Here is a 57,450-nt window from a genome sequence, read left to right on the forward strand (position 1 = left end):
TGCAACAGGCGGCCAGATACCCGGTCTCAGGCGGCATCCCGGAGTGGACCAACGCGCGTTTGCCGGACGGCACCGCCGCGCGCCCCTAGCAGATTCGGCTACAACACCACGCTGGCGAAATGATGGGGATGCTCAAGCATATCGGCGACCGTCCTGAGGTTCTCTTCACATTGCTGGCGTGATGCCGTGCCGCCGAGACACAGGCGCAGCGCATCCGGCGGGTTGTTATCGGTACAGAACGCCGCGCTGGACACCGCGCTGACCCCTTGCTCACGCAGCTGCACGGCGGCGTCCGAGGGGTTCCAGCGCAACGCTTTCGGCAACGGCAGCCAGAGATGGAAGCCCTCCGCATCGGCGCGGAAAGGCACTCCCGCCAGCCAGGTTGCGGCCAGTTGTTGCCGCACCCGCGCCTCCTGGCGGATCGCCAGCAGCATCCGTTCGGCCGTGCCATCGGTGATCCACTGACGCGCCAGCGCATTGGTGACCGGACTCGACATCACCGTCAGCGCCCGCAGCGCGCCCGCCAGCAGCTGGGTGGCGCGTTTGCCCGGCCCTTTGACCCAGGCAATACGCAGCCCCGGCCCAAAACACTTCGACAGACCGGTGACATACCAGGTAATTTCCGGCACCAGTTCGGCAAAGGTCGGCAGCGTTTTCGTCGGCAGTGCGGCGTAGGCATCGTCCTCAATAATCGGCACGCTATAGCGGCGGGCGATCTCAGCCAGCGATTCGCGGCGATGCAGCGGGATGGTCAGGGTGGAGGGATTTTGCATGGTCGGGTTGATATACAACGCGCTGACGCCGCCCAGCCGACAGCGATCTTCAAACGCGCGCGGCAGCGGGCCGCTCTCGTCGCACGGCAGGGCATGCAGGGTGATATTCAGCTGGCTGGCGATGGCCTTGATGCCCGGATACACCAGATCGCTCAGGCAGATCACGCCACCTTTGCGCCCGAGCAGCGTCACCAGCCCCACCAGGGCGCTATGGATGCCCGGACAAACCAGCACCTCTTCCCGATCGCGCACCACCAGGCTGCGGCTGAGCCACTGCATCGCCACCGCCTTATCTTCCGCGCTGCCGCCAAAATCCTGGTAACGCATCAGACTCAGCATATCGCTGCTGCTGAACAGGTTGAGGGCGCCGCTGCGCATCGCCTCTTCAATCACCAGGCCTTCCGGCTCAATCGGCGCATTCATGGTCATTTCATAACTGCTGCCGCCATTCAGCGGGATGCTGGGTACTTTGCCGCGCACAAAACTGCCCATGCCGGGGCGTGAATCGATCAAACCACGACGGCGGGCCTCGGCATAACCGCGCGTCACCGTGGTGTAATTCAGCGCCAGTGCCAGTGCCAGATCGCGCAGCGGCGGCAGGCGATCGCGTGGCTGTAATTCTCCGCTATTGATGCCTTCGGCAATCAGGTCGGCAATCAGCAGATAGGCAGGTCGCTGCGACTGCTGATGCAGTTGCTGCGCCCAGCGGGTATAGAGCGTGGTGGACATCAGGCACTCCGTAAAAAGGGGGCAGGAAAGCTATTGATGGCACAGAACGGCAGGGCAGATCAACGCGAAACTTGATTGCATCAATGATTGCATCATGATTCTTTTCTGTGTGCATCAATGGTGCAAAAAAGCATCAATCTGGTGCAGGCGCAGCCGCTTTTCCGCAGCGCATCCGCGACGAAATGCGCAGCCGCAGCGGATAAGAAAATTTTTTTGCCGTTTATTTGAGCAAATGATGGGCGCTTGATTGCATCGCCGTTTTTTACGCTGGCACGGCGGTTGCTGAATATCTGTCATGCAGGGCCACACGCTGCACTGCAACGGGGAACCTGAGTTCCTGCCGCTAACGACAATATTCTGGAGCACACCATGCCAACAGTAACGATGCCTGCCCATAAGACCGGTGATTACCTGGTAGATTACGAAGAGAAGGTGTTTGAGGATGTGAAAGCCGAACCCGGTCAGAAGGCGCTGGTCACCTTCCACACCGTGGCATTTGAGGGATCGATTGGCTTCGTGAATATGTTGCAGGCCACCCGTCTGCAACGCAAAGGCTTCGAAACCTCGATCCTGCTGTACGGGCCGGGCGTCACGCTTGGCGTGCAGCGCGGTTTCCCGACGCTGGGGGCCGAAGCCTTTCCCGGCCATCAGAACTACAACAACCAGCTGACCAAATTTATGGCCGAAGGCGGCAAAGTCTACGCCTGCCGCTTTGCGTTGCAGGCGTTATATGGTCACGGCGAACCTTCGCTGATTGAGGGTATCCGCGCCATCAACCCGCTGGACGTGCTGGACCTCAAGCTGCTGCACAGCCGTGATAACGCGCTGATCATCGATACCTGGACCATGTAACGGAGGCGCGTCATGGCCGAGTCACGCATCGTGCGTGCCGCCGCCGTTCAGATCGCGCCGGATTTGCATGAGGCCAGCAGGACGCTGGCCCGTGTCCTCGACGCAATTGATCAGGCCGCCGCACAGGGCGCGGAGATCGTGGTGTTTCCCGAAACCTTCGTTCCCTATTACCCCTATTTCTCGTTTATCACCCCGGCGATGGTCGCCGGAAAAGCGCACCTGAAACTTTACGAACAGGCGGTTGAGGTGCCGGGGCCGATCACCCACGCGGTGGCGGAACGCGCCCGGATGCGCCGTATCGTGGTGGTGCTGGGCGTCAATGAACGCGATCGCGGCACGCTCTACAACAGCCAGCTGATCTTTGACGCCAGCGGCGAGCTGCTGCTGAAGCGCCGCAAAATCACCCCGACCTATCACGAACGCATGATTTGGGGCCAGGGCGATGGCGCTGGGCTGAAAGTGGTCGGGAGCGCGGTGGGACGCGTCGGGGCGCTGGCCTGCTGGGAACACTACAACCCGCTGGCGCGCTACAGCCTGATGACGCAGCACGAAGAGATCCATTGCAGTCAGTTTCCCGGTTCGCTGGTCGGCCCGATCTTTGCCGAGCAGATGGAGGTCACCATTCGCCACCACGCGCTGGAGTCGGGCTGCTTTGTGATCAACGCCACCGGCTGGCTCACCGAGGCGCAGATTGAGGAACTCACCCCCGATCCGGCGCTGCAAAAGGGACTGCGCGGCGGCTGCCATACCGCCATTATCTCGCCGGAAGGACGGCATCTGGTGCCGCCGCTGACCGAAGGGGAAGGCATTCTGCTCGCCGATCTTGATATGTCGCTGATCACCAAGCGCAAACGCATGATGGATTCTGTTGGCCATTATGCGCGCCCGGAACTGCTCAGCCTGCACATTGACGATCGTCCAGCCCACTACGCCGTTTACGCATCACAACCTGCGGGAGAGGAAAATGAGCGCAGCCAACCTGTCCAGACAGCAACTGATCACTGAACTCCTGACCCAGGGCGTGCGGGTGGTGAATCCCACCGAACAGCACGTCAGCCGTCAGGGCGGAGCCGGTCCCTCGGATCACCAGGCCGTCACCATTGATGGCGTCACGGTGATGGTGCCGATCTACACCCGCAGCGCCCATCATTCGCCGTGGCAGATGGAGCACGATGGCGATCGCACCCGGCTGCTGAAAAACACCATCCCGGTGCGGGAGATCACCGTGGCGCAAAGACCGCGTTTTTACGATCTGCACACCGCCGATGGCACGCCCTATTCGCAGATCGCCACGCTGCACGGCACCGATGTGCTGGCGACGACGGTGTTGCAGACCTGCATCCGCTATGAAAACCGCGCCAAAGCCTGCCAGTTCTGCGCCATCGGCCAGTCGCTGGCGGCGGGGCGCACCATCGCGCGTAAAACGCCGCAGCAGCTGGCCGAGGTCGCCAAAGCGGCGGTGGAGCTGGACGGGGTTAAACATATGGTGATGACCACCGGCACGCCGTCCGGCAGCGATCGCGGTGCGCGCATTATGGTGGAGAGCGCTGAGGCGATTAAAGCGGCGGTGGATCTGCCATTGCAGGGGCAGTGCGAGCCGCCCGGCGATTTCCGCTGGTTTCAGCATATGAAAGATGCCGGCATCGATGCGCTGGGTATGCATCTGGAGGCGGTCACGCCGGCGGTGCGGGCGCGCATCATGCCGGGCAAAGCGCAGGTCTCGCTGACCTATTACCTTGAAGCGTTTGCCAGCGCGGTGGCGGTGTTCGGGCGCGGCCAGGTCAGCACCTATATCCTCGCCGGTCTCGGTGATACGCCGGAGGCGATCCTGTCGCTGTCGGCCACCCTGATCGATCTGGGGGTCTACCCGTTTGTGGTGCCCTTCGTGCCGATCAGCGGTACGCCGCTGGCCAGCCATCCGGCGCCTGACGCGGCCTTTATGTCGGCCATCCTGCAACCGCTCGGCAATATGCTGCGCCAGGGGCAGCTGCGTTCCAGCGACATCAAAGCAGGCTGCGGCCGCTGCGGTGCCTGCTCCTCGCTGTCCAGTTTCGAGCAGGCGGTAGCCTGAGGAGGATCGATGTTCAGCTATCCCAATTACACCGTGAAGTGGGTGACATTGCCGTGGGAGCGCGAACAGGCCTACGCGCTGCGGCGACGGGTGTTTTGCCAGGAACAGGCGCTGTTCGAGCAGGACGATCGCGATGCCATTGACGACAGCGCCCAGCTGCTGGTGGCGCTTGGCAGCTGCGCGGGCTGGCACGAGGAAGTGGTGGGCACGGTGCGTATTCATCGCCGCGCGGCGCGGGTGTGGTGTGGTTCGCGGCTGGCGGTGGATGAACGTTTTCGCCGTCAGGGTCAGCTCGGTTCCGCCCTGATCCGCCTGGCGGTCAGCAGCGCCAACGCGCTGGGATGTGACGCGTTCTATGCCGACGTGCAGCAACAAAATGAGCTGCTGTTTCGTCGCCTGCACTGGCACACCCTCGACAGCATGACGCTGCGCGGTATGCCGCATGTCCGGATGCAGGCGGATCTGGCGCACTATCCGCCGTGTCACGACCCGCACAGCGGCATGGTGCTGAATATCCGGCCACGTCTGAACCCGCGTGAGCTGGCACCGCTGCTGACCGGCGGTGCGGCATGAGCGCGGCGCTGGAGGCGCTGCTGGCACAGGTGCGTGAGCACAGCGGCATCGCCCATAAACGCGATATTCAGCAGGTGGCCGCCGCGCTGGCGGGCAGCTGGCCGCATCCGTTCAGCAACGGTGACGACAGCGCGGTGCTAGCTGACGGCGAGGGTTATCTGCTGCTGGCGATGGAGGGCTTTATCAACGGATTTGTTGCGGCCGACCCCTGGTTTGCTGGCTGGTGTGGCGTGATGGTCAACGTCAGCGACATTGCGGCGATGGGAGGACGGCCGCTGGCGGTGGTCAATGCGCTCTGGAGCGATGCGGGTCCGCACGCCAGCGCGCTGCTGGCCGGGATGCGCGCCGCCTCGCTGGCGTATCAGGTGCCGGTGGTGGGCGGTCATACCAATCTGCGCAGCAACCAGCCGCAGCTGGCGGTGGCGATTGCCGGACGGGCGCAGCGCCTGCTTGACAGCTTTGCCGTCCAGCCTGGGCAGGATCTGCTGGTGGCGATCAATCTGGCGGGACGCTGGCATCCGCCGGGTCTCAACTGGGATGCCGCGACCGCCGCCGATCCCGCGCAGCTGCGCGCCGCGCTGGCGCTGTTACCGACGCTGGCGGAAGCCGGTGCGCTGGTGGCGGCGAAGGATATCAGCCAGGCCGGACTGCTCGGCACGCTGGTGATGCTGCTGGAGAGCGCGCAATGCGGCGTCACGCTGGATCTCAGCGCCATCCCCAAACCCGCAGGCTGCGACTGGCACGACTGGTTATGCGCCTTTCCCAGCTTCGGCTTTTTGCTGGTGTGCGAGCCAGCGCAGCGGGAAACGGTGATGCGCCATTTTGCCGCCTGCGACATCAGCATCGCCCATGTCGGCCGTTTTCATGCGCAACAACAATTGATCGTGGAGCGGCAGCATGAATCTGCCTGTTTCTGGGATCTGCAACATCAACCGCTTACCGGTATGCGCCGGTAGCAGAGGAGAACACCATGCCTGCGATGCATTTTATCGTCTGCTGGCCGGACGGCAGCAAAGAAACCTGTTACTCACCCTCTACCACCATCGAAAAGCACCTGAAAATTCAGCATCCCTACACGGTGACCGAGTTTGTCAGCGTGACTCAGCGGGCGCTGGAAGAGGCCAGCGCCCGCGTGGCGGCAAAGTTTGGTTTTCACTGCTCCAGCGCCCAGGACCAGTCGGCAGCCATCATGGCGAAGGCGGCGCAGTTTGCGCCGGAACAAGCGGTCACCGTTGAAGCTATCGTGCCGGTAGCCGGTTAATTGTCTGGGAGCCTGTTATGCAAACGCAACACTATCCGGTGATCATCATCGGCGGCGGTCAGGCCGGACTGGCAATGAGCTGGTGCCTGACACAGCAGGGGGTTAGTCACCTCATTCTGGAACGCAATATGATGGGTTGGGCGTGGCACACCCAGCGCTGGGACAGCTTCTGTCTGGTGACGCCGAACTGGCAATGTCGCTTGCCGGGCTTTCCTTATGATGGCGACGATCCGCACGGCTTTATGGTGAAAGATCAGATCATCGATTATCTGCGCCGCTACGCCGCCAGCTTTAACGCACCGCTGCGCGAGGGGGTGAATGTCACGAGCGTCACGCAGCAGGGCGCGCGTTTTTATCTCGCCACCTCCGCCGGGCCATACAGCGCCGATCGGGTGGTCGTGGCGGTGGGCAACTATCATCAGCCGCGCTTGCCAGCCATCGCCGCGCAGCTGCCCGCGCATATCGCGCAGGTGCACTCTTCCGCCTATCGCAATGCCGATCAGCTGCCCGAGGGTGAGGTGCTGGTGGTGGGGTCGGCGCAGTCCGGCGCGCAGATCGCGGAAGATCTGCATCTCAGCGGGCGGCAGGTGCATCTGTGCGTCGGCAGCGCGCCGCGCGTGGCGCGATTTTATCGCGGTCGCGATGTGGTGGCGTGGCTGGAGGATATGGGCCACTACCGTCTGACGGTAGATGACCACCCGCTGGGGGAAGACGCCCGGCGTAAGACCAATCACTACGTCACCGGGCGTGATGGTGGCCGCGATATCGATCTGCGCGCCTTTGCCTTGCAGGGCATGAAACTGTATGGCCGTCTGCTCGATTATCAGGATGGCCGTCTGCGGGTGGCGGATGACCTGGCGCGTAACCTTGATGTGGCCGATGCCACCTCGCAGAAGATTAAGGACAGCATCGACCAGTGGATTGGCGAGCGGGGCATCGATGCGCCGCAGGAGCCGCGTTATCAGCCGCTGTGGCAGCCATCTGAGATGATGGCGCAGGTGGATCTCAGCGCGGTGTCGGCCATTATCTGGGCGGTTGGCTTTCACACTGATTTCAGCTGGATCGATCTGCCTGCCTTCAACGATCAGGGCTATCCGCGCCATCAGCGTGGCGTCTCTGAGGTGCCGGGCCTCTATTTTCTTGGTCTGCCGTGGCTGTGGACCTGGGGATCGGGGCGTTTTGAAGGCGTTGGCGACGATGCGCAGTACCTGGCGGCGCAGATGCAGGCGGAGGTACGCGATGCACGCATGTCCCGCGCCGGATGATGACTGGCAGACGCAGGCCGCCCGCCTCGACTGGTTTACCCCGTGGCAACAGCTACGGCAAATGGATAACGGCGGGCCGCGCCAGCGCTGGTTTGTCGGCGGGCGCACCAATCTGTGTCATAACGCGCTGGATCGCCATCTGCCCCGGCACGGGGAGAAAACCGCCATTATCCATATCGATCGTCACGGAGTTGAGACCGCCGTCAGCTATCGGCAGTTGATGGGGCAGATGCTGGCGGTGGCGCAGGCGTTGCGGCAGCGGGGCGTCGAACGTGGCGACCGGGTGATGATCTGCCTGCCAAACGGGCCGCTGGCGGCTGCCGCGATGCTGGCCTGCGCGCGTCTGGGGGCGATTCATGTGGTGGTGACGGCGATGAGTGCCGCCACGCCGCTGGCGCAACGCATTGCCGCCTGTGAACCGCGCGTGCTGCTGTGCAGCGCCGCCAGCGAAGCTTTGTGTCGTGAGGCGGCGGCAGCAGCGCTGTTGCTGTGCCTGGCCGATAACCTGCCCGCGGGAGACTGGCTGCCGTGCGCGGCGCTGCCATCCGATGCGCCGTCCCATATTCTGTTTACCTCCGGCACCACCGGCACGCCGAAAGGCATTGTGCGCGATACCGGGGGATATGGCGTGGCGCTGCTGGCGTCGCTGGAGCGGCTGTTTCAGTTCCGCGCCGATGATCGATTCTTTACCACCGCCGATGTCGGCTGGGTGACCGGGCATAACTATGGCATCTATGCGCCGTTGCTGGCGGGCGCGACCACGGTGCTGATGGAGGCCAGCCCGCATAATGCGCCGGGACAACGCTGGTGGCGTGTGCTGCAACAGCTGGGCGTGACCCATCTGCTGACCATTCCGGGGGCGATGCGGCTGGCGCGCCAGCAGGGTGCGCCCAGGGTGGCGCTGCCGCAGCTGCGCGGGCTGTTTCTCGCCGGTGAGCCGCTGGATGCCCCGACGTCTGACTGGCTAATGCAGCAGGGTTTGCCGGTGAACAATCATTACTGGCAGACCGAAAGCGGCTGGCCGATGCTGGCGGGAGCGGGCGCGCGTCTGCTGCCGGTGGCGCCGCGTCAGCTGGAGGTGCGGCAGGATCTCTCCGGTTTACCCTGTGCGCCCGGCGAACCCGGTATGCTGGTGGTGCGTGATACCCTCGGGCCGGGCGGCATGTTGACGCTGTGGCGTGACGACGTCGATCACGACCAGCGCTACTGGCGTTATGACGCAGGCAGCTGGCTGTATGTGACCCAGGATCGGGCGGTGCAGTTTGCCGATGGGTCGGTGCAGCTGCTCGGACGTATGGACGATGTGATCAATGCCGGTGGCAAACGGTTATCCACGGTGGAGATCGAGCGCGCGGTGCAGGATGTGGAGGGCGTGCTGGAGGCGGTGGCGGTACGTCTGGCGCATCCGCTGCTGGGGGAAATGCCGGGATTGTATGTGGTGACCGATGTGGCGGGCGTTGAGCGTCAGCGCCAGCTGAAACGCCTGCTGATCGACCGGGTGCGCGCGCAGTGTGGCCGCCACGCGCTGGTGCGGCGGGTGTGGTTTGTCAGCAGCGTGCCAAAGACGTTTTCCGGCAAGACCCTGCGCCGTGAGATGGTCAGCGCCGCACGCTAGCCAGCGTTCGCACGCTTTTGTCGCTGCCATCTCGCTGTCATCTGGCGTGGGTAGATTGTGGCTTCCCGGCTGCCCCACAGGCAGCCTGTTATCCAGACATCTGACCACTACGGAGCTTTCGCTATGTCACTCGCTGCTGTGCAACCGGCCAAACTGCAACACACCGTTATCGATCCCAGCGTACGTATGCGCGTCACCGACATTGGTCAGCAGTGTGAAGTTCTCGCGCATAGCTATCTCGAATACAGCGAATTAGGTGATTTTTCTTACGTGGGTGAGCACTGCTGCATTGCCGATACGCAGATTGGCCGCTTTACCGCTATCGCCAATCAGGTGCGGATTGGTGCGCCGAATCATCCGATGGATCGCGCCTCGCAGCACCGGTTTACCTACTGCCCGGAATATTACGACAGCGAGGCGGTGCGGGATGCGGGTTTCTTTGCGGAGCGTCGCGCTGACCGCGTCATTATCGGCAATGATGTGTGGATCGGCCACGGCGTCATCGTGCTGCCCGGCGTCACCGTGGGCGACGGCGCGGTGCTGGCGGCGGGGGCGGTGGTGAGCAAAGACGTGCCGCCTTATACCATCGTCGGCGGCGTACCGGCGCGGCCAATTCGTATGCGTTTTACCCCGGCCATCGCTGCGCAGTTGCAGGCTATCGCCTGGTGGCATTGGCCGCTGGAGAAACTGATGGCGAATCTGGCGGATTTTCAGTCCGGCGATATCGCCGCCTTCTGCCAGCGGCACGGTTAGCCGTTGTCTTACAACGCCTGTTGCACGGCGGGTGCTGCCGCTTCCGCCTGCAAACGTTTCTCCGGTTGCAGCAGCGTCATCGCCAGCATACTGCCGAGGGCAATGCAGGCGGTGACGGTAAACATGGCGTTGTAGCCATAGTACTGCGCCAGCCAGCCGCACAGCATCGGGGAGATGATGGAGGCGAGGTTGGCGATGGCCAGCGTCATCCCGCTGTAGGCGCCCACCGACGCTTTCGGCGTCACATCAATCACGACCGACCAGTAAACGTTATTCACCAGCGCGTTCAGCGCGTTGCCCAGCGTCATCAGCGCGATGATACCGGCGGCGGAACCCACCCACGGGATCGCCATAAAACAGCAGGCCGTCCCCAGCAGGGTCACGGCGGCGAACAGGTTGCGGGCGAGTCGCAGGTTGTTAAAGCGTGCCAGCAGGCGATCGGCAATTCGTCCGCCAAGCAGCACGGTGATGCAGGCGCCGCTCCACGGGATCATCGCCACATACCACAGGGAGTGCAGGTCATAATGGAAATTGTCCTGCAAATATTTTGGCAGCCAGGTCACCAGTGTGAAGGTGATGTAAAGGAAGCTGAAATAGCCGAGGGCGTTGCACACCAGCGTGCGGCTGGTAAAGAAACGCCACCACGGCAGCGCGCCCTCATGGTGCGCTGCGGTTGACTGTCCCTGCATAATCAGCTGACGTTCGGCCGCATTAGCGCGGGGATGCTGTTGCGGCGTATCGGTAAAGGTACGGGCGAACAGCAGCATCGCCAGCAGCGAAAACACGCCGAGCAGAATAAACATCATGCGCCAGTCATTGGTCAGCAGCAGCAGGCCGACGGCAATCGGCGCCGTCAGCAACGATCCCACCTGGGTGCTGAGCAGACCGATACTGAGCGCAAAGCCGCGTTCCTTATCCGGCGCCCAGTGCGCGATGGTTTTGTTCATCAGCGCGTAGGCCGGGCCTTCGGAAAAACCAAACAGCACGCGCAACGCGGCAAAGCCCATAATCGCCGAGCCGCCAAACAGCGCCATTCCCAGCTCACCAGCCCAGGCCGTGGCGATCTCCAGCAGCGACCAGAGAATGCCCGCGGCCAGCCACACCTTTTTGGTGCCGAGCCGATCTGCCAGAAAACCGCCGCACAGCGAGCCAAACAGATAGCCAAAGCCAAAATAGCTCAGCACGGCCCCCAGCTGTACCTTATTGAAATGAAACTCCTGAGCGATGGCGTTAGCAGCGAAGGAGAGTGCGCCCCGATCGACGTAGTTGATCAGGGCAATCAGAAACAACAGCGAGAAAATGGCATAGCGGGTAGACGAGGCTTTCATCGGGCGACTCCTGTGAAAAGAACACAGGAAGGTTAAGCAAATCCGATGCCATATTGCTGATCATGCTAACAATGTGCCCGCTAACTCCCTGTCAAATAATGCCGCCGTGTATTTCTGCGCGGCTGCACCAGGATGATCGCTTAAGCGAACCTTTACAGTGCGAGCGCTGGGCCGGGCGTCGCCCTTACCGCTGATTCACGCTTTGCTCAGGACGCTTATCTCAATCTATACCGAGACTGATGACATGGATCTGACCTATTTCATTCAGTTTCAGTGTGATGTGGTGACACGCGCCGTTCACGCCTTTACGCAACAGCGGGCAACGTTGCAACAGGAGCGTGCGCGATTAACCCACTGGGTTGAAACCCATCTTTCCCTGAGCAAAGGTGAACTGGATATTATGGCGATGGCGTTAAACGCGCCGGGTGCGTTACTCAGTGCGGCGGGCGTGAAAGCGCGCCTGGGGATCGCGGATAACACCGCGCGCAGTCGCTTAATATCGCTCGCGGAGCGGAAATTGTTACGGCCACTGAAAGAGGGGAAAGGGACGGTCTATCAGGCACCGGTCTCCTTACGCAAACTTCAGGAGTGGCTGGCGAAGTCATCCTGACTTCACCAGATAATCACACCACGGACTGATGCAACGGAACCATGGCCATGGTGGCTTCCGGTGGTGCGCCGATGTGCAGCAGAATCTGGCTGCGATACGTTTCATCCGTATCGCGCGCGTCATCGCTGAGCAGCACGCCGACTTCATTGACGTTCTTGCCCGCCACCTGCACTTTGTCGCGTGCGGCGCTGCGCATCCACTCGTACTCAATATCGATATGCCCGCTATCGATACAGCGGATGCCATGCTGACTGAGATCCCAGGCCAGCACGGTTGCCGTCGGGCCGAGTGACATCAGTACCATATCGAAGGCGCGTCCATGTTCCAGCACGGCGATGTAGAGATCGTTATAGACGGAAAAAGCGTTGCGATTGAGCGTGGTGATGCGCCTGATTTCGCTGGCTCCCTCCAGCAAATCATTTCCGATACCTAAACGGGTGCCACTGCCTTCCACGATTAAAATCTTTTTGTCTTTAAACAGTTGCTTAAATTTGGCAAATATCGTCGCAGACTGCGCCTTATCTTTATAATCATGATAGGGTCGTGTCACCGACGTGTTGCCATAAATATAACCTTTATTTAATAATGATTCATAACGGCGGAAATAAAACGCCTTATGAAAGAACCAGAAAAGCGCCGAACCAAAACGCATATTCGTGGTGCCGCGAAACGCGTCCGGCATACACAATAAACAGTGGTTATTATGATTGGCGCCGCGCCGCATAATCTCTTTCAGACGAATAGATAAACGCTCATCAAACGACTGAAAACCGATATGTTTAAACAACGTCATCTCCAGCTCGCCATCGCCATAACGGCTGATAGAGAGATGGTCATTGCTCAGCAGCAGGTCAACGGTCTGCTCTGGCGATAACACCCGGTACTGCCTGGCATGGGCATTAGCCAGCGGGTATTTCAACGCTGCATGGGCGAGTTTAAACGGGAAACGTAATTTGCGATAAAGTGACTCTGCGCTGATCATAATTAACCTTATATTTATAAGCGGCCGGAACCGCAGAACAACGGTCGCGTGATTTATAGCATGTCTGGCTGGCGTTTTCAGGATGAGGAAACTCTCAAAATAAACCGAAGCGCGCAGGCCATTATCAGCGGTAAATAAATCCGCTTGAAAGTAAAAAATAAAAGTTGAATAAAATCGGGGCAATTGATCGACCTGACCAGGATTATTCGCAAGCGGGCAGTAAATACTGATTAAATAAATTCATTCGATACAGACGCGCCAGAAAAAGGCCACGCTGGCGCTAATCGAAGGCGCGGGTCTGAAAATAAGCCCATTCGGGCACCAAAATATATTTTTGCCAGCCGCATACGTCGCCCTGCTGCGGCATTTTTGTGCGTACGATGATCAAAAGGTGCGATTTATCCTTAGTAATGATTAATTCTCCCAACCAATAATGAAACGTGATTTCAATCACACAATGACACAGGCGGCAACGTGCTGAGATAAGCTGCGCTAAATTCATAAGTGATTCTTATGACACGACCGCCAATGTGTTTTTGCATTTTCTTAACGTCAGTTAAAATTATGTTGAACATCTGTAATTTTCTTTTAGATGAAATTGGGTAACTTTGAAAAAGGCTTGAGGGAGAAGCATGGTTAACAAACTAACCAGCATCGTGCTGGCGATACTGGCTATCGCATTGCTCTATATGGGCGGCAAGTTGCTGATGCTGGGAGGAAGTGCGTTCTACGCATTGATGGCGGTGGGCTTGCTGATCACCGCCATTTTACTGTTCAGACAACAGCGTAGCGCCCTGACGCTCTATGCCATTCTGATGTGGATTACGCTGGCCTGGATTGTCTGGGAAGTGGGCTTTGATAAGTGGCAATGGATCCCACGCGGCGACCTGTTCGGCGTGATTGGCCTGTGGCTGGCAATGCCGTGGGTGGTGAAGCCGCTGTATCAGGCGCAGCGCCGTTTCCATCCGTTCCTCGGCGGCACGGTGATCGTGATGATTCTGGTGGTCATTGGTCTGTGCTTCTACGATCCGGTACCGCAGGCAGGGACCATCAGCAATGAACGCGTGCAGAGCGGCGCTCAGGGCGCGAAGAACGACTGGACTGCCTACGGCGGCTCCACCGACGGCCTGCGTTTCTCCGCGCTGAATCAGATCACCAAAGACAACGTGAAAAACCTCGAGGTGGCATGGACTTATCACACCGGCGATCTGCGCCAGGGGGATGACGCCAGCGAATACACCTTCGAAGCGACGCCGTTAAAAGCCAACGGGATGCTCTATTTTTGTACGCCGCATAACGAGGTGCACGCACTCGACCCGGAAACCGGCGCGGTGAAGTGGAAATACGTCCCGGCGAAAGATCCTTCCTACCTGCAACAGCATCAGACCTGCCGCGGCGTCAGCTACTACGAGCAGACGCCGGTGGCCGCTGACGCCAGCGCAGCAGCGCCAGCCATCTGCCGTAAGCGCATCTTCAATGCCACCACCGACGCCCAGCTGATCGCGCTGGATGCCGATACCGGCAAACGCTGCGCGGACTTCGGCAACGACGGCGTCGTGGATCTGCATACCAATATGGGTGAAGTGCGTCCGCACGCGCTGATGCAAACCGCTGCCCCGCTGGTCGCCGGTAATCTGGTAATTGTCGGCGGTTCGGTAATGGACAACGGTTTCAACAGCGGCAACCCGTCAGGGGTGATCCGCGCCTATGACGTGCAGAGTGGCCGTCTGGTGTGGAACTTCGATCCGGCGAACCCGGAAAATACCGCGCCGATCGCCGCAGGTCAGACCTATCCGCAGGACACCCCGGTGGCCTGGGGTACGCTGAGTGCCGATCTGAAAAACGGTCTGGTGTATGTGCCGTTCGGCAACGCCTCGCCGGATGAAGTGGGTATCGAACGTGATGCCAGCAGCAACACCGAGAAGTTCCGCGATGCGCTGGTGGCGCTGGACCTGCACACCGGGGCGTTTAAATGGCGTTACCAGAGTTCCAACCACGATCTGTGGGACCGCGATAACCCGTCTCAGCCGTCACTGGTGGATATCGATTATCAGGGCCAGCATCAGCCTGCGGTGATCCTGCCGACCAAAACCGGCAACCTGTTTGTGCTGAATCGTCTGACCGGCCAGCCGGTGTATCCGGTCAATCAGGTCAGGGTCTCGACGGAAGGGGGTGTGGAAGGTGAGAAGTTCGCGGCAACCCAGCCGGTCTCCAGCCTGAACTTTATTCCGCAGCCGCTGACGGAAAAATCGATGTGGGGCATCACGCCGTTTGACCAGATGTCATGCCGCATGGATTTCCGCACCCTGCGTTACGACGGTAACCCGTGGACGCCAGCCACCGAAGGCGGATCGCTAATCTTACCTGGCAACATCGGCGTGTTTAACTGGGGTTCCGTCGCCGTTGATCCGCAGCGTCAGCTGCTGATTGCTGCGCCGGTGCGTCTGGCTTACAAATATACGCTGATCAAGCGTACGCCGCAGACCGCCACCGAACGTCTGTTCACCAAAGATGGCCAACCCTACTGGAACGAAAACTTCCACGGTGATTACGCCATCCATATTCAGCAGCTGGCATCCGATCTCGGCATTCCGTGTATCGCGCCGCCGTGGGGACGTATGGTCGGTGTGGATCTGAAAACCGGTAAAACCGAGTGGCTGCGCCGCACCGGGACGACCAAAAACCTCAACACCAGCTTCCTGCCGGGCCGCTTCCCGATTGGCTTCCCGATGGGGATGGTGGCGCACGGCGGGCCGCTGGTCACCGCAGGCGATCTGGTGTTCCACGGCGCAACGGCAGATAACTTCTTCCGCGCTTACGACAGCACCACCGGCGAACTGCTGTGGCAGACCGAGCTGAGTGCCGGCGCGCAGGCTACGCCTGCCACCTTTATGGGCAAGGACGGTAAGCAGTATGTGGTGATTGCCGCAGGAGGACACGGTTCGCTGGGCACCAAACTGGGTGACAGCGTGGTGGCGTTCCGTCTGAAATAAACCTGAAATCATGATAAAGGCGCCTGAGGGCGCCTTTTTTTATGCGGGTGGCTCAGCGTTTTGCGCGTTCGGCCAGCACCTGCTGCGCGATGCGATCGCCAATCGCCTGATCGATGTTGCGCCAGTAGGCAAAGGCACGCGACAACACCGGCTCCTCCACGCCGTTAAGCAGATGGCCGCTAACGTTGTTCACCAGCCGGTCACGCGCCGCATCATCCATCACTTTATTGATCAGCGTATTGGCCTGGCCGACATCGTCATCATCCCGACGTAAGGTGTAGGCAGCGCGCACCATATCGCCGCTGGCGGGCCAGGTGGAATCGGTCGGATAACGGTCGCCATCGGCCACCGGGCCACCTTTGGAGTTGGGGGCATACACCGGATCGGAGACCGGCTGGATACGCATGGCGCCATCTTTGCTGTAGCTGTTGACCGGTGCCTGCGGCGCATTGACCGGGATCTGCTTGTAGTTGACCCCAAGACGGGCGCGGTGCGCGTCAGCATAGGAAAAAATGCGACCGATCAGCATTTTATCCGGGCTGAGACCGATGCCGGGTACCAGGTTATTGGGTTCAAACGCCGCCTGTTCAATCTGCGCATGGTTATCGGTGGGGTTGCGGTTCAGCAGCAGCTTGCCGACTTTAATCAGCGGATAGTCGCTATGCGGCCACACCTTGGTGAGATCGAACGGGTTGAACCGATAGGTCTCAGCGTCGGCAAACGGCATGATTTGCATGTACAGCGTCCAGCTGGGGAAATCACCGTTTTTGATGGCGTTAAACAGATCGCGGGTATGGTAATCACCATCCTGTCCCGCCAGGGTATCGGCGTTTTCCTGGGTAAGAAAGTCCACGCCCTGGTCGGTGTGAAAATGGTATTTGACCCAGAACTTCTCGCCCTGCGCATTTACCCACATATAGGTATGACTGGAGTAGCCGTTCATCTGCCGCCAGCTTTTGGGGATGCCGCGATCGCCCATCAGCCAGGTGACCTGATGCGATGATTCCGGCGACAACGTCCAGAAATCCCACTGCATATCGTTATCGCGCAGGTTGTTGTCGGCACGCCGCTTTTGCGAACGGATAAAGTGCTGAAACTTCATCGGGTCGCGGATAAAAAACACCGGCGTATTGTTGCCCACCATGTCGTAATTACCCTCGCTGGTATAGAACTTGAGGGCAAATCCGCGTGGGTCGCGCCAGGTATCCGGACTGCCGCGCTCACCGGCGACGGTGGAGAAACGGATCAACACATCGGTTTTCGTGCCCGGCTGAAACACCGCGGCTTTGGTATAGCGGCTGACATCCTCCGTCACCTCGAAATAGCCGAAGGCGCCGCTGCCTTTGGCGTGCGGCTGGCGCTCAGGAATGCGTTCACGGTTGAAGTTCGCCATCTGTTCAACCAGATAGTGATCGTGTAACAACAGCGGACCGTCCGGGCCTACGGAGAGGGAGTGCTCATCGCTCGCCACCGGGATACCTGCATCGGTGGTGGTTGGCTTACGCTCATCATTGCTCATAGATAATGTCTCCAGCTTTTGTAGGGATAATCCAGCTACTAAGGGTAGCAGCACTCTCTCACCTTGCCTGGAGAGGCGGGTCTGCTCAGACGTGAGGCGTTAATCCCCACGCCTCATAGCAGGCCTGCACCTGAGCGTGACTGGACAGCAGCAGCTTCGGCTGTTGCCAGGCATCAAACATCGTCTGATTGCGTTGCTTTTTACCGCGCGTATGCACCAGCAGATAACGCAGCATCTCCCACGTCAGCCGTTCACGCTGGCCCTGCGGCACCACGCCGCCGACGCGTTGCGCATCAAACAGGGTGCGGCGGAAATAGCGCAGCAGGCTGCGCGAGGTGCTGATCTCCAGCAACACCAGGCCGGTGGCGCGGGCCAGGCGGTCGGGCAGGTAACGGACATAGTTGCCATCCATCACCCAGCGCTCACCGGCAATCGCTTCCTGATGCAGCTGGAAAAACTCCGCCTCGCTGCGTGCCTGCCAGTGGCTGTGCGGATAGTGATAAAGCTGGTCGAGGTGCACCAGTGGCGCGCTGGTTTTGCTGGCGATAGCCCGTGCCAGCGTCGATTTTCCGCTATTGGACGGTCCGAGAATGCAGATGCGAGGGCCGAGTTCGGCAAGAGAAACAATCGGGTCTACCATGAAATTCCCATTAGATTTAGCAGCAGCTGCACGAAATTTTGCAGCGCGAAAACCACCAGCACGCCGCCTCCGGCAACGTTAATAAAGTAACCCATTTTCTGGATGTTAATCAGTTTGGCGGAGGTGAGGAGCGCGTAACAAACCGCAACCAGCCACAGGCTCATGATCAGGATATGCACCGTCGCCAGCAGCAGGAAGTGGCTTAGCGGCCCCTGTTTCCCGGCGAACTGCGACACCACGGTGAGGTACAGCATCACCGCTTTGGGGTTGAGCACATTCGCCAGCCAGGCATCTTTGATGGTGGTGCGTCTCGGGCTGCGGGAAAGATAAGGCGAGGCGACATTACGACCGCGTTTGATCAGCTGTACGCCAAGCCAGAACAAGTAGACCGCACCGGCAAAACTCAGCAGGGTAAAGATGGTGGGGGAACGCAGCAGCAGGGCGCTGATACCGAGGCCAATCAGCAGCGCATGGGTATAAATGCCCAGCGCGGTGCCGATAATTATCGCCGCCAGCCCGCGACTGCCCGCCGTCAGGGTATTGTTAATCGCCAGGGTGAAACTGGCTCCCGGCGACAGGGCAACCGGCAGAATGGCGATGATAAAAGCAACGAGATGCAGATCCATTGACGCTAAACCACTGATGGCAATATTAAATAATTCTGATGAAATTTCGTGACTAATGCAACGCGGCTAAGCAGGATAATGAGCGGAACCACTAAAAAAACCTCAGAAAGGATGCCCTATGACCATCGCCTGTTTACATACCGCCGCCAGCAATATCTCCCTCTTCGATCAGGCCGCTGCCAGCCTTGAGATGCCGTCTGGAGCGTTAAGTCATCTGGTGATGCCGCACCTGCTGGCGGAAGCGGAGCTGAGCGGCGGGATGACGGCGGAACAGCAGGGGCGACTGGATGCCCTGCTGCACAGCCTGACGCCCTGGTTCGATACGATCCTGATCACCTGTTCGACACTCGGCCCGGTGGCGGACAGTTTCCGCAACACGGCCAATCGCTGCACGGTATACCGCACTGACCGTATGCTGGCCGACGAAGTGCACCATCGCGCAGGGAAATCGGTGGTGCTGTGCGCGGCGGAGTCCACGGTGGCGGCGACCACTGCGCTGTTTTGCCCGCCAGGGCTGAGCGGACCGTCGCCCGAGGTGCGGTTGATCCCCGGTGCCTGGACCGCGTTTAAAGCGGGCGACCTGGTGGGCTACCGTGAATTGATTAAGGCGGCGGTGGATCAGGCGTGGCAACAGGGCGCCGCCAATGTGGCGCTGGCGCAGGTGTCGATGGCCGCAGCGGCGCAGGATATCGCAGCAGCGCGACGTCCGCTCACCAGCCCATTGCTGGCGCTGCAACGCTGCCTGAAATAACCCGGTGAGCGGGTCGCCATGAATGGCGACCGCGCCGCCTGTCGATCATCAATGGTGAAAAATTTTGATTTAACCGAGCAAATCCGGCTACTGGTGTGCAATTTTCCAGTCTCTATCATGGTGGGTATTCACGGATTACCCGGAGACTGACCATGAACGTACTGCGTGCGCAGCCTGACCAGCTGTTTGAATACGGTCCTTTTACCATTCGTCGTCAACGCCCTGGCGCGGCTTTTGGCCCGCTGGCGATCATCGACCAGATGACGCTGAAAACCGGGGCGCAGGTGCCGATGCACACCCATCAGGATGATGAGATTTTCAGCTACGTCTGGCGTGGCTCGGCGCAGCATCAGCATGAAAACGGCGAACGTACGCCGCTTAACGCCAAACGGGTGATGGTGGTGAATGCCGGTGACGGCCTGCGCCATGAGGAATCGGCGCCGTTGATCGAAAGCGAAATGTTGCAGGCCTATATCCGGCCAGCCACGGCCGGGGGTGAAGGACGGGTGCAGCTTTTCACCCGACCGGACGGCGCGGCGGTCAATGCCTGGACACTGCTGGCGGGGCCGGAAGGCAGCGCCGCTCCCTTAACGTTGCGCCAGGCGGTCTACGTTTACGACCTGAAGCTGGAACGCGATCGGCCGCTGGCCGTGCCGCAGCGCGACGGTTTCGCCACCTGGATCACCCTGCTGGATGGGGTGGTGCGTGTGGGTGATCAGCGGCTGCATAAAGGCGATGCGGTCAGCGACAGCCAGCCATTGCCGGAGCTGCGCGGTGAACGTGATGCCACGCTGATCTGTTTTCTCGTGCAGGCCGATGCCCCCGCCGTGATGAGCGGCACCGTATCCGGGCAATGAAGCGCCAATAAAGCCGTCATTGATATGCTGACGGCAGGGGCGGCAGCTTTGACGATGCGGTCAAAAAGCGCGCGATAAATCGCACGTATTTATCGCGCAGGCTATCACCGAAAATCCGCCGCCAGCGCTGAGGTTGCTTTCACCAGCGCCTGCGCGGCCCTCTCCACCATCGGGATCAGCCCCGATATCCAGCAGCAGCCCGTCAAACCCGCCTGCGCCGCAAATCCCGGCACGCCGGTATCGCGTCGGTTTGTATCGCACTGTATCTGGCCTGGCGACACATACATCCTGAGGCAAAAAACCGGGGTTGCAGAAACAAGCCCTATACATCGGCATGGTGTTATGTAGGCGTTGTCACTCATTAACCCAATTCGCTATCACGCAGGAGATACCGCCATGTTTCGTAAACCTTTGCTGGCCACACTGATCGCTGCCGCTACGCTGTTCACCGCTGGCCATGCCGCTGCGGCCACTTCGTCTGAAGCCGACTACGCGGCGGCCTTCAACACCATCCATCAGGTCAAATCCGGCGTGCTCAACGTCGGGTATGTCGATATTGGCCCACGCGATGGACAGCCGGTGATTCTGCTGCACGGCTGGCCCTACGACATCAACAGCTACGCCACCGTCGCTCCGCAGCTGGCCGCGCGCGGCTACCGCGTTATCGTGCCTTATCTGCGCGGCTACGGTTCCACCCGTTTCCTGTCGGCAGCGACGCCGCGCAACGGTCAACCCTCCGCACTGGCGGCTGATGTGGTGTCGCTGATGGATACGCTTGGGATAAAACAGGCGGTGTTCGCCGGGTTTGACTGGGGCGCGCGCACCGCGGATATCGTGGCGGCGCTGTGGCCGGAGCGGGTGAAATCACTGGTTTCCGTCAGCGGTTATCTGATCAGCAGCCAGGAGATCGGCAAAAAACCGCTGCCGCCGCAGGCGGAGCTGCAATGGTGGTATCAGTTCTATTTCGCGACCGAGCGTGGCCGCGAAGGTTACGCAAAAAATACCCATGATTTCGCGAAATTGATCTGGCAGCAGGCATCGCCAGGCTGGAAATTCACGGACGCCACCTTTAACCAGAGCGCGCAGGCGCTGGATAACCCGGATCAGGTTGCCGTTACCGTCAGTAACTATCGCTGGCGTATGGGGCTGGAGCAGGGCGAGCACAAATATGCAGCCTATGAGAAAAAACTCGCGACGCTGCCGGTAATTAGCGTGCCGACCATTACAATTGAAGGGGATAACAACGGTGCGCCACATCCCGCGCCGTCCGCCTACCGGGCTAAATTCAGCGGCAAATATGAACATCGCACCTTCAGCGGCAATATCGGACATAATCCACCCGCCGAAGATCCGCAGGATTTCGTCAACGCCGTGGTCGATGCGGCAAAAATGTAGTTTTGTGGTAATAAGTTGTTTTCAGGCCGGTATTTCGTTACCGGTCTTTTTTGCATCCGTCCTTTTACCGAGCTAATGACAGGGGGTTGTTTTGGAGCATATCGATCACATCCTGGTGGTTGACGATGACCGGGATATTCGCGAGCTGGTTACTGACTATCTGATTAAATCCGGCTATCGCGCCACCGGCGCCGCCAATGGCCGGGAGATGCGCGCGGTGCTGGCCGCCAATGCGGTGGATCTGGTGGTGCTGGATATTATGATGCCTGGCGACGATGGTCTGACGTTATGTCGTCAGCTGCGTAGCGACCCGCAACGTAATCTGCCCATCCTGATGCTGACCGCACGCAGTGAAGACAGCGATCGTATCCTCGGACTGGAAATGGGGGCGGATGATTACCTGATAAAACCCTTTGTCGCGCGCGAGCTGCTGGCGCGGATCAAAGCCATTCTGCGGCGCACCCGCGCGCTGCCGCCCAATCTGCAAATCACCGAAACCGGCCGCCTGATCGCCTTTGGCGACTGGCAACTGGATACCTCGGCGCGTCATCTGCTGGATAGCGAAGGGGTGATCGTTGCGCTGAGCGGTGCCGAGTACCGGCTGCTGCGCGTGTTCCTCGACCATCCGCAGCGGGTACTGACGCGCGATCAGCTGCTGAACCTGACCCAGGGCCGTGATGCCGAGCTGTTCGAACGCTCGATTGACCTGCTGGTGAGCCGCCTGCGCCAGCGTCTGCGCGACGATGCCCGCGAACCGGCTTACCTCAAAACGGTCCGCAGCGAAGGCTATGTGCTGGCCTCACCGGTCACCATCAAAGAGGTGAATCTATGAGGCTGTGGCCGCGCTCGCTGCTGTCACGCCTGCTGTTGATCGTGCTGTTCGGACTGGTGCTGGCGAACGGTATGACGGTGGTCAGCCTGATGATTGAACGCATGAGCAGCGCCAAAAGCGTGATGCTTGGCAACCTTGAATATGACGTTGCCACCAGCGTGGCGATTCTTGATCACCTGTCGCCAGCGGAGCGGCCAGGCTGGCTGGCAAAGCTGGCGCGCGGCAACTATCGCTATCAACTCTCAGCCGGAGAGCCAGGCCCCTGGCCCGACAGCTGGCGTGCCAGGGATGCCATCCGCTCCCTACAGGAGACGCTGGGTGGGCGCTACCCGCTGAGTTTCAGCAATATTCCCGGCCCGCGTCTGCATATTCAGGCGCATATTACCCTGCACGATGGCTCGCCGCTGACGCTGGATCTCTGGCCGCAGATGCCCGCCATCGCCCGCTGGCTGCCGGTGGTGTTGCTGGCGCAGCTGGTGTTGCTGGCGCTGTGCGCCTGGGTCGCGGTGCGTCAGGTGGTGCGTCCTTTTATGCGTTTTACCCAGGCGGTTGAAGGGCTGAAACCCGCCAGCGCCAGCATTATGGCGGAAAACGGCCCGGCCGAGGTGCAGCAGGCGGCGCGCGCATTCAACGCGATGCAGCTGCGTATCCAGGACCATCTGAAAGAGCGGGCGCAGATTCTGGCGGCCATCTCCCACGATTTGCAAACGCCGATCACCCGGATGAAGCTGCGCGTCGAGATGTCCGAACAGCCTGAGCTGCGGGATAAATTGCTGGGCGATCTGGACAATATGAGTCGGCTAGTGCGTGAGGGCATCGACTATGCGCGATCGGCGCAACTGCCCGATGAGGCGCCGCATAAGGTGAGTCTGAACGCCTTTCTCGATAGCATCGCCTGTGATTATCAGGATGTGGGCAAAGCGGTGACTTTTCTGCCCTGTAGCGGCGGCGATAACTTCAACGTTCGTCAGCAGGCGCTGCGCCGCGTGATGACCAACCTGATTGATAATGCGCTGAAATTTGGCGGTGAGGCGGAAGTACAACTGCTGAACGCTGCGGACGGCGGCATGGTGATCCATGTGCGTGATAACGGACCCGGCATCCCGGAAGAGGAACTGGATGCGGTGCTGGAACCCTTTTATCGCGTGGAGAACTCGCGTAACCGCCATACCGGTGGCACCGGGCTGGGACTGGCGATTGCCTCAGAGCTGGTGGGGCAGATGGCGGGCCGTCTGACCCTGAGTAATCGTCAGCAGGGCGGTCTGGATGCGCAAATCACCCTGGCGCGTAATTAAGGTTTTTTCAGATTGCTCGCCACCTCCCTCAGACTGCGTTCACACAGCTGTCTGAGGGAGTGTTCACTTTCCGCCTGATTAAGCTAACTCAGTATTAATTCACAACTTCATAATCCCTTAGCCATTTAATAATCTCCCCGCCTCGTGAGATTATTTTTTTGTTCAAATAACTTTTTGGGCAAAGAAAGAAATTAAATAATACGTTGCAAAAGGGACTTTATGAGAAATAATTATTGCTCCGTCGCCGTTTGTCTGGCGCTATCCACATCATTCCTTTCGTTTACGACACTGGCTGAAGATAATAAATTAAAAGAATATCCGCTCGATTTAAAAACGATTTGCGCGATGCAGGTGACGCCAGAAGGGGATGTTTACGCGCTGGGTTATGCCAGTGATAATGATTACAGCCTGGCCTATACCGTCCTTAAAAATGACCTGAAAACAACCTTCAAAGGAGAAATTCACACCCCGACCGGAGGCCGAGCCTCCTGTAGTTCATCAGAAAAAATCATCCCTGGCGAACATGATGATTTCACTGTCCCGACAAATTGGATCATCACCCATCATGATGCCGATTATGAATCGGCCACCTATATCTATCAGGTAAATTACAAACAAAACCAGCATGACGTGTTGTTAAGCAAAGAAAAAGTCCACCTGGATAAACTTTTTTTCGATAAAACAAAGTCGATCCTGTATGCCACTACCTATGCGACATGGTCCCAGAACCGACAGCATACAACGGTGACGGCGGTGGATGTAAATACCAGGACGCCACTGTGGAGTAAAGATTTTCTCCATGCCTCAAGGGGAAGTGTTGTCAGCCCGGATCATTCTAAACTTTACCTGATTGGCGAAAAGAAATCGGAACTTGTCTCTCTCACCGATCATTCGGTTATTAGCGAAGGCCCTTCGGTGGTCAATGGTTTTTATGCTAAGACCGATGATCAGGGGAACGTGTATTCCGGCAGAATAGATGGCGGCGAGAGGCAGGTATTTGCGGCGCAGCTGCAACCTTTTACTTCACCAGCCGATCCCGTACGCTGGCAGATTCCCTATTCGTCACAATTAAGACCTGAAATTCTGGATGGTTATGCGATCGCACCTGATGGTTCGCTTTACGTCAGCAGTAAAGCAAGCGTGGCCGGGGCGAGTATTATGCAAATTGATGCCAGTAGCGGTAGGCTGCGCGCGTCAATCTATCCGCCAGTGAACGCGGATGGCGATCAGCTGGCCTTTATCGCACCGGCCGTTTTCGATAAAGAATCCGGCATGGGCTACAGCTACTCTTCTTTACTGGTTGAAGGCTATCCTGAGCAGGTGAAGGATTATATCCGGCGCTATGATATCTGGGGATTTTCAGCTGACACCTATCAATCCAAAGCGCTTTTCACCCTTAAAACCGATGACGGCGTGCCGCGTGGTTTTACTCTGGCACATAATCGTATTTATCTTGCAATGAAAGACACCCTGTATGTTTATGACCTGAACCTGACGGATGACGGGCAAAATAACCTGGGTGTGCAGCATGATGGCCCCACTAATTTTACCCGCGATGAAGCTGACCAGGGCATCACCATCCAATATCAGGCACCTCCAGCCACAGAAGGGCGCAATGATTATTATCTTTTTAGCCTGAATGAAGAGGGCACCAGATTCGGCAGCTATCAGAAAATCAAAGCGGGCAGCAAAGGGGTGGCGAAAGTAAAAATCCATAAAATCTGGCATCCGCAGGGCGGGAAATTCACCATTGGGCTGACGGATAACGTCAACCGACCGGCCACCGCTAAACCCCTTGGCGATGCGGTTAGCGTCACCGTCACACCCTGACTGTCCTGGTGTCTGTCAGTTTGAGTGAGAACATGCGCAGCGGCGCGAATTATCGCGCTGCTACGCAATGCCTGGGCTTTCTGGCATGACATCCCGACTCTCTTCTGTATATCGATTAAATAATAAATTTCTTAAGGGATTTATGAGAAAGAATAATTTTTCATTATCTGTGCTTCTTGCAATGGCCACCTCAATGCTTTCCTATTCTGTCAATGCGGAAGAACATAAAGTAAAAAAATACAATCTTAATTTTCGATCTGTTTGTGCTGTCAATGTCACGCCTGAAGGGGATGTTTACGCATTAGGCTATGCGCATGACAATAAGCACAGTCTGGCATATACGGTACTTAAAAATGATCTTAAAGAGGTATTTAAAGGGGGAATATCGGGTCCGGCCGGCAGTGAAGCATCCTGTAAAGCGTCACAGAAAATTATCCCTGGCCAGCATAATAACTTCTTTGTTTCTACTGATTGGGTAATTTATGAGGAAGGTGTCGATAATAAAACATCGATAGGGATTTATAATGTTAAATACCAGGATCATCAGAGCGATATTTTGTTCAGTAAAGAAGATGTTCATCTGGATAAATTCTTTTTTGATAAAAGCGGGTCGACTTTATATACCAGCACGGTTGCGAGATTTTCTGGCGATCAACATCATACCGCAGTGGCTGCTGTTGATGTTAATAGCAGGACGCAGTTGTGGGATAAAAACTTTCTGTTTGCCTTAAGGGGAAGTATTGTCAGTCCGGATCATTCGCAGCTGTATCTGATTGGCAGAAAACAGACGGAACTTGTTTCTCTCGTCGATCGCGTTGCCATTAATCATGGCCCCTCGGTGATTAATGGTTTTGAAGTTGCGATGGATGATAAGGGCAATGTCTATTCAGGCGGATTGGATGGCGGGATGGGGAATGTATTCCTGGCTAAGATGCAACCCTTTACTTCGCCCGCAGACCCTCTGCGCTGGCAGATTGCTTATTCCGCGCAATTACAATCCGGGCCACTGCAAAGCCTGGTGATTGCGCCAGATGGTAAACTTTATGCCAAAAATAACCTGAGTGCTGAAGATGCGGGTATTCTGGCGATCGACACCGATACAGGGAAAATACAGGGAGTGATCCACCCGCCGATGGAGAATAATGGCGATCGGCTGACCTTTCTCGCATCGCCAGTTTTCGCTAAAGACTCCGGCATGGGTTACAGCTATGCCACTTATCTGGTTGAAGACGATCGCGATCATCAATCGGAGGATGATATCCGGCGTTATGATTTCTGGCGCTTCTCACCCGATACGCATCAGTCAGAACGAATTTTCACGATTAACACTGATAACGACGTGACCCGTGGTTTTACTCAGGAAAATAATCATATTTATATCACGGTGAAAGACACCCTGTATGTTTATGACCTGAACCCGACGGGTGATGAACAAAATAACCTCGGCGTGCAGCATGATGGCCCCGATAATTTTACCCGCGATGAAGCTGACCAGGGCATCACCATCCAATATCAGGCACCTCCGGCCACAGAAGGACGCAATGATTATTATCTTTTTAGCCTGAATGAAGCGGGTACAAAATTCGGCAGCTATCAGAAAATCAAAGCGGGCAGCAAAGGGGTGGCGAAAGTGAAAATTTATCAGAGCTGGCATCCGCAGGGCGGGAAATTCACCATCGGGCTGACGGATAACGTCAACCGACCGGCCACCGCCAAACCTCTTGGCGATGTGGTCAGCGTCACCGTCACACCCTGAGTTTTGTCGCTTTATGTATCTACGCCACCTCCCGACATGCAGGGCGACAAAAACGGGGGGTGGCGGAAACGTTGTGAACACAAGCGGAGGGTTAACTATGCCCACTGCCTGAAAACGCAGTGGACCCTTTCACTCACCGATGTTCACGAGGTTTCTGATGAAAAAGTTTCTGTTTAGCGCTCTCGCCGCTGCCACGCTCGCCGCTTCCTTTGCTGCCAGCGCCGCACCGGTCAAAACCGTGGTTCTGGTGCACGGTGCCTTTGCGGATGGCAGCAGCTGGAACAAGGTCATTCCACAGCTGCAATCCCACCACCTTGATGTCATTGCAGTCCAGCTGCCGCTGACCTCGTTGCAGGACGATGTGGCAGCCACGCAACGCGCCATCGCCCGCGCACAAGGGGATGTGGTGCTGGTGGGCCACTCCTGGGCCGGAACGGTGATCACCGCGGCAGGCAACGATGCGCGGGTGAAGGGCCTGGTTTACGTGGCTGCTTTTGCGCCTCAGGCCGGGCAATCGACCGCCGATCTGGTCAATAGCTACCCGGCACCTCCCGGCAGCGCCGGTATCGCCAAAACAGCGGAGGGATTCCTCTATCTGCCTGCGGCAACCGTGGCGAAAGACTTTGCTCCGGACAGCAGCGCTGCCGTGCAGAAGACCCTCGCGGTAACCCAGGGGCCGATCCGCGCGGCGGCGTTTGGCGACAAAGTGACTCAGGCCGCCTGGGCGCAAAAGCCGAGCTGGTATCTGGTCAGCACCCAGGATCGCATGATTAACCCCGATCTGGAACGGGCGCTGGCATGGCAGATCCATGCCCATGTCAGCAGCGTGGCGGCCAGCCACACCGCGATGCTAAGCCACCCGACCACGGTCGCACAGGTGATTACCCGCGCCGTTGAAGACGTTAACCAGCAATAAATCAGGAGGCAGGCTATGTCATTTATTATCGCGTTTCTTGCCGGCATGTTGACCTTGCTAAGTCCCTGCACGCTGCCGGTTATTCCGTTCGTTTTTGCCAGCGTACGCGGCAAACGCGGGCAGATGGCCGCGCTGCTGGCGGGCATGGTGTTGATATTCACCCTGGTGTCGCTGCTGATTTCGGTGGCCAGCGCATGGGTGGCGCAGGTGACGGCGGCCGGTCGCTGGCTGGCGCTGTTATTCCTGACGCTGACCGCCATCACGCTGCTGTCTGCCAGGGCGGCACAGTTCCTCACCACGCCGTTTATGCGGCTGGGCAATCGAATCAATGATGCCAGCAACCGTCGTCGCGGCCTGACGGCGGCGTTACTGGCCGGGATGGCGATCGGGATGCTGTGGTCGCCCTGTGCCGGTCCGGTACTTGGGGCGATTCTGAGTCTGGCGATCACCGGCCAGGATCCGCTTGCGGTCGGTTTGCTGCTGGCCGCTTACGGCAGCGGCTGTGCTCTGATGCTGGCGTTGCTGTGGTTTGCCGGACGCGGCTTGCTGGCCCGTCTGCGTCCGGGGCTGGCGGTGACGGCGCGTTTACGTCAGGGGGCTGGCGTGTTGATCCTCGCGGCGGTGGCGTTGCTGGTCAGCGGCAGACAAGGGGCGTTACAGGCGGGACCGGCCTTTGCGCAAAATGTTGAGCATCGCCTGAGCCAGTTCCTGCCGACCCGTGCGGCGAAAATCACTCCGCTGCCGGTGGTGGAGCCGGTGGACAGCAACCGCCTGCCGACGCTGACAGGCGGATCCTCCTGGTTTAACAGTCAGCCGCTGACGCCTGCCGATCTGAAAGGCAAAGTGGTGTTGATTGATTTCTGGACTTACGACTGCATCAACTGTCAGCACACGCTGCCGCATGTGCGTGACTGGGCGAAGAAATATCAGGCGGAGGGATTGGTGGTGATTGGCGTGCACACCCCGGAATATCCGTGGGAGCGCGATCCCAATGCCGTGGCGCGCGCCATTAAGCAGTGGGATCTGCCTTACCCGGTGGTGGCTGATAACCAATACGCCATCTGGAATCGATTCGGCAACCAGTACTGGCCCGCGCACTATATTTTTGATGCCCACGGTCAGCTGCGTTACACCGCCTTTGGTGAAGGGGATTATGCGGGCCAGGAGAAGGTGATTCAGCAGCTGTTGCAGCAGGCGAAAGCCTGATGGGAACGGCGCTGCGGGCCTGGTCGGGTGCGGCAATTGGCCTGGTCGGCATTAATGCCGACCCTACAGGGTGCGAATTTATTCGCACCGCATGAAGGATGGTGGCGGCAATTGGCCTGGTCGGCATTAATGCCAGCCCTGTAGGGTGCGAATTTATTCGCACCGCATGAAGGATGGTGGCGGCAATTGGCCTGGTCGGCATTAATGCCGACCCTACAGGGTGCGAATTTATTCGCACCGCATCAAGGATGGCAGCGGCGATTGGTCTGGTCGGCAGCGGTGATTGTCTGCATCACGGGGCCAGCGTCAATGCGCGCGGCTCCAGAAACGCCGTAATCCCCCATTGTCCCATCTCGCGTCCCATCCCGGAGCAGCGGAAGCCACCAAAAGGGGCGCGCGGCTCATGCGCCAGGGTGTTAATCATCACCCGGCCCGCCAGCAGCTGTTCACCTATCCGGCGGGCATTGGCATCGTCCTGACCGATAACCAGCGCCGACAGGCCATAGCGGGTATCGTTGGCGATGGCGATCGCCTCCTGCTCATCACGGTAGGTCAGCAGACATAGCACCGGACCAAAGATCTCGTCTCGGGCGATGGTCATATCATTGCTGACGTCGGTGAAGAGCGTCGGTTTGACATACCAGCCGCTGCTGAGGCTTTCCGGCCGTCCACTCCCGCCGGTCAGCAGGCGCGCGCCCTCCTGTAAGCCAAGCTCGATATAGCGCTGCACGCGTTGCCACTGCTGCTGGTTAATCATCGGGCCAATGGTGGTGGCCGCATCTGCTGGGTCACCGGAGCGTTGACGTTGCACGGCGGCGGTCAGCGCGCGCTCGAACTCGGCTTTACGCTGCTCCGGCACCAGAATGCGCGTACCGGCAATGCAGGCCTGGCCGCTATTGATAAAGCCCGCCTGCACTGCCAGTTCGGCAGCGCTGGCGGCATCGGCGTCGGGCAGGATCAGGGTGGGGGATTTGCCGCCCAGCTCCAGCGTGACGCGTTTAAAGCTCTCCGCTGCGCTGCGCAGGATGGCTTTGCCGGTTTCTGTCGATCCGGTGAAGGAGATTTTCGCCACATCCGGGCTGGTGCTGATGGCCTGGCCGACGCTGGCGCCACGGCCGGTGACGATATTGAACACGCCGGGCGGCAATCCGGCGCGGTCCAGCGCACGCGTCACCACCTCGGTCTGCAATACGCTGAATTCACTGGGTTTAATCACCGCTGTGCAACCTGCGGCTATGGCGGTCGCCAGTTTGTTGCAGATAAAGCCCGCGTTACTGTTCCACGGCGTGATCAGACCGGCCACGCCCAGCGGCATTAGCTGTACCCTGGCGCGCCCGGTTTGCTGCTCAAAGGCGAAGGTGTGCAGCTCGGTCATCACTTGTCTGATGACGTCAGCCGGATAGGTTGCCATCCATTGCGAACGGGAAGCGGGCGCGCCATATTCTTCGCGGATCGCCGCGTGCAGTTCGTCTTCGCACTGGCGCAGCGCCTGATACATCTTTTCCAGTAACGCCAGACGTTCCGGCACGCTGGTGCGGGAAAATGCCGGGAACGCAGCTTTGGCGGCGGCGATCGCCTGCAACGCATCGCTCTCATCCGCCAGCCGGGCTTTGCCGATAACGCTGCCGTCCGCAGGTCTGATAATATCCAGCCACTCGGTTCCTGCCGGGGTAACGAAGCGACCGTTAATATAAATGTGTTCGATGGAACGCATGGGCTGTTCTCCTGTAAGGCGTGTGTGTGGAGCAAAGTAGCACGCGTCAGCTGGCGCTATAATCCGCCTGACCCTGCAAAGGGTATTGCGACTAACGGAATAATCGATGAACCGAACCGGTATCTCTGAACTTGAAATCGTGCTGGCGGTAGCCCGTCGCGGCAGTTTTAGCGGGGCGGCTGGCGAACTGGAAATCTCGCCCTCGGCGGTGACCAACGCGGTGGCGGCGCTGGAAAAGCGGCTGGGCGCGCGCCTGTTTAACCGCACCACCCGCAGCGTTGGGCTGACGGAAGCCGGGCAGCGGTTTATGGCGAAAATCGCCCCGGCGGTGGAGATGATCCGCAGCGCATCGGAAGAGATCGCCAGCGCGCCCAGCGATCCGGCCGGGGCGTTGCGGATTAACGCGCCGCCGGAGAGTTGCGCGTTGTGGTATGACGACATTCTGCTGCCGTTTCTGGCGCGTTATCCGCGCATCCGCGCCGATATCTACAGCCAGAGAGAGAAGGTGGATATCGTGGCGGCAGGCTTTGACGCCGGTATCCGGCTGGCGGACGATATCCCGGCCGATATGATCCCGGTAAAACTGACGCTGCCGCTGCGGATGATCCTCGTCGCTTCCCCGGACTATATCGCCCGCGCTGGAGCGCCGCAGCAACCGGAAGCGTTAACTGCGCATCCGTGCATTTGTATGCGCATGTCCGACGGCAGCATCTATCGCTGGGAACTCAGCGATGGGCAACGTCACTTTAAAGTGCAGGCGGAACCGCTGCTCACCGTTAACGATCTGGCGTCGGCGCAGAAAGCGGCAGTGGCGGGATTGGGGATTGCCTGTATGTCGGAGCGGCATATCGCGGCTGACGTGCAGGCGGGCAGGTTAATCAGGCTGATGCCGACATGGCAGGTTAACCTCGGTGAACTGTGCCTCTATTATCCCGGTCATCGGCTGGTGCCGCCCGCGTTAAAAGCGCTGACGGAGTTTGTGCGTGACGTGCTGTCAGACCGGCACTGATGCCGATCTGACGACGCGTGCGTTAAACCTTCACCACCGTTTTGCCGAAATTCCTGCCCTGCAACATATCGAAGAACGCCTGCGGGGCATTCTCCAGCCCGTCGATCACATGTTCCCGATAGTGAATTTGCTGGCTCTCTACCAGCGGCGTCATGGCAGACAAAAATTCCGCATAACGATCACCGTAATCCTGAAAAATAATAAATCCCTGCATACGGATGCGACGTTTCAGGATGCCCGACAAAATCAACGGGGTGCGGTCCGGCCCGGCGGGCAACTCGCGGCGACTATAGCCCGACACCAGGCCGCACACCGGCACGCGGGCGGCGGTATTCAGCAGCGGGAATACCGCGTCAAACACTTTGCCGCCCACATTCTCGAAATAAATATCGATTCCCTTAGGACAGGCTGCCGCCAGCTGCTCAGCAAAATCGTCGCGATGGTGATCGAGACAGGCGTCAAAGCCGAGGGTCTCTGTGGCGTAGCGGCATTTCTCTTCGCCACCCGCCACGCCGACCACATGACAGCCTTTCATTTTGCCTAACTGTCCCACGGTGGCGCCAACCGGGCCAGTGGCGGCCGCCACCACCAGCGTTTCGCCCGCTTTGGGTTGTCCGATATCCATCAGCCCCATATAGGCGGTGAAACCCGGCATCCCCAGAATCCCCAGCGCCCAGGAGGGATGCGGCAGGTGTTTGCCGAGCTTCGTCACGCCGGTGCCATCGGACAGGGCATACGTCTGCCAGCCGCTGCCCGCCAGCACCCGATCTCCCGGCTGGAAATCGGCATGGCGTGACGTCACCACTTCGCTCACCGTGCCGCCCACCATCGGTTGATTCAACGCGGCCGGCGGGGCGTAGGATTTGCTGTCATCCATGCGTCCGCGCATGTAGGGATCGAGGGAGAGATACAGGGTACGTAGCAACATCTGGCCCTCGGGAACGGCTGGAAGCGGCTGTTCGACAAAGCGGAAGTTCTCTTTCACCGGCTCGCCCTGAGGACGTGAAGCCAGTAACCATGCGTGGTTAAGCGGTTGTTGATCGGTCATAAATCTTCCTTTGTGCAACGGAGAATGACCAAGTGTAGTTCATGCGCTCAGGCGGATTTAACGTGAAAAGCGCTCATCAAAACGGAAAGGGATTTCTACCGCGTCTTTGACGAGGGCGTTGAACTGCGGATGCTCGGGGTTAAGCAGGTAATTGAATTCCACCGGCGACAGCGCGCTGGGAATGCGTAACGCCACTGAGGCCTGACTCTCGATCCAGAAATCGCCAAACTGACGCAGCGCCGCCGGAGCCTGGGCCGCCGCCCAGTTTTGCGGCAGCTGAGCGACATCGACCCACTGGATCAGATCGTCCGGCACCTCCACGCTGAGCAGCGTGAAGAAATCCAGGATGCTGGCGCTTTGCAGATGGATCAGGGTTTCCAGCATGGTGAGAGAAGCGGTTTCGGAGGTGTAAACCATCGAAACGCCAATGCTGTTCCAGCGGCCACCGCCTTCCCTGGCGCCGTAGCCGCTCCAGGCCGAGCTGAGATAGCGGGTTTTGGTCAGGCGATATAACGTCACGAATAGACACCATGCTCAAGACGGGTAATCAGCTTCAGCACTTCATAAGCGCCGGTTTCGGACGCCACCAGATCGCCGGGTTTCTGGTTGCCGAGCGCGCGTACCGGCTCATTCAGCCACTGCAACGCCTGCTCTTTATTTCCTTCGAACAGCTCGACCGCGCGATCCATCACCCGGATAAAACGCACCAGCCGTTCGCTCTGCTCGGAGGTAAAGCGATTTTTCAGTCCGCGGGTAAACGTGGTGCCGGGAATGCCGGTCATATGACGCAGATCGGCCTGGGTAATGCGCGCCCAGGAGACAATGCGGCTGACCACCGACCCTTCCAGACCCTGATCGATCTGCCCCATCAGCAGCACGCCATCGGCGCTGTTCAGCCCGGCAAATTGCCACAAACGTTCCGGCGCAGGTGATGAAGCGGGGAGTGTGAATTGTTTCATGGTTAACCTCCATTTGGTTAATTCATTATAACCATATGGTGGCAGTGTACAAGGTTGTCAATGCAGAAGGGCGATCAGCTGGCTGCGGCGGCAATGCCTGCGGCTTTTTATATCCAGGAGAGACCGTCATCCGCCACCATGCAGCCCGATGGTAATCAAATCAGACAAGTTACTGCCGCTATGCATCTTTGCCTGGAGGAACGCACCATGTTTGCGATCTCAGGTTAAGATAAAAGTTACAAACCTAACTGGCTGGATAATTGTTGTACCCTAGTCTCCCCGTTTGATGCCCAATGATGAATAAAATCTGCAAAGCTAAGGCTGGCATGAAACGGTCTGGCGTTATACGACTGTAAAATTCCCCAGAAGCCGGGTGTCGGGTAAAAGAATTGTTCACAAAGATATAACGCAATTACCCGGTTTTTATCTCTCAGGTAACGGTTATTCTCCAGCTGATGAATATTGTTTTGCAGAAATTCAATGATGGATTCTTTTGCGCGGTTTTTTTCAGTCGAATTGAGACGCCAGTTTATATAATCCTCAAGTTGCGGCCTGGTAAACTTTCCTGTTTGCAGCGAGGGTGCGGTTTGATCGTAATTCTTCAGCACTTCATTCAGCACACTCAGTGAGGCCGCTTCGCACAACGTTTCCTCAAACCATTTTTGTTTGTAGGTTTTATGGTTGTTAAAATCACAAAAAGCATGGCATAACTCATGAGCGAACTGATAGATGATTTGTGGTTGATGGAATGTTCTCAGCGATAAGTCAATTTTATAGGCGGTGCAGGGTTCATTATAATAATAGATAATGGGCGCATCTTCATCTTCAGGGTGATTACCCACGACAATATCTTTGTTCAGTTCGCTGCCAACCATGGAAGAAAATGTTTTATACACCAGATCTAATATGCCCTGCACGTGATGTTGAGAAGTACCCAGCCATTGGTTTATATCGCTAATTATAATTTTCATAACATCACCAGAAAAGAATTAATTTTTCATAAATACCATAAAAAACAGGCAGGTAACAACTATGAAAATTGATAGTTGCAGGCCAGGCAACCACCAGCCAAACAAAACCGTGCAGGAAATTTATCAGGCATAACAGGGGAGGCGGGTGGCACAGGATGTGTCAGCAGCTGAACGACAGCAGAAGGAGTCCACGAGTGCTGGCCTGAGAGGGAAAAATAAAGCCTCCTGCGAGGCTTTATTCTTTAATTACTGCAACTCACAGCCACCAAATCCATAGGTAGATTTCGCTTTTTCATTGCCAGAGAGGTTTTCAATGTTATCGTCGTACTCCGCCAGCATAAAAAAACCATTGGCTTTCTTCAGCAGAAAGTTGTCCCTGTAAGCAGTACTTCCATTGAAGTTATCAAAACTGAGAATCTTACCACCCGTTTTCATCTGCAAATCAGCACCGGAAATTTTAACTATCGTTTCCGCAGCCACAGGTTTCCCATCGCGTGTTGCAATCTGGTCGCAGACATAGGTGCTGGCACATGCGCTACCCGCCCCAAAAAGCATGAATAAAGCCAGAATGCCTTTCATATAATTCCTTGAAGTGAATATATCCGATGTAAATTATTTGTGTTATGTGTCAGGGCCGCCAGATTCTAGCGTTATGTTGGATGATGGTCACGAGCGGTGGTGAAACTTCAGATTTTCCTTATGGGATTTTATTGCGGGTGAATCAGATCCTGATCAGACCTTTTAGCCGCGCATAATAAAAATCTGGCTCAGCGCTTAAAGCATTTACAGGGAAATTTAATAATTACGGCGAGCTGCTTGCCCTGTCGTGAGAAATAACGCTACAGGGCATATGTGGTTAATTTAAATTAAAGGGCATGTCAGCACGCCAGGCACAGACCCGTATCAACTCAGACTGGTGACCAGCCACTGTGCCAGCTCGGCCAGTTCCGCCTGCTGCTGCGGGAACGCCTGCTGCAACTGCGCGAGCTGGTGCGCCACCGCTTCCGGTCGATATGCCACGCCCTGCAACTGCGTCGCCAGGGTTTCCAGTGGCGCCGGGTTGAGGCTGTCGGTAAAAATCTGGCAGCGGCTGATGCTGCCGCGTTCCACGTCGAAATGGATTTCCACACCGCCCCAGCTAAAGCGCTGGTCCAGCAGATGGGAGAAGTCCGGCGCCTGGCCGAAGTTCCATTCCCAGCTGCTTTGCTTCGCGAACTGTTCGGTGAAACCGGGCAGGTCAGGTAAGGCGTCGGGCGAAATATATTCCGGCTCACACCGATCCTGATACCAGGCGAAGTAAGCGGCAGTGACAGCGTCACAAATTTTCTGATAACTGATATCGGGCAGCAGTTCGATCAGGTTAGCCACGCGGGAGCGTACCGAGGTGATGCCTTTCGCCTGCAGTTTTTTCACATCAGGATTGAGGTAATCCGCCAGTCTCGCGAGGTCGGCGTTCATCAGGAAGGTGCCGTGATGGAAACCCCGGTCCGGCGTTTCACGATAGGCAGAACCTGAAATCTTACGCACTTCACCCGCTACGTTGACCACGATATCGTTACGACCGGAGGCTTCCGCCGGGATACCCAGCTGCATCAGCGCCTGGAGAATGATCGCCGTAGAGACGCTTTTATCGTATTCCGGCTTACCGGCCATAAAGGTGAAGCAGCAGTTGCCGAGATCGTGAAACACCGCGCCCCCGCCGCTGCTGCGGCGCGCCAGCCTGATATGGTCTTCCGCCATACGGCGCGTGTTGCACTCTTTCCATGGGTTCTGGGCGCGTCCGATGACCACGGTTTCTGCGTTTTGCCATAAAAACAGCACGCGCTGCGTGGCAGGCATCTGCCGGAAAATACACTCTTCAACCGCAAGGTTGAACCAGGGATCATTGGATTGCGATAGCAATAAACGCAAAGAAGACATGCCAGACTCCGTTTCCATAACAAGCATTTGCCCCGATGTTAAGCCATCTGCGCCCAGTGAGCCAGCGCACAATCCTGCGCTAAACTTTTTGTGCCTTTTCAGGCTAACCCACTGAAATAAAGTGGCCTTTGTCCAGATGCCCAAACTGACTCAGGCAATCACACATAACCGCTCAGCAAAAGGCCGCATATATCTATAGGCGATGCTCTTAACCCGAAAGGTGATGCATGACGGTGCAACAATCCCCTGATTTCTCAGACGATCACGCCGCGCTGATGGCCTCGGCTATCGGTAAATTCTTCCGTCGCATCATCCCAATGCTGGCGGTAATGCTGATTATCAACCAGATCGACCGTGCCAACATCGGCTTTGTTAAGGCTGAACTGCAAACCGATGCCGGCATCAGTGCAGCGGCGTTTGGCTTCGGCGCCGGGCTGTTTTTTATCGGCTACGCGCTGTTTGAGGTGCCGAGCAACATCATGCTGAAAAAGCTCGGCGCCAGGGTGTGGCTGACACGCATCATGATCACCTGGGGCATGGTGGTGGTGCTGACCGGTTTTGTCAGCACGCCGCTGCACTTTTATCTGCTGCGCTTTCTGCTCGGCGTCGCGGAGGCGGGTTTCTTTCCGGGCGTATTGTTCTATTTCCGCCAGTGGGTGCCGAACGCCTGGCGTGGCCGCGCCACCGCCATGGTGCTGAGCGCCACCGCCAGCGCCTTCCTGTTTTCCGGGCCGCTTACCGGCGCGATCCTGATGATGCACGATGTCATGGGCATTGCTGGCTGGAAATGGGTGATGCTGGTGGAAGGGGGCGGTTCGATAGTGATTGGCCTGGTGGCGGCGCTGGTGCTGGTTTCGCGCCCGGAGCAGGCAACATGGCTGACCTCCGCCGAAAAACAGGCGCTGGCGCAACAGCTGGCGCAGGAAGATGCGGTACGTGATGAGCACGCGCGGGAATATGGCCGCTGGGGACTGCTTAAAGATCGCCACCTGCTGTTTTATTGCCTGATCTTTTTCACCATGACCATGACCGGCTACACGCTGGTGTTCTGGCTGCCGCAGATTATTCAGCGTATCCAGGGCTTTAACAGTTTCGAGATCGGACTGCTGACGGCCATTCCCTGGCTGTGCGCCATCGTTGCGCTGTTCCTGCTGGGCAAAACCACCGACCGCTATCGCGACCGGCTGGATAAAGGTTTAGGGCTGGCGATGCTGGTCGCCGCCTGCGGCACCCTGATGGCCACCACCGGCACGCCGTGGTTTGGCTTTGTGGCGATGATCGTCGCCTGTATCGGTTCTAAAGTCAGCGCCGCCTTTTTCTGGCCGATGCCGCAGGGTGAACTGCCTGCCGCCATCGCCGCGCCGGGCATTGCCCTGATTAACTCCATCGGCAACCTCGGCGGTTTCTTTGCCCCGACGGTATTTGGCTACCTCGAAATGCAAACCGGCAGCACCACCGGCGGCCTGTACGCGCTGACCAGCGTGTCGGTTATCACCGGCGTCTGGCTGTTGTTACGCCGCAAACCGATCCCCCCAGCCTATGGTCACACGGAGAAGCACCATGTCAGACAGTCCAGTCATTAAATCGATGCGCATCGTGCCGGTTGCCGGTTACGACAGCATGTTGCTGAATATCGGCGGGGCGCATAACTGCTACTTCACCCGCATTCTGGTGATTCTGACCGACTCTGCCGGACATCAGGGCGTCGGCGAGACGCCCTGTCACGCCTCTACGCTGCAACTGCTGGAACAATTCAGACCGCAAATCGAGGGCAGCTCGCTGCTGCGTCTTAACGCCACGCTCAGCCAGTTATATGCCAGCGATGCCCGCACCCTGCAAACCGCGCATACCAACGATATCCACATCCCGCAGATGAACCCGGAGAAGTTTTATAACGCGGCGGCAGCGATTGAAGCCGCGCTGCTGGATTTGCAGGGGCAGTTTCTTAACCTGCCGGTGGCGGATCTGCTCGCCAGCGGTAAGCAGCGCGACCGTATTCCGGTGCTGGGCTATCTGTTCTATATCGCCGATCGTCAGCGCACCACGATGGATTATCAGTCCGGCAGCGGCAAAGCGGGCGACTGGTTCCGGCTGCGGCATGAAGCCGCGATGGACAGTGACGCGGTGGTACGGCTGGCGGAAGCGGCGCAGCAGCAATACGGTTTTCGCGACTTTAAGCTCAAGGGTGGCGTGCATCCTGGCGAGGTGGAGGTGGCGACCGTCGAGGCGTTGTTGCAGCGTTTCCCGCAGGCCCGCGTCACGGTCGATCCCAACGCCAGCTGGTCGCTGGATGAAGCGATCGTTTTCGGCAAACAGCTGGCAGGCAAAGTGCCCTATCTGGAGGACCCGTGCGGTGCCGAACAGGGGTATTCCGGGCGTGAAACCCTGGCCGAGTTCCGCCGCGCCACCGGTGTGCCGGTCGCGACCAATATGATCGCCAATGACTGGCGACAGCTGAACCATGCGTTGCAGCTGAACGCCATCGATATCCCGCTGGCGGACCCACACTTCTGGACGATGCGTAACGCCAACGTGGTGGCGCAGCTATGCAATGAGTGGGGGCTGGTCACCGGCTGCCACTCCAACAATCATTTTGATGTGTCGCTGGCGATGGTGGCGCATCTGGGCGCGGCGGCGCCGGGCGATCGTCAGACGGCCTTTGATACCCACTGGATCTGGCAGGACGGGCAGCATCTGACGCAGCAACCGCCGCAGATCCGTGACGGCTATCTGGAGCTGCCGCAAGGGCCGGGGCTGGGTATTCAACTGGATATGGCGCGCGTTGAGCAGGCCCATGCGCGCTATAACGCGCTGCCCGATAAGAACCGCAACGATGCGATCGGTATGCAATTTTTGATTGATAACTGGCGTTTCGATGCCAAACGGCCAACGCTGGTCCGCCCCTGAATCCTGGAGAGAAACTGATGAAAATTGCTGTGCGCCTGGCATTACTTGCCGGGCTGGTAGTGAGTGGGCCAGCGCTGGCCCAGACCTTCGTGTACGTTTCCGAGGCCAATGACGGCACCATTGCGCGTTACGCGCTAAATGAGAAAACCGGCGCGCTGACGCTGCTGGGCCAGACCTCGGCGGGTGGCAAAGTGATGCCGATGGCCCTCAGCACCGACCATCATCATCTGTATGCGGCGATTCGCAGCCAGCCGCTGCGGCTGGTGAGCTGGACGATTGATGCACAAAGCGGCGACCTGACCGGAGCAACAGAAACCCCGGCGGCGGCCAGTTATCCCTATATCAGCACCGACCCGCACGGGCGCTTCCTGCTGGGATCGTCCTATGATGGCGATGTGGTGCATGTCTATCGGATGAGCAGCGACGGCAAGGTGCTTGCGCCACCGGTGGCGGCCTATAAAACCGGCCATGCTGCGCATTCGGTGATCACCGACGCGACCGGACAGTCGGCGTATGTCGGCAATCTCGGCACCGATCGTGTGCTGCAACTCAATCTGACCCAGGATGGCAGCCTGACACCGATCGGCAACGGCTATGTGGATACGGAGGCGGGCAACGGCGCGCGTCATTCGGTGATGTCGCCGGATAACCGTTTTCTCTACAACGTCGGCGAAATGGGCGGCATCATTACCCAGTTTCAGCGCCAGAAAAATGGTGCGCTGAAGAAGGTGGCCGAGTGGCCCAACGCCGTGGCGCAGAAGTATCATCTGCAACCGGGACGTGAACGGCTGGCCGATTATAACGATCCCACCCCACGGATCTGGTCAGCTGATATACGTATCACGCCCGATGGTCGTTTTTTGTATGTGACTGAGCGCACCAGCAGCACGGTGAGCGGCTATCGCGTCAATAAAGACGACGGCAAACTGAAACTGATTGGCAGCTGGCCGGTAGAAAAACAGCCGCGCAGCATTGCGATTACCCCCGATGGCCACTGGCTGATCGCCAGCGGCGAGAAAAGTGACGTAACCGGCAGTTACGCCATCAATCCGCGCAGCGGGGCGCTGAAACGCGTCGGCAGCGCGCCCGCGGGTGGCGACGCCAACTGGGTGACGGTGGTGAGCTATTGATCAACACCGGCAGCAGCGCGACGTTGCGCGCTGCTGTGCCCGGCAATGGCTTATCCGACGGCGGACGCGGTGCTGTTTGACGTCGACGCGCCGTCATTCACTTCATCCAGCAGCAGCGCGCCGGCTTTAAGCACTAACGATTTTAACCGGTCGAATTTGATCAGCGCGTCCGGATCTATTTTCTGATTCGGTTCCAGGTACTCACGGGCTAATTCAGCCACCCGATGCCAGATGCTGATCATAAAATCGGCATTCTGTTTCAGGAAATAGAGCAGGAATGGATTATTGTTATAGGCGATATCCATCAGGGATCGTAAATCGGCGCGTTTTTTTTCCGCGCTCGTACTAAAGCGGTACTGATAACGCTGAGTATTTTTCCCTAAATACGTATTGATAAAATGTATAATTTTCACTCGCTGCTCGGCTTTTTCAGCAAACTTGCCTAACTGATCGCAGAAACGTTCCAGAAACTGACTGTCGCGCATCAGATAATCCACCATATGGTCGCGGTCGGATAACAGATCTTTGCCGAACAGTTCAATGCCGCGAAAACTGAATTTTTTCATCAGATTATTGCTGTCCACATAGACTTCAGGTGGCGTATAGGCAATGTCTAACCCGTTATTGATATGTCCGGCCTCGTGGGTAAATAACTGCTTAATTAAATCACTGTTGCTTATCTCCTGAAGATAGATATGTTTGTGTCCATCTGCGATCATGGTAAAGGCTATCTCACCATTGCCGAAAAGATTCTTCTCTTCTTTATTTTTAAAACAGCCGGAAACCAGCTTTCCATCTTTTGATACTCTTTCTTCGAAAATTCTGAATCTGTCAGGGGTGAGGGCCAGCAGGTTGTTCTGTAATCGGCGGAAATCTGCGGTAAAGGATTCCGCCTCAGCATCAGTAAATAGCTTAAGCGTGAATTCATGCAGGACCTCTTTCATCAGGCCGGGATAGTGATTGTTATTAAACAGATTGCTAATCCTTTCAGCCTGAGTATGTATCTCCTGAAGATTCAGATTAAGCAGTGCAAGGAATTGCGGATATTTTGTTGCCATGTCTTGTGTGGTTCTGGTTTTCAGAATGTAATTCGAATCGTCCTTTGTGCCTGGATATCTGACCTTATCAATAATTTTATTTAATCGCCGGTTAACCTGCATTTCACGCGCAAGATAGTCATTGTAATATAAATCCAGTTCTTCTTTCCAGTCGCGGTTCAGGTAGTTAAACGCCTTCTTTTTCTTATCCAGATCTCTCAGGTGGATGATAAAGTGAGTCGCTTTTTGATAAAATGATTCTTCATCAGGATTTTCGCTGTGGAAGAGTTCGACCGCTTTGACAAACTTATTGAACCCATCATTAATAAGGGCGGCCGTTTCCCAGCTGGCGAACTTTTCAATAAAATTACTGGCGGCAGGATATTTGCCACGGATAAAATCAAGCGGCAGGATGTGTCGCAGCTCTTTCATCATTTTACGACAGGCAATCTCCGCAAAATGGGGCGGATCGGGAAGCAGGTTGCCTTTTTCAACTAATCTCTGCAATGTGATTTGGCGCTGATGATCTTCAAAGGGATTTAACGCCGTATAACCATACTGTAACGGACTCACCAGGTCGGTGAATAACGGCGCGGCAGTCGAAATATCCCGCTTCGCGCGCGTCGCATGGCCGTTATTATTGTCAACTTCACCGTGCCACTCCTGAAAGATTTCGAGATACTTGCTCAGCTGATGAAAATGAATCTGGTTATTGCTGTCTTTCCATTCAGTGATAATCTCGTCACCATCCTCTTTTTTTACCCAAAGCCGTTGCGGTTGCCAGCCAACCGGGGCGATCAGATTATCAAAAAACGTCGCTGTAATATTGGCTGTGTTAAAGTCTATCGGCGTGAACTCTCTTTTAAAATAGACCGGGCTGTATTTTTTGGTCACTTTTATATCTTCTTCGAGCCGATCCAGCTTTAATTCATCCAGCGTGCCACCTTCAATGTTGTCCAGAAAACGGCGGGTGTTAATGGTGAGCGCCTGAGGAGACCTGAGGTGATTGCTGGGAAGTAACAGGAAGTTCTGCTGATCAAAGCGATATTTTTTTATTCCGGCGGTGCTATTGGTTTTGCAATATATCTGATCGGTGGTGATATCCCAAAACACCTCAATAATCTTCACCTGCGAGGGTAGCTGACGCATATTCAGAGAGTTGTTATGCAGCATCCAGCCAAACTCGGCGCTAAATAATGTAGAGTTCGCGAGATGGTTTTTAACCTGGCTATCTTCAATATATCTCTTTTCCGCAAGCCACTGTGCTTCATTCGGATTCTGATTCTCTGCGGAGGAAGCGCGCTGACTCTCTTCGCGGAATTTTTCGGTTATTTTCCCCACGACCGAGCGCAGACCATAAGAAATAAATTTTATCAGCTTGCTGCCTTCTCCTTCCGGCGAGATATCATAAAGACATAACGCGCTCTGCTCGAGGCTGATCAATATTTTCTTCAACGTCTCCGGGCGGTCGAAAATATCACTCACCGCCTGCTTGCAGGACTCTATCGGCGAGAGTTGATAGAGTAAATTGCCGGCAAAACTGACGGCGTTATCGAGACCGCCTGCCGCAGGGGCTGCCGATGGCAATGGTCTCACTTCAGGAAAACGCAGACGGGTAATACCCTGGCTTAAACTCTGACTATAAATTCTCCAGTTTTCCCTGACGCTGGCCTGGGGAAGGCCCTGTTTATCGCTGGCAAAGAACCTAATTTGCGACAACTCACCGGGTGCCTGCGCCGACAGGCGAGCGACAAAATCGGCTTTGCCCGCCTGGTTAATCCAGCGGGTGTAATGCTCTTTATTGCGGTAAATGTCGGAATCGTTAAAGGCGATGGGCGCGGCCAGATTATTTAGCGCCGGGATCACCGAGAAAAAATAGCAGCGAATAATACCGTCAAACTCTCCCGCCAGGTTAAAGCCGATAAAATGGGGGTTTTTAATGGGGTCTGATGCATTTCCCGCGCGAATAAACATCACTTCAAGCCCCTGGGGTTCACGCGATGCATGCAGAAAAAAATCCTGATCGACCGCGGGCATCTGTCCAAGGGCCAGAATGCACAACTGTTTTTCCACCTGGGCCAGAGCCTGATAGTCAGTGTTGAGTTGCCAGAGCTGTTCCGCGCCTTGCTGCAAACCGTGATAAATTTTGTTGTTGAGATAGAGTGTGCGGACTAACAATTCACCTTTAATCTGAAGATTATTCAGGACATCTATCATTCTGAAATGGCCTTTAGCCAGCAGATCGTCGTAATAGGAAAACATGCTGAGCACCTGATCTTCAGAGAGGCGCAATATGGCCTGCAAACCGAATTGTTTCAGCGTCTTTGGCGTGATGGTCTGTAATCTGTCGTTATCGGCAATCATCCCCGCTGCCATCGTTAACAGTACGCCATTCTCAGAAAGCACGATTTCGTCGCTGACCGCCTGCTGTTCACACAGGCGAAAGCAGGGAAGGTGATGTTCAATAAATTGCCGGTGCAGAAATTGCAGTTTCTCTATGACGATCTCGTTGGTAATAAAGGCGGGTGGCGTTCCCCCGGTATTCAGCACCGAGGCGATCAGATTATTTCTGAAGCCGTTCTGCAAATCGGTAAGAATATTCGCCAGCGCAGAGAATCGGGTAATGTCGGGTTTCATTCTCTCCAGCAGGCTATTCATGCTCGCGGAAACTAATTTTCCCGCATCGGGGATCGCCCGATCGATGCCGAACAGCAGGATATCCGTCAGCTGTTTTCTCCCTTCGGATGAACGCACCCAGGCATCCAGCAACTCTCTATTTTCCTGGAAACCGGAACCCGCAAATAACAGCGCGGCGAACTGGCGCGCCGCGTTCTCGTCAATAGCGTAAGGGGGCGGGTTGCCGGTGACTAATTTCCGGGCGAGGGTGACCACTTCTTCCAACGGCGTGCGGGGTGAATTGGCATTGCCGGTCAATTGCAGGAAAAAGGCGTGAATTTTGCTATCAGCTTTCCCGGCCTGAAGCTGTGCGATCCACTGTTGTGCTTTATCCAGCATGTCAGCGAGATCGCGGACGTCAGGCGACGGCTGTTTTATGCGGCATGAACCCACAGTTGTTGATTCATCGGCGCCGCCAAACAGCACGCTCATACTATCCGGCGTTGTGGCTGGGGGCGCCAGTGTGGTCCGGCGCGGAGTCGCTGTTGTCCGGGCTTGTGCCGTGAACTGAAAAGGAAAAAAGGGGCGTTTATCGCGCGAGAACAGATTGACCTCGTAATCAATCTGCTCGGCCGATGCCACCGACGCGGACGGGGAGACGGCAGGAGGCGACGTCTCGTCATAATCATAGAATGGCCACTCATCAAACCCGACCATCGGCCCGAAAGGGTCCAGATCCTCGCCATTATCCTGGGGCATATCGATATCCTGCGCCCCGACCAGCGGCAGCAGATGCCAGCCGGACGACGCGGCGCGCAGCGCGGCGGGATGCGGCAAAACCTCCGGCCCGGCACGGGCGGCGGCGCCAGTGACGACCGGCGGTTCAGGGCAAACCGCGTGGTTTGCGACTTCGTTCGCCCCGGCGATCTGCAATGGGTGGCGATAAATCTGCGAGGGATAAGGGGAGGCGGCACGGTTCAACCCCCGTTGTATGCTGATCGCAGGCTGGTGGTGATTACTCACGCAGAGCCGGGTGGCCAGATTCGCTTCGATGCCAAAACCCGCCATGTCAAAGCCTGCACTCTGATTGCCGGACGCTTGCACGATGCCTGACGGACATTTCGCTATCCGCAGGCAAACGGATTGCCCCTGACGCAGGTTCAGCGGCGGCCGATCAACCTCAGCGGGCAGGTTGAGGACGAGGCTGATCGGGTCGAACCACCCCTCTGCATCCGGGCCGGTCTCGCCAGGGAAAACCGGGCTGGCAAATAGCGTTTGTCCCGGCGCGGGTGGCGCCGGGGCGGGGGCGAGAGGGGGGATCAGGAGATCGATACCGACGCTGAGATAGGGAGCCAGCCCGTTAACCAGCGGCAGCAGCAGGGTCGAACGCGGTTGCCAGAAGGCCATCTTCTCCAGACAGGCCGTGAGTTTCTGTTCAAAATCGCGACAGCGGTTACGATCCTCTGCCGCCAGACGGTTTAACCATGGCTCACGGCTGACGGCATCACGTTTGAGACAGGCCAGCGCTGCGCTGGCCTGCTGCGCAGTGGAGACGGAAAGCGCGAGACGATTCAGCGCATAGAAGTAGTCGTTAAGTTCAGGATTTTCCGCAGTGGTGAGCATCAGCCGGGGCAGCTGGCTGCTCGCCTGATGCATGGCCTGCTGACGCAACTGGCAGAACAACCAGTGCAGCACGAGATGCCCGGCGGCCAGCAGCGGCCTCTCCATGCCGCTGGCACTGGCGTGGATCAGGGCGTTAAAAAAGTGGCTGGCATTGCTCATGCCCTGCCTGAGCGCTTCTGGCGCGGAGCCGGGCAACTGGTGATTGCTGGAGAGCGTCGCCAGGCTGTTACACAGGGACTGGCATATTCGGCCAAAGGCCAGGGTCGCAGAGACTTGCGGCTGCGGCGCAGTGGTACGCGCTGAGGATGGTGAGACAGGGACTGCACCCGTCATAAGGAACTCCTTCACGGTTAATGGACGGCAAGATAAGTACCAGGAGGATAAAACCTGGTTACGGCCGCCCCCTTTATCAAGGAACTCTCCGTGAGGAAAAGATGAATAATTTCTGAACTGGAAACCCGCGCCATAACCGGAGACGGCCCGTTATCGGTTAGCCTCACCCATACCAGCTATATCCCTTCGGTACGCGGGAAAATCCGTTCTCTTTCAGGGCGGCGAGCAGCGGTGACTGCCCGGCCGGGCCTTCGTCAATCCGCTCCAGCGTAAAACTGAGATGCTTTTCCCGGCGCAACGCCTGCGCCAGGGCGCCGATGGCCGCATGAAGTTCATCGCTGCTGGCGTTGGCAACAAACGTCAGCAGCTCTTTGCCGCCCTGCGGCAGATAAAGCAGCACCCGCCCCTGGGCGATCACCAGCAGCGCGCCGTTGCGACGGGTGGGACGCGTACCCGCCACGCTCAGCGGCCAGGGGAGCTGGACGCCAAAGGGATTCGCCGGGTCGAGCACCGATAACGCGACGGGCGGCGATGCGCCTTGCGGGCTGCTGGCGAGCTGGCGCAGGCGATCAATCGCCGCGTGATCGGCAAACTGGGCGGCGCCCATGCCCGCGACAAAACGACCGCGCAGCAGCCGTCCGGCATCTTCCATGCCGCGCAACACCGGTTGCAGCGCCGGGAAGCCACCGGGCACCTGTTCAGCGATGGCCGCGCCGCGACTGACCACCGCAAAACGATCGAGCATATTTTCCGTCAGCGCCAGCGCGCGCTCGGTATCGGCGAGCGGCGCAGAGCTAATCAGCGACCAGCGACCTGCCATGCTGTTGAGCGCCGGGCCGGGCGCGATACGCGCGGCGGGCGCGGCGTAGCGCATTCGTCCCCGCCGGTTGCGGGTGGTGCGCGGACGCGGCGTGCTGGCGTTGCCGGTTAGTGTCCGCAGCGCTGAAAAGGTGTCGGTGGTGAGATAACCCCGCCACGCCAGATCCCACATCGCCTCATAGATCAGCGTGGGATCCTGCGTACCCTCGCCGACGCGCGGCACCAGCTGGCGCACAAACCAGCCGCTGCCGTCCTGCAACAGATCCAGCAGCGTTTGCTGTAACGGCGTCAGCGCCACGGTTTTACCTTCATCCGGCGGCGACAGCGTTTCCGCCGCGTATTCACTCAGATGCAGCGCCACCAGCCCATCATGCGCCCCCTGGGCGCGCTGTCCGCTCCAGATGACCTCGCCGCTGGAAAGCAGCTCATCCAGCATCGCAGGCTGATAATCACGCACCCTGGCGGGAAGAATCTGTGATTCCCACAGCGAGGCGGGCAATGCCACGCCCGCCAGCTGTTCGATCACCCGCACCACGCCGTTGACGCCACTAAAGGCTCCCTGTGCCTGGCGGGCGGCGGCATCGCTGAGCACCCCCTGACGCTCCAGCAGCAACGATACATATATCGCCTGAGAAACGGGTTTGGTGGCCTCGCGTGCTGCCTGTAATGAGCGTACGCGCAGGCGGCGAAAGACGCTCTCCGCTACCCATTGCGCCGCGCCGCCGGCAAAGTCGCCTTTCAGAACCTTATCCTGCTGGCGCAGATCGTCCAGCGCGGCGTCGGCGACCGCGCGCCCCAGGCCAAAATGCCGGGCAATTTCCTCCGTGGTGAACAGCGCATGGGTGCGGGCGTAACGATTAAGAAGATCGTGTAGCGGGCGCGCCACCGGTTGCAGCAGCGCCGGGGGCAGCGTGTCCGGCACCTCGCTGCCTAACGCATCGCGCAGACGGGCGGCATCTTCCGCCACCGCCCAGCGCTGTTCACCGGCGATGCTGACGGCGAATATCCGGTGCGCCCGTTGCAGCGCCTGCAAACCCGCCGGGAGCGCTGCTTCGCCGCGATAACGCTGCGCCAGTCCGGCACTGGAAAGCGGACCCATCTCGCGCAGCAGATCGACCAGCGCCTCAATGCTGCTGGCCTGATAATCGGGCAGCGTGCGCTGCAATTCCTCGCCGACGCGCGCCACGACCTCGGGGGCCAGCAGCTCGCGCATATCCACCTGACCGAGCAGATCGCCCAGCAGCTTGCTATCCAGCGCCAGCATCGAGGCGCGTTTTTCCGCCGCAGGCGCATCGCTGGCATACATAAATTCCGCCACGTAGCCAAACAGCAGCGGGGCGGCAAAAGGAGAGGGCGATTCGGTGGTGACTTCCGCCAGCTGAATCTCCTGTTGTTGCAGCCGCACCATCAGTTGATGCAGGGCGGGCAGATCATAGACATCCTGCAAACATTCGCGCGCGGTTTCGATCAGGATGGGAAAATCATCAAACTGGCGGGCCACTTCCAGCAACTGCCCGGCGCGCAGCCGTTGCTGCCATAGCGGCGAACGCTTGCCCGGATTGCGGCGCGGCAGTAGCAGCGCACGGGCGGCGCATTCCCGGAAGCGGGCGGCGAACAGCGCCGAATGGCCGACCGACTGGGTGACCACGCGTTGCAGCTCATCAGGCGCAAATAAAAACAGTTCAGCGCCCGGCACACGGCCTTCGCTGTCAGGGAAACGCGCCACAATGCCATCGTCGCTGGCGACCACGGCCGGATCGATGCCCATTACCCGCCCGATACGTTCCGCCACCGCCAGCGCCCAGGGAGCATGAACGCGCTGACCGTAAGGCGAATGCAAAATAACGCGCCAGTCACCGGTCTCGTCGCGGCATCGTTCGATCAGCAGGGTGCGATCGGTTGGCAGCAGGCCGGTGGCCTGACGCTGTTCGGCGATCAGCGTCTGAATATTGTGCCAGGCGTTGTTATCCAGCGCCTCGCCCGGCGGCGCGCCCTCGTCCACCGCGCGCAGGTAGCGGCCAATGGCTTCACCTAACGCCGCCGAACGGCCAACTCCTTCGCCGTGCCAGAACGGCAGGCGGGCAGAGCGCCCCGGCGCGGGTACCACCACCACCTGATCGTGGGTGATCTGCTGGATGCGCCATGAGGTCGCGCCGAGGGTGATGATGTCATTCACCCGTGATTCGTAAACCATCTCCTCATCCAGTTCGCCTACCCGGCGCGCCCCGGCCTGTTCTTCACCTTCGGGCAGCATCACGCTGAACATGCCGCGATCCGGGATGGTGCCGCCGCTGGTCACCGCCAGATGCTGCGCGCCGGGACGCCCGCTCAGGGTGTGGTTGTGGCGATCCCAGATAATGCGCGGACGCAGGTTGGCGAATTCGTCCGAGGGATAGCGACCGGCCAGCATATCCAGCACCGCTTCAAATGCGGCACGCGGTAGCGCGCGGAACGGGTCGGCCTGGCGTACGCGGTCGAACCAGCCATCCACATGCAGCGTATCCATCGCCGCCGCGGCAACCGTATGTTGCGCCAGCACGTCCAGCGGGTTGTGCGGCGGGGCGATGGCGTCCAGTTCCCCGGCCAGCATGGCCTCCACCGTCACCGCCGCATCCACCAGATCGCGACGCGTGCGCGGCCAGATAATCCCTTTCGGCGTGCCGCCCACCTGATGTCCGGCGCGGCCGACGCGTTGCAGCGCACTGGCGACGGAAGGCGGCGCGCCCACCTGAATCACCAGATCGATATCGCCCATATCAATGCCGAGTTCAAGGCTGGAGGTGGCCACCACACAACGCAGCTCACCGGCTTTCAGGGCGGTTTCAATCTCCAGCCGCTGCTCCTTCGATACCGAGCCATGGTGTGAACGGGCGATAAAGTTATCGGCGGTTTGCGCGCGTTTTTCGGTGCCGCCGGTAAAGGAGCCATAACTAAAGGCTTCTTCCGGTTCAGCGGGGTGTTCACCCCGTTGCCGGGCATAGCGTTCGTTGAGGCGTGCGGTGAGTTTTTCCGCCAGCCCGCGCGAATTGGTAAACACCAGCGTGGCGCGATGGCGCAGCACTTCGTCGAGAATCCCGGCTTCGATATGCGGCCAGATCGACCCGGCGGCGAGGGTGGCATCCTGCACCGCGCGGGCGTCCGGGCGCTGCTGGATATCCGTCATATCCTCCACCGGCACGGTGATGGTCAGCTGCAACGGCCGTCTGGCCTGCGGATTGACCACCAGGGTTTCCCCGGCACCGCCGAGAAAACGCGCCACCGCTTCCGGTGGACGGACGGTGGCGGATAAGCCGATACGCTGCGCCGGATGCGTCAGCAGCGCGTCGAGGCGTTCAAGGCTGAGCGCCAGATGGGAGCCGCGTTTGGTGCCCGCGACCGCATGAACTTCATCAACAATCACCGTGGAAACGCCGCGCAGCGTCTCGCGCGCTTTGGAGGTCAGCATCAGGAACAGCGATTCCGGCGTGGTAATCAGGATATCGGGCGGGCGTCGTTGCAGCTTTGCCCGTTCCGCGCTGCGCGTATCGCCGGATCGCATTCCCACCTCAAGCGCGATCTGTGCATCGCCCTGCAAACGACGCTGCGCCTCTACGCCCGCCAGCGGCAGTTGCAGATTGCGTTGTACATCGGCGGCCAGCGCCTTGACCGGGGAGATATACAGGATGCGGGTTTTATGGCTGCGGGCGACAGCGTCCTCCTGACTGCGTTCGCGAAACAGCGCGTCGATGGCGTGGAGAAAGGCCGCCAGCGTTTTTCCCGAACCGGTTGGCGCAATCACCAGACAATTTTTGCCGCTGGCAATGGCCTGCCACGCGTCAGCCTGCACCGGCGTCGGTGCCGTAAAGGCGCTGCTAAACCATTGCCGGGTTGCGGGCATAAAACGCTGAAGGGCTGAGTCTGACATCCTGGCTCCCTGATTTCTCGATAGGTGCGTTTTGCAGTTTAGCGAAAGCGGGGGGAAAATCAGGTTATATACTTGTTTCTTTGGTCGGTTTTTTCCTCAACAGGAGTGAATGATGGTTATGCTTAAGCGCGTTTTGCTGCTGGCGCTGTTTCCCGCTTCGGTGCTTGCGGCACCGATTTTTACCCTGCAATCCCCCGATTTTACTGATAACGCCCTGCTGGATAAGGCGTTCGCCGGTAATGCCAAAGGCAATCCCTCCTGTACCGGCGAGAATGTGTCACCGGCGCTGAGCTGGTCAAATGTGCCGCCGGGTACGCGCAGCTTTGCTCTGATGATCACCGACCCGGTGGGCGGCAAAGGCCTGGGGGTGACGCATATGGTGGGTTATAACATCGCTGCCGATCGTACCGCGTTTGCCAAAGGGGATCTGGCGAAAGGCATCGGTTACACCGGCGGCAAAAATTCACCCGGCACCACCCATTATTATGGGCCTTGCCCACCGGTGGGCAGCGGTATGCATCACTATAACTTTGTGCTGGTGGCAACCGATTTAGCGCCAGACCAGTTGCCGCCGGGACTAACGCATGACGCGCTGATCGACAAGCTGAAAGGCCATGCGCTTGGCGCGGCGAACATTGTCGGACGGTTCAGTAACGATTAATGCTCAGGTCGGCATCGCTGCCGACCTGATGGTAACCGTTTGTGAGACCGGTCTCATTGGGTTAACATGCTTTCACCGATTCCCTCCCTGGTTCTGAAGAATGATGACCAACCCGAAAGTGCGTTCTAAAGCGCCTACCGTTGCCGATGTGGCGCGCGAGGCAAAGGTATCAAAAGCGCAGGCGGCGCGCGCGCTGGGCGGGTATGGTGCGGTGAGCGAAGAAGTACAGACGCGCGTCACTCGCGCGGCGGCCACCCTGGGGTATCGCCCCAATGAGCTGGCGCGCAGCATGAATACCGGACGTTCCAACACCATCGGGGTGATTGTCGGCGATATTGAAAACCCGCATTTTGGTCTGGCGCTGCGCGGCATGGCGGATGTCACCCGCCAGGCCGGTTATCAGTTGCTGCTGAGCAACAGCGATGAGAAGTGGCAGGCGGAGCAGGACGCGGTACGGGTGATGCTGGAAAAACAGGTGGATGGCATCATTGTCACCCCGTGTTGCTCTGAGCGGGAGAAGAACGCCCACCTGATGCAGGTGCTGGCGGAGGGACGGGCGCTGAAGTTATTCGATCGGGCGGTTATTGGTCTGAATGTTGAGGCGATTTGCTGTGATTTTACCGACATCGCGCAGCAGGCGACGGCCACCCTGATTGCCGCCGGGCATCGCCATGTGGCCTATATCACCAGCATGACGCTGGAGAGGGCATTTCAGCAACTCAGCGACTTTGGCTTAACCCCGGTGGCGCAGCGTGTCGACGGCATGATGCGGGCGTTTGCCGCCGCGGGGCTGCCGTTCGATCCCACGCTGGTTCAGGTCAATGCGGATAGCGACGCGCAGATCCAGGATATCGTGGCGGCGTTATGGCAACGCCCGCAGCCGCCGACCGCGTTGATCGCCTCCGATAGCGTGGTGGCGATGTCGTTATTGCGCGCCGTTACCCAGCGCGGACTGCGTATCCCTGAACAGCTTTCGTTCGTGATGTATGACAATTTCCCGTGGAGCGAGATCGTTTCCCCCCCGCTGACGGTGGTGGCGCAGCCGGTATACGAAATGGGGCGCGAAGCGGCACGACGGCTGATCGCCGAGATCCGGGGAGACGCGATCGATCCGTTGCCGCAGTTCAGCGCGGAGCTGATTCAGCGCCAGTCGATTGCGGCGCCAGCCAAATCAGATGCCTGGCGCGCGCTTTTTTAGCTCTGCAACCTGCGCGATAAATCGTGCTGCTACAAGTTGAGTATTGTTCTTGTTGGCTTTTCTCCTGGGCTATATCCTGTATTTTTCCGCAAATTCGGATCTGATGCCTTATGAATGCCACCACGCACCTGCTATCTGTTGAACATCTGCATCTGGCGACGCACGACCAGCGTCTGCTGGTTGACGATGTCTCCTTTCATCTCGATCAGCGGGAGATTCTGGCATTGGTGGGGGAGTCCGGCTCCGGTAAAACCCTGACCTCGCTGGCATTAATGAACCTGTTGCCCGCGGGCGTTCAGCAAACGTCAGGCGCCATCCATTTTCAGGGGGAGCGGCTTGATGCATCCCGCACGGCATCGCTGCGCGGCTGTCGCATCGCGACGGTATTTCAGGAGCCGATGACCAGCATGAATCCCTCGCTGCGCATCGGTGAGCAGATTGCCGAAGTGCTGGTGCGGCATCGCCAGTTCAGCTGGAAACAGGCACAGCGCGAAGCGGTTGCGCTGCTGGATCGCGTGGGCATTGTCAATCCGGCTCAGCGGGCGCGGCAGTATATCCATCAGCTGTCCGGCGGGATGCGCCAGCGCGTGATGATCGCCAGCGCCATTAGCGGTCAGCCCGATGTGCTGATTGCCGATGAGCCGACCACCGCGCTGGATGTCACCATCCAGGTGCAAATCCTGGCGCTGCTACAGGAGTTGCAACAGGAAATGGGGATGGGCATGTTGCTGATCACCCATGATCTTTCGGTGGTGGCGCGTTATGCACATCGCGTCTGCGTGATGCAGCACGGGCAGCTGGTCGAGCAGGGCAACGTCGTCAGCACGCTGGGCGCGCCGTCGCATCCTTATACGCGCAAACTGATTGATGCCTCGCTGCCGCACATGCCGGCGCTGGCTCCGCGTCGTGAAAACCCGACGCCGCTGCTGGCGCTGAATGACATCTGTAAAAGCTATCCGTTACCGGGACGGCTGCCGCTGTGGCCGGGCAAACGCCAGACGGTGCTGCATCCAACCAGTCTGCAAATTCAGGAAGGGGAAATCGTCGGGCTGATTGGTGAATCCGGCTCGGGTAAAACCACCCTTGGCAGCGCGGCGATTGGCCTGATTGCCGCAGACAGCGGCGAGGTGCATTTTCAGGGGCAGCGACTACAGGGACGTCAGCTCAGCACCTTGCGCCGCCATGCGCAGATCATTTTCCAGGATCCGTATGCCAGCCTGAACCCGAAAATCACCGTCGGTGAACAGATTGCGGAACCGCTGCGCGTCTGGCAGCTGCGGAAAGGTCACGACGTCAAAGCGCGGGTGAATGAACTGCTGGCGCTGGTGGGGTTAAAACCGGAACACGCACAGCGTCTGCCGGGCGCCTTCTCTGGCGGCCAGCGTCAGCGTATCGCCATTGCCCGTGCGCTGGCGATGGAGCCGAAGCTGCTGGTGGCGGATGAAGCGGTGGCGGCGTTGGATCTGTCGGTGCGCGGGCAGATCCTCGCGTTGTTTAGCGAGCTGCGGCACAAATTAGGTTTATCGGTGCTGTTTATCAGCCACGATCTCAGCGCGGTTCGGCAGCTGTGCGATCGCGTGGTGGTGATGTATCACGGGAAAATTGTTGAATCCGGTGCCACCACCAGCGTCATCAACCAGCCGCAGGACAGCTACACGCGCCAGTTACTGGCCGCCGCGCCCGATATTCAGCAGGCGCTGGCGCAGCGATCAGCTTCCGCGTAACAGCGGCAGCTCCGGGTGTTCGGCCCATTCATGCCAGGAGCCGACATACACCGCGACCTTAGCAAAACCTGCCAGGCGCAGCGCGGCTAACACGGTAGCGGCGCGCGCACCGCGATGGCAATAGATCTGCAACTGCGCGTCCGGCGTAAGTCCGGCCGCCGTTGCGCGTGCGGCAATCTCAGCCGCAGGCAGGAAATGTCCCTCTGCCACCACATCCTCCCAGAACAACAGCCGCGAATGGGGAATGCGCCCGGCACGCGGGCAGCAGTCATGGGCAAAGCTGCCATCAAACTCCGCCGGGCGTCGGGCATCCACGTTAATCACCGTGCGGCCATCGGCCGCGATAACCTGCTCACGGCTGCTTGCCAGCTGCCGGTTCCAGACTACCTCAGTCAGCGGCGGCTGGTGGGCGAGGGTCTGATGCATACCGGCACCGGGTTGCAGATCAAAACCGGCCGCCAGCCAGGCATCGACGCCGCCATCCAGAATCAGCGCATCTTCGTGGCCCAGCAGCCAGGCAAACCAGGCGCCGCGCGGCGAACGCATTCCCACCTGCTGCTCGAAAAACACCGGGATCGCGTCAGGCGAGCGGGCAAAAAGAGGGCTGAGCGCTGCCGACGCTTCTGCGGCCATCACCGCCAGACCGTCTGGCGTGCACTCTTCAATAAAGTAGTCATAGACATTACATTGCAGCGCGCCGGGCAGCGTGGCGTGCTGCCAGTCGGCGAGGTCGCGAACATCGATTAACAGAAAATGTTCACCACGCTGCTGACGCAGCCGCAGCGCGCTGGCCTTAATGATCATCCGCGTCTCCGGCGAACAGCGATTGCAGCGTTCCGAGCTGCTGTTGTTCGGCGCTCTGCAACACGCGGGTGGCGAGGGCAATATCAAACACGTTCAGCCCGAAGGAGGAAAAATAGACGCTGTCATCGGCGGCGGGCCGCCAGCCGTCGATCACCAGCGATGCGAGATCGGCGGCGACATCCGCAGCGGCAAACTCACCGGCGCGGAACATCTGAAACAGGCTTTTGGCGCTGCGCTGGGCGAAATCACCCCATGCATCCACCACCACCTGACGGCTGGCTTTGATCGCCGCAAAGCTCACCTCGTGATAGCCGACCTGAATAATAATTCTGCCGGGTTTGACCGCGCGGGTATCAAGGATCGGCTGCGGGGCGCTGGTGCAGCTGATTACGGCGTCATACGGCGCGTCCAGCGCCGCAGAGAGATCGGGGTGCGGCGTGATATCCGGCCAGGCGTGAAGTTTTTCCGCAGTGCGATTCCACATGCCAATCTGTTCCAGCTGCGGGAAAAGCGCCTGCAACATCTGTAAATGCGCCTGCGCGTGGCAACCTGCGCCGAGCAGCAGCACGCGTTTAACCGGACGCGGTGCCGCCAGCTGCAACGCCAGCGCGGTGACAGCGGCAGTCCGGGCGGCCGTCAAAGCGCCGCTGGCCAGCAGACCACGCGGGACGCCGGTCCGGGCATCGTTGATCAGGGTTAATGCCAGCGCCGCGGGTAACGCATCAGGGCGCAGCGGGCGGTGAGCCGTCCACTTGACGCCCGCAGCATTAAAGCGGCCACCAATACGTGCAGGCAGGGCATAAGCCTTACCCAGGCCGGTGTCGAGATCGACATGATTTTCAGCGGGCATCTGTGTTTCACCAAGACGCATCAGCCGCACCGCTTCGCGCACGTCGTCAAGCGCCAGCGCGGGATCCGCGCCGCCCAGCTGCGCCACAGTGGCTTCATCCAGTACGCGCAGTAGCGGCAGCATCAGGCCACCAGCAGGCGTTCGGCGAAGGGATAGAGCGCCGGTGAGCCACCGCAGTGCACGAATGTCACGCGCGAGCCTTGTGGAATCCGGCCCTGTTCAACCAGCGAAAACAGTCCGTGCATCGCTTTGCCGGTGTAGACCGGGTCGAGCAACACGCCTTCCTGCTGCGCCAGCTGATAGATAGCGTTAATGCCGCCATCGGAAGGGACGCCGTAGGCCTGGCCGACGTAGTCATCTTCAATCCAGATATCATCCGCCTGCCACTGCTGCGGCCAGTGCAGCAGATTGGCGCAATCCTGCGCCATGGTGGCAATACGTGGCTGGAACCAGTCGGCTTTGGCGCTGACGCTAATGCCAATCACTTGGGTATCCGGCCAGTATTGACGGGTGCCGACATGCAGCCCGGCGAGCGTGCCGCCGGAGCCAGTCGGTGCGATGATAAAGTCAGGCGCGGGCGTCTGGCCGAGTTGTTCCGCCATCTCTTCCACCGCACGCACATAGCCGAGCGCGCCGAGCGGGGTGGCGCCGCCGAGAGGAATAATCAGCGGCTTTTCTCCCCGCGCAGCAGCGGCATCGGCATGAGCCTGCATCGCGCCTTCAATCTGCGTGAAGTAGCCGTCCGGGTCGAGAAACTGCACCTCGGCGCCGAACAGCTTATCGAGCAGCAGATTG

At 58.4% G+C, this 57,450-nt stretch carries 50 protein-coding genes (2 of these 50 running past the window's edge); 30 read left to right on the forward strand and 20 right to left on the reverse strand.

Translation table 11 applies throughout. The annotated features are described in order from the left end of the window. Window positions 1–89 carry the 3' end of an enolase C-terminal domain-like protein gene (locus AC6I8V_RS09705; protein WP_497845651.1) on the forward strand. 1,165 nt of this gene lie to the left of the window's left edge, so 89 of the gene's 1,254 nt are visible here — the last part of the coding sequence; its start codon lies off the left edge, out of view; its stop codon occupies window positions 87–89. A gap of 9 nt (window positions 90–98) precedes the next feature. Here AC6I8V_RS09705 and AC6I8V_RS09710 read toward each other — a convergent pair whose 3' ends face one another. Next, window positions 99–1,502 carry an aminotransferase-like domain-containing protein gene (locus AC6I8V_RS09710; protein ID WP_497845652.1) on the reverse strand — a complete coding sequence of 468 codons (1,404 nt, stop codon included), beginning with the start codon at window positions 1,500–1,502 and terminating at the stop codon, window positions 99–101. A gap of 369 nt (window positions 1,503–1,871) precedes the next feature. On the opposite strand from AC6I8V_RS09710, the gene AC6I8V_RS09715 reads away from it, so the two are divergent. The 9 genes from AC6I8V_RS09715 (at window position 1,872) to AC6I8V_RS09755 (ending at window position 9,892) form a co-directional block, all read left to right on the forward strand. Next, complete coding sequence (locus AC6I8V_RS09715; protein WP_497845653.1) at window positions 1,872–2,354, forward strand: MSMEG_0572/Sll0783 family nitrogen starvation response protein; 483 nt, start codon at window positions 1,872–1,874, stop codon at window positions 2,352–2,354. A gap of 12 nt (window positions 2,355–2,366) precedes the next feature. Beyond that, window positions 2,367–3,359 (forward strand): Nit6803 family nitrilase, encoded by a 993-nt coding sequence (locus tag AC6I8V_RS09720; RefSeq protein ID WP_497845654.1) that lies wholly within the window; start codon window positions 2,367–2,369, stop codon window positions 3,357–3,359. Further along, window positions 3,319–4,425, forward strand: coding sequence for an MSMEG_0568 family radical SAM protein (locus tag AC6I8V_RS09725; RefSeq protein WP_497845655.1), 1,107 nt, complete (start codon window positions 3,319–3,321; stop codon window positions 4,423–4,425). Before AC6I8V_RS09720 ends, AC6I8V_RS09725 begins: the two co-directional genes overlap by 41 nt. 9 nt (window positions 4,426–4,434) lie before the next feature. Further along, entirely contained in the window at window positions 4,435–4,998 is a 564-nt protein-coding gene (locus AC6I8V_RS09730; protein WP_497845656.1) for an MSMEG_0567/Sll0786 family nitrogen starvation N-acetyltransferase, read from the forward strand. Further along, window positions 4,995–5,954, forward strand: a complete 960-nt coding sequence (locus AC6I8V_RS09735) for a sll0787 family AIR synthase-like protein (protein ID WP_497845657.1) — start codon at window positions 4,995–4,997, stop codon at window positions 5,952–5,954. Before AC6I8V_RS09730 ends, AC6I8V_RS09735 begins: the two co-directional genes overlap by 4 nt. A 14-nt stretch (window positions 5,955–5,968) precedes the next feature. Beyond that, window positions 5,969–6,259: an MSMEG_0570 family nitrogen starvation response protein gene (locus AC6I8V_RS09740; protein WP_497845658.1), complete on the forward strand. Its 291-nt coding sequence runs from the start codon at window positions 5,969–5,971 to the stop codon at window positions 6,257–6,259. A gap of 17 nt (window positions 6,260–6,276) precedes the next feature. Then, window positions 6,277–7,524, forward strand: coding sequence for an MSMEG_0569 family flavin-dependent oxidoreductase (locus AC6I8V_RS09745; RefSeq protein ID WP_497845659.1), 1,248 nt, complete (start codon window positions 6,277–6,279; stop codon window positions 7,522–7,524). Continuing rightward, window positions 7,499–9,139, forward strand: a complete 1,641-nt coding sequence (locus tag AC6I8V_RS09750; protein ID WP_497845660.1) for an AMP-binding protein — start codon at window positions 7,499–7,501, stop codon at window positions 9,137–9,139. The genes AC6I8V_RS09745 and AC6I8V_RS09750 overlap by 26 nt, the downstream gene beginning before the upstream one ends. 123 nt (window positions 9,140–9,262) lie before the next feature. Further along, on the forward strand, window positions 9,263–9,892 hold the full coding sequence (locus tag AC6I8V_RS09755) for a DapH/DapD/GlmU-related protein (protein WP_497845661.1): 630 nt from the start codon (window positions 9,263–9,265) through the stop codon (window positions 9,890–9,892). Window positions 9,893–9,900: 8 nt separating this feature from the next. Here AC6I8V_RS09755 and AC6I8V_RS09760 read toward each other — a convergent pair whose 3' ends face one another. Further along, the gene (locus AC6I8V_RS09760) at window positions 9,901–11,220 is read right to left on the reverse strand and encodes an MFS transporter (protein ID WP_497845662.1); all 1,320 of its coding nucleotides are present in this window, start codon (window positions 11,218–11,220) and stop codon (window positions 9,901–9,903) included. A 244-nt stretch (window positions 11,221–11,464) separates the two neighbouring features. On the opposite strand from AC6I8V_RS09760, the gene AC6I8V_RS09765 reads away from it, so the two are divergent. Further along, window positions 11,465–11,830, forward strand: coding sequence for a hypothetical protein (locus AC6I8V_RS09765; protein ID WP_497845663.1), 366 nt, complete (start codon window positions 11,465–11,467; stop codon window positions 11,828–11,830). 13 nt (window positions 11,831–11,843) lie between these two features. Here the strand turns inward: AC6I8V_RS09765 and AC6I8V_RS09770 are convergent, their stop codons facing one another. Both AC6I8V_RS09770 and AC6I8V_RS09775 read right to left on the reverse strand, forming a co-directional pair. Next, on the reverse strand, window positions 11,844–12,812 hold the full coding sequence (locus AC6I8V_RS09770) for a GT-D fold domain-containing glycosyltransferase (protein ID WP_497845664.1): 969 nt from the start codon (window positions 12,810–12,812) through the stop codon (window positions 11,844–11,846). 280 nt (window positions 12,813–13,092) lie between these two features. After that, a complete protein-coding gene (locus AC6I8V_RS09775) occupies window positions 13,093–13,314 on the reverse strand; it encodes a hypothetical protein (RefSeq protein ID WP_497845665.1) in 222 nt (73 codons plus the stop codon). A 130-nt stretch (window positions 13,315–13,444) separates the two neighbouring features. On the opposite strand from AC6I8V_RS09775, the gene AC6I8V_RS09780 reads away from it, so the two are divergent. After that, complete coding sequence (locus AC6I8V_RS09780) at window positions 13,445–15,805, forward strand: membrane-bound PQQ-dependent dehydrogenase, glucose/quinate/shikimate family (RefSeq protein WP_497845666.1); 2,361 nt, start codon at window positions 13,445–13,447, stop codon at window positions 15,803–15,805. A 52-nt stretch (window positions 15,806–15,857) separates the two neighbouring features. Here AC6I8V_RS09780 and AC6I8V_RS09785 read toward each other — a convergent pair whose 3' ends face one another. The 3 genes from AC6I8V_RS09785 to AC6I8V_RS09795 all read right to left on the reverse strand — a co-directional run bounded on the left by AC6I8V_RS09785 (window position 15,858) and on the right by AC6I8V_RS09795 (window position 18,590). Continuing rightward, the gene (locus tag AC6I8V_RS09785) at window positions 15,858–17,324 is read right to left on the reverse strand and encodes a catalase (protein WP_497845667.1); all 1,467 of its coding nucleotides are present in this window, start codon (window positions 17,322–17,324) and stop codon (window positions 15,858–15,860) included. Window positions 17,325–17,409: 85 nt separating this feature from the next. After that, window positions 17,410–17,964 (reverse strand): P-loop NTPase family protein, encoded by a 555-nt coding sequence (locus tag AC6I8V_RS09790; protein ID WP_497845668.1) that lies wholly within the window; start codon window positions 17,962–17,964, stop codon window positions 17,410–17,412. Next, entirely contained in the window at window positions 17,958–18,590 is a 633-nt protein-coding gene (locus AC6I8V_RS09795) for a LysE family translocator (RefSeq protein WP_497845669.1), read from the reverse strand. The genes AC6I8V_RS09790 and AC6I8V_RS09795 overlap by 7 nt, the downstream gene beginning before the upstream one ends. Window positions 18,591–18,708: 118 nt before the next feature. Between AC6I8V_RS09795 and AC6I8V_RS09800 the strand changes: the two genes are divergently transcribed. Further along, on the forward strand, window positions 18,709–19,341 hold the full coding sequence (locus tag AC6I8V_RS09800; RefSeq protein ID WP_497845670.1) for a glutamate racemase: 633 nt from the start codon (window positions 18,709–18,711) through the stop codon (window positions 19,339–19,341). 152 nt (window positions 19,342–19,493) lie between these two features. Next, window positions 19,494–20,198 carry a pirin family protein gene (locus AC6I8V_RS09805; protein WP_497845671.1) on the forward strand — a complete coding sequence of 235 codons (705 nt, stop codon included), beginning with the start codon at window positions 19,494–19,496 and terminating at the stop codon, window positions 20,196–20,198. A gap of 104 nt (window positions 20,199–20,302) precedes the next feature. On the opposite strand, the gene AC6I8V_RS09810 is transcribed toward AC6I8V_RS09805, so the two are convergent. Continuing rightward, window positions 20,303–20,479 (reverse strand): hypothetical protein, encoded by a 177-nt coding sequence (locus AC6I8V_RS09810; protein ID WP_497845672.1) that lies wholly within the window; start codon window positions 20,477–20,479, stop codon window positions 20,303–20,305. Window positions 20,480–20,594: 115 nt separating this feature from the next. On the opposite strand from AC6I8V_RS09810, the gene AC6I8V_RS09815 reads away from it, so the two are divergent. The 7 genes from AC6I8V_RS09815 (at window position 20,595) to AC6I8V_RS09845 (ending at window position 29,428) form a co-directional block, all read left to right on the forward strand. After that, on the forward strand, window positions 20,595–21,593 hold the full coding sequence (locus AC6I8V_RS09815) for an alpha/beta fold hydrolase (RefSeq protein WP_497845673.1): 999 nt from the start codon (window positions 20,595–20,597) through the stop codon (window positions 21,591–21,593). Between the two features lie 91 nt (window positions 21,594–21,684). Continuing rightward, on the forward strand, window positions 21,685–22,425 hold the full coding sequence (locus AC6I8V_RS09820; RefSeq protein WP_497845674.1) for a response regulator: 741 nt from the start codon (window positions 21,685–21,687) through the stop codon (window positions 22,423–22,425). Next, window positions 22,422–23,720: a sensor histidine kinase gene (locus AC6I8V_RS09825; protein ID WP_497845675.1), complete on the forward strand. Its 1,299-nt coding sequence runs from the start codon at window positions 22,422–22,424 to the stop codon at window positions 23,718–23,720. The genes AC6I8V_RS09820 and AC6I8V_RS09825 overlap by 4 nt, the downstream gene beginning before the upstream one ends. Window positions 23,721–23,939: 219 nt before the next feature. Further along, entirely contained in the window at window positions 23,940–25,550 is a 1,611-nt protein-coding gene (locus tag AC6I8V_RS09830) for a hypothetical protein (protein WP_497845676.1), read from the forward strand. Between the two features lie 142 nt (window positions 25,551–25,692). Beyond that, window positions 25,693–27,306 carry a hypothetical protein gene (locus AC6I8V_RS09835; RefSeq protein WP_497845677.1) on the forward strand — a complete coding sequence of 538 codons (1,614 nt, stop codon included), beginning with the start codon at window positions 25,693–25,695 and terminating at the stop codon, window positions 27,304–27,306. A gap of 157 nt (window positions 27,307–27,463) precedes the next feature. After that, window positions 27,464–28,222 (forward strand): alpha/beta fold hydrolase, encoded by a 759-nt coding sequence (locus AC6I8V_RS09840; protein WP_497845678.1) that lies wholly within the window; start codon window positions 27,464–27,466, stop codon window positions 28,220–28,222. A gap of 15 nt (window positions 28,223–28,237) precedes the next feature. Then, window positions 28,238–29,428: a cytochrome c biogenesis protein DipZ gene (locus AC6I8V_RS09845; protein ID WP_497845679.1), complete on the forward strand. Its 1,191-nt coding sequence runs from the start codon at window positions 28,238–28,240 to the stop codon at window positions 29,426–29,428. Window positions 29,429–29,720: 292 nt separating this feature from the next. Here AC6I8V_RS09845 and AC6I8V_RS09850 read toward each other — a convergent pair whose 3' ends face one another. After that, on the reverse strand, window positions 29,721–31,142 hold the full coding sequence (locus AC6I8V_RS09850) for an aldehyde dehydrogenase family protein (RefSeq protein WP_497845680.1): 1,422 nt from the start codon (window positions 31,140–31,142) through the stop codon (window positions 29,721–29,723). 106 nt (window positions 31,143–31,248) lie between these two features. Between AC6I8V_RS09850 and AC6I8V_RS09855 the strand changes: the two genes are divergently transcribed. Further along, on the forward strand, window positions 31,249–32,151 hold the full coding sequence (locus AC6I8V_RS09855) for a LysR family transcriptional regulator (RefSeq protein ID WP_497845681.1): 903 nt from the start codon (window positions 31,249–31,251) through the stop codon (window positions 32,149–32,151). A gap of 22 nt (window positions 32,152–32,173) precedes the next feature. On the opposite strand, the gene curA is transcribed toward AC6I8V_RS09855, so the two are convergent. Genes curA through AC6I8V_RS09870 form a run of 3 tightly spaced genes read right to left on the reverse strand, consistent with a single transcriptional unit; the run spans window position 32,174 to window position 34,158 of the window. Continuing rightward, window positions 32,174–33,199, reverse strand: a complete 1,026-nt coding sequence (gene curA, locus AC6I8V_RS09860; RefSeq protein ID WP_497845682.1) for an NADPH-dependent curcumin/dihydrocurcumin reductase — start codon at window positions 33,197–33,199, stop codon at window positions 32,174–32,176. A 57-nt stretch (window positions 33,200–33,256) separates the two neighbouring features. Beyond that, entirely contained in the window at window positions 33,257–33,718 is a 462-nt protein-coding gene (locus AC6I8V_RS09865) for an RES family NAD+ phosphorylase (RefSeq protein WP_497845683.1), read from the reverse strand. Beyond that, entirely contained in the window at window positions 33,715–34,158 is a 444-nt protein-coding gene (locus AC6I8V_RS09870) for an Xre family toxin-antitoxin system antitoxin (RefSeq protein WP_497845684.1), read from the reverse strand. The genes AC6I8V_RS09865 and AC6I8V_RS09870 overlap by 4 nt, the downstream gene beginning before the upstream one ends. A gap of 60 nt (window positions 34,159–34,218) precedes the next feature. Here AC6I8V_RS09870 and AC6I8V_RS09875 point away from each other — a divergent pair, with 60 nt between their 5' ends. Then, the gene (locus AC6I8V_RS09875; protein ID WP_497845685.1) at window positions 34,219–34,386 is read left to right on the forward strand and encodes a hypothetical protein; all 168 of its coding nucleotides are present in this window, start codon (window positions 34,219–34,221) and stop codon (window positions 34,384–34,386) included. 8 nt (window positions 34,387–34,394) lie between these two features. On the opposite strand, the gene AC6I8V_RS09880 is transcribed toward AC6I8V_RS09875, so the two are convergent. From AC6I8V_RS09880 to lplA, 3 genes are all read right to left on the reverse strand, one after another. Beyond that, window positions 34,395–35,129, reverse strand: coding sequence for a hypothetical protein (locus AC6I8V_RS09880; protein ID WP_497845686.1), 735 nt, complete (start codon window positions 35,127–35,129; stop codon window positions 34,395–34,397). 246 nt (window positions 35,130–35,375) lie between these two features. Next, window positions 35,376–35,708: a hypothetical protein gene (locus tag AC6I8V_RS09885; RefSeq protein ID WP_497845687.1), complete on the reverse strand. Its 333-nt coding sequence runs from the start codon at window positions 35,706–35,708 to the stop codon at window positions 35,376–35,378. Between the two features lie 324 nt (window positions 35,709–36,032). Further along, on the reverse strand, window positions 36,033–37,049 hold the full coding sequence (gene lplA, locus AC6I8V_RS09890) for a lipoate--protein ligase (RefSeq protein ID WP_497845688.1): 1,017 nt from the start codon (window positions 37,047–37,049) through the stop codon (window positions 36,033–36,035). Window positions 37,050–37,276: 227 nt separating this feature from the next. Between lplA and AC6I8V_RS09895 the strand changes: the two genes are divergently transcribed. Genes AC6I8V_RS09895 through AC6I8V_RS09905 form a run of 3 tightly spaced genes read left to right on the forward strand, consistent with a single transcriptional unit; the run spans window position 37,277 to window position 41,086 of the window. Next, on the forward strand, window positions 37,277–38,632 hold the full coding sequence (locus AC6I8V_RS09895; protein ID WP_497845689.1) for an MFS transporter: 1,356 nt from the start codon (window positions 37,277–37,279) through the stop codon (window positions 38,630–38,632). Next, the gene (locus AC6I8V_RS09900; RefSeq protein ID WP_497845690.1) at window positions 38,610–39,956 is read left to right on the forward strand and encodes an enolase C-terminal domain-like protein; all 1,347 of its coding nucleotides are present in this window, start codon (window positions 38,610–38,612) and stop codon (window positions 39,954–39,956) included. The genes AC6I8V_RS09895 and AC6I8V_RS09900 overlap by 23 nt, the downstream gene beginning before the upstream one ends. Window positions 39,957–39,973: 17 nt before the next feature. Next, window positions 39,974–41,086: a lactonase family protein gene (locus tag AC6I8V_RS09905; protein WP_497845691.1), complete on the forward strand. Its 1,113-nt coding sequence runs from the start codon at window positions 39,974–39,976 to the stop codon at window positions 41,084–41,086. A gap of 50 nt (window positions 41,087–41,136) precedes the next feature. Here the strand turns inward: AC6I8V_RS09905 and AC6I8V_RS09910 are convergent, their stop codons facing one another. Further along, entirely contained in the window at window positions 41,137–45,843 is a 4,707-nt protein-coding gene (locus AC6I8V_RS09910) for a hypothetical protein (RefSeq protein ID WP_497845692.1), read from the reverse strand. Between the two features lie 546 nt (window positions 45,844–46,389). On the opposite strand from AC6I8V_RS09910, the gene AC6I8V_RS09915 reads away from it, so the two are divergent. Then, window positions 46,390–46,665: a hypothetical protein gene (locus AC6I8V_RS09915; protein WP_497845693.1), complete on the forward strand. Its 276-nt coding sequence runs from the start codon at window positions 46,390–46,392 to the stop codon at window positions 46,663–46,665. A 193-nt stretch (window positions 46,666–46,858) separates the two neighbouring features. Here the strand turns inward: AC6I8V_RS09915 and AC6I8V_RS09920 are convergent, their stop codons facing one another. Further along, window positions 46,859–51,418 (reverse strand): ATP-dependent helicase, encoded by a 4,560-nt coding sequence (locus AC6I8V_RS09920; protein WP_497845694.1) that lies wholly within the window; start codon window positions 51,416–51,418, stop codon window positions 46,859–46,861. 118 nt (window positions 51,419–51,536) lie between these two features. Between AC6I8V_RS09920 and AC6I8V_RS09925 the strand changes: the two genes are divergently transcribed. The 3 genes from AC6I8V_RS09925 to AC6I8V_RS09935 all read left to right on the forward strand — a co-directional run bounded on the left by AC6I8V_RS09925 (window position 51,537) and on the right by AC6I8V_RS09935 (window position 55,001). Continuing rightward, window positions 51,537–52,079 (forward strand): YbhB/YbcL family Raf kinase inhibitor-like protein, encoded by a 543-nt coding sequence (locus AC6I8V_RS09925; protein ID WP_497845695.1) that lies wholly within the window; start codon window positions 51,537–51,539, stop codon window positions 52,077–52,079. Window positions 52,080–52,182: 103 nt separating this feature from the next. Further along, window positions 52,183–53,277: a LacI family DNA-binding transcriptional regulator gene (locus AC6I8V_RS09930; protein ID WP_497845809.1), complete on the forward strand. Its 1,095-nt coding sequence runs from the start codon at window positions 52,183–52,185 to the stop codon at window positions 53,275–53,277. A 110-nt stretch (window positions 53,278–53,387) separates the two neighbouring features. After that, window positions 53,388–55,001: a dipeptide ABC transporter ATP-binding protein gene (locus tag AC6I8V_RS09935; protein WP_497845696.1), complete on the forward strand. Its 1,614-nt coding sequence runs from the start codon at window positions 53,388–53,390 to the stop codon at window positions 54,999–55,001. Here AC6I8V_RS09935 and AC6I8V_RS09940 read toward each other — a convergent pair. The 3 genes in view from AC6I8V_RS09940 to AC6I8V_RS09950 are tightly spaced (each overlapping or abutting the next) and all read right to left on the reverse strand, a layout consistent with a single transcriptional unit that may run on beyond the window. Next, on the reverse strand, window positions 54,987–55,805 hold the full coding sequence (locus tag AC6I8V_RS09940) for a sulfurtransferase (RefSeq protein WP_497845697.1): 819 nt from the start codon (window positions 55,803–55,805) through the stop codon (window positions 54,987–54,989). The two genes, AC6I8V_RS09935 and AC6I8V_RS09940, sit on opposite strands and share 15 nt — an antisense overlap. Beyond that, complete coding sequence (locus AC6I8V_RS09945; RefSeq protein WP_497845698.1) at window positions 55,795–56,778, reverse strand: ornithine cyclodeaminase; 984 nt, start codon at window positions 56,776–56,778, stop codon at window positions 55,795–55,797. Before AC6I8V_RS09945 ends, AC6I8V_RS09940 begins: the two co-directional genes overlap by 11 nt. After that, on the reverse strand, window positions 56,778–57,450 hold the 3' portion of the coding sequence (locus AC6I8V_RS09950) for a 1-aminocyclopropane-1-carboxylate deaminase/D-cysteine desulfhydrase (RefSeq protein WP_497845699.1). It continues 320 nt past the right edge of the window; 673 of the gene's 993 nt are visible here — the last part of the coding sequence; its start codon lies off the right edge, out of view — the gene reads right to left on this strand; its stop codon occupies window positions 56,778–56,780. The genes AC6I8V_RS09945 and AC6I8V_RS09950 overlap by 1 nt, the downstream gene beginning before the upstream one ends.

The sequence above is a fragment of the Pantoea sp. X-Soil-TKNS-1207 genome (assembly GCF_059730485.1).

Excerpts from the sequence above, each read along its gene's own strand:
- AC6I8V_RS09825 (WP_497845675.1), top strand. The coding sequence starts at position 22,422 with ATGAGGCTGTGGCCGCGCTCGCTGCTGTCACGCCTGCTGTTGATCGTG.
- AC6I8V_RS09895 (WP_497845689.1), top strand. The coding sequence starts at position 37,277 with ATGACGGTGCAACAATCCCCTGATTTCTCAGACGATCACGCCGCGCTG.
- AC6I8V_RS09710 (WP_497845652.1), bottom strand. The coding sequence starts at position 1,502 with ATGTCCACCACGCTCTATACCCGCTGGGCGCAGCAACTGCATCAGCAG.
- AC6I8V_RS09770 (WP_497845664.1), bottom strand. The coding sequence starts at position 12,812 with ATGATCAGCGCAGAGTCACTTTATCGCAAATTACGTTTCCCGTTTAAA.
- AC6I8V_RS09765 (WP_497845663.1), top strand. The coding sequence starts at position 11,465 with ATGGATCTGACCTATTTCATTCAGTTTCAGTGTGATGTGGTGACACGC.
- AC6I8V_RS09775 (WP_497845665.1), bottom strand. The coding sequence starts at position 13,314 with ATGAATTTAGCGCAGCTTATCTCAGCACGTTGCCGCCTGTGTCATTGT.
- AC6I8V_RS09730 (WP_497845656.1), top strand. The coding sequence starts at position 4,435 with ATGTTCAGCTATCCCAATTACACCGTGAAGTGGGTGACATTGCCGTGG.
- AC6I8V_RS09720 (WP_497845654.1), top strand. The coding sequence starts at position 2,367 with ATGGCCGAGTCACGCATCGTGCGTGCCGCCGCCGTTCAGATCGCGCCG.
- AC6I8V_RS09760 (WP_497845662.1), bottom strand. The coding sequence starts at position 11,220 with ATGAAAGCCTCGTCTACCCGCTATGCCATTTTCTCGCTGTTGTTTCTG.
- AC6I8V_RS09800 (WP_497845670.1), top strand. The coding sequence starts at position 18,709 with ATGACCATCGCCTGTTTACATACCGCCGCCAGCAATATCTCCCTCTTC.
- AC6I8V_RS09735 (WP_497845657.1), top strand. The coding sequence starts at position 4,995 with ATGAGCGCGGCGCTGGAGGCGCTGCTGGCACAGGTGCGTGAGCACAGC.
- AC6I8V_RS09740 (WP_497845658.1), top strand. The coding sequence starts at position 5,969 with ATGCCTGCGATGCATTTTATCGTCTGCTGGCCGGACGGCAGCAAAGAA.
- AC6I8V_RS09745 (WP_497845659.1), top strand. The coding sequence starts at position 6,277 with ATGCAAACGCAACACTATCCGGTGATCATCATCGGCGGCGGTCAGGCC.
- AC6I8V_RS09805 (WP_497845671.1), top strand. The coding sequence starts at position 19,494 with ATGAACGTACTGCGTGCGCAGCCTGACCAGCTGTTTGAATACGGTCCT.
- AC6I8V_RS09725 (WP_497845655.1), top strand. The coding sequence starts at position 3,319 with ATGAGCGCAGCCAACCTGTCCAGACAGCAACTGATCACTGAACTCCTG.
- AC6I8V_RS09835 (WP_497845677.1), top strand. The coding sequence starts at position 25,693 with ATGAGAAAGAATAATTTTTCATTATCTGTGCTTCTTGCAATGGCCACC.
- AC6I8V_RS09855 (WP_497845681.1), top strand. The coding sequence starts at position 31,249 with ATGAACCGAACCGGTATCTCTGAACTTGAAATCGTGCTGGCGGTAGCC.
- AC6I8V_RS09750 (WP_497845660.1), top strand. The coding sequence starts at position 7,499 with ATGCACGCATGTCCCGCGCCGGATGATGACTGGCAGACGCAGGCCGCC.
- AC6I8V_RS09850 (WP_497845680.1), bottom strand. The coding sequence starts at position 31,142 with ATGCGTTCCATCGAACACATTTATATTAACGGTCGCTTCGTTACCCCG.
- AC6I8V_RS09780 (WP_497845666.1), top strand. The coding sequence starts at position 13,445 with ATGGTTAACAAACTAACCAGCATCGTGCTGGCGATACTGGCTATCGCA.
- AC6I8V_RS09880 (WP_497845686.1), bottom strand. The coding sequence starts at position 35,129 with ATGAAAATTATAATTAGCGATATAAACCAATGGCTGGGTACTTCTCAA.
- AC6I8V_RS09915 (WP_497845693.1), top strand. The coding sequence starts at position 46,390 with ATGCATGGCCTGCTGACGCAACTGGCAGAACAACCAGTGCAGCACGAG.
- lplA (WP_497845688.1), bottom strand. The coding sequence starts at position 37,049 with ATGTCTTCTTTGCGTTTATTGCTATCGCAATCCAATGATCCCTGGTTC.
- AC6I8V_RS09875 (WP_497845685.1), top strand. The coding sequence starts at position 34,219 with ATGCAGAAGGGCGATCAGCTGGCTGCGGCGGCAATGCCTGCGGCTTTT.
- AC6I8V_RS09790 (WP_497845668.1), bottom strand. The coding sequence starts at position 17,964 with ATGGTAGACCCGATTGTTTCTCTTGCCGAACTCGGCCCTCGCATCTGC.
- curA (WP_497845682.1), bottom strand. The coding sequence starts at position 33,199 with ATGACCGATCAACAACCGCTTAACCACGCATGGTTACTGGCTTCACGT.
- AC6I8V_RS09815 (WP_497845673.1), top strand. The coding sequence starts at position 20,595 with ATGTTTCGTAAACCTTTGCTGGCCACACTGATCGCTGCCGCTACGCTG.
- AC6I8V_RS09715 (WP_497845653.1), top strand. The coding sequence starts at position 1,872 with ATGCCAACAGTAACGATGCCTGCCCATAAGACCGGTGATTACCTGGTA.
- AC6I8V_RS09900 (WP_497845690.1), top strand. The coding sequence starts at position 38,610 with ATGTCAGACAGTCCAGTCATTAAATCGATGCGCATCGTGCCGGTTGCC.
- AC6I8V_RS09885 (WP_497845687.1), bottom strand. The coding sequence starts at position 35,708 with ATGAAAGGCATTCTGGCTTTATTCATGCTTTTTGGGGCGGGTAGCGCA.
- AC6I8V_RS09935 (WP_497845696.1), top strand. The coding sequence starts at position 53,388 with ATGAATGCCACCACGCACCTGCTATCTGTTGAACATCTGCATCTGGCG.
- AC6I8V_RS09785 (WP_497845667.1), bottom strand. The coding sequence starts at position 17,324 with ATGAGCAATGATGAGCGTAAGCCAACCACCACCGATGCAGGTATCCCG.
- AC6I8V_RS09940 (WP_497845697.1), bottom strand. The coding sequence starts at position 55,805 with ATGATCATTAAGGCCAGCGCGCTGCGGCTGCGTCAGCAGCGTGGTGAA.
- AC6I8V_RS09870 (WP_497845684.1), bottom strand. The coding sequence starts at position 34,158 with ATGAAACAATTCACACTCCCCGCTTCATCACCTGCGCCGGAACGTTTG.
- AC6I8V_RS09755 (WP_497845661.1), top strand. The coding sequence starts at position 9,263 with ATGTCACTCGCTGCTGTGCAACCGGCCAAACTGCAACACACCGTTATC.
- AC6I8V_RS09925 (WP_497845695.1), top strand. The coding sequence starts at position 51,537 with ATGCTTAAGCGCGTTTTGCTGCTGGCGCTGTTTCCCGCTTCGGTGCTT.
- AC6I8V_RS09945 (WP_497845698.1), bottom strand. The coding sequence starts at position 56,778 with ATGCTGCCGCTACTGCGCGTACTGGATGAAGCCACTGTGGCGCAGCTG.
- AC6I8V_RS09930 (WP_497845809.1), top strand. The coding sequence starts at position 52,183 with ATGACCAACCCGAAAGTGCGTTCTAAAGCGCCTACCGTTGCCGATGTG.
- AC6I8V_RS09905 (WP_497845691.1), top strand. The coding sequence starts at position 39,974 with ATGAAAATTGCTGTGCGCCTGGCATTACTTGCCGGGCTGGTAGTGAGT.
- AC6I8V_RS09920 (WP_497845694.1), bottom strand. The coding sequence starts at position 51,418 with ATGTCAGACTCAGCCCTTCAGCGTTTTATGCCCGCAACCCGGCAATGG.
- AC6I8V_RS09795 (WP_497845669.1), bottom strand. The coding sequence starts at position 18,590 with ATGGATCTGCATCTCGTTGCTTTTATCATCGCCATTCTGCCGGTTGCC.
- AC6I8V_RS09845 (WP_497845679.1), top strand. The coding sequence starts at position 28,238 with ATGTCATTTATTATCGCGTTTCTTGCCGGCATGTTGACCTTGCTAAGT.
- AC6I8V_RS09840 (WP_497845678.1), top strand. The coding sequence starts at position 27,464 with ATGAAAAAGTTTCTGTTTAGCGCTCTCGCCGCTGCCACGCTCGCCGCT.
- AC6I8V_RS09830 (WP_497845676.1), top strand. The coding sequence starts at position 23,940 with ATGAGAAATAATTATTGCTCCGTCGCCGTTTGTCTGGCGCTATCCACA.